Below are 50,953 nucleotides of genomic sequence, written 5' to 3'. Positions count from 1 at the left end.
CGGAGCACGGCCCGCGCCCGGAGCCGCGCGTGCTGGTGCGCGCCAACCGGGTGCTGCTGGCCAACCCGGCGGCCCGCGCCGCCGGCGTGGAAGCGGGCCTGCGCCTGGGCACCGCCCGTGCCCTGTGCGAGACACTGGAAGTGCACGAAGCGCGGGCCGACCAGCAGCACCAGGCGTTGCTGCGCGAAGCCCGCCAACTGCTGGCGCTCACGCCCCAGGTGTGCCCGGCGCCGCCGGCCACCGTGCTGCTGGAAGTGGGCGGCTGCCTGAAGCTGTTCGGTGGTTTTAAACCGCTGCTCGCCCGCGTCGACCGCTACCGGCTGCACTGCCCGCTGACCAGCCGCCTGGGCATCGGCCCCACGCCGCTGGCCGCCTGGCACCTCACCGACCCGCCGCCCCTCGACGCGCCCCCGGAAGCGGCGCGTTTCCAGGCCTGGCTGGCGGATCTGCCGCTCGCCGAGCTGGACCTGGACGAGCGCCTGCGCCGGCGCCTGCAGGCCCCCGGTTTCCGCACCCTGGGCGAGCTGTTCCCGCTGCCCCGGGCGGCGCTGGGCAAGCGCTTTGGGGTGGACTTCCTGGACTGGCTGCAGCGTCTGCTCGGCGAGCAGGCGGACCCGCGCAAACCGATTTCCCCGCCGCGCCCGTTCCGCGAACGGCTCGACTTCGACGACCCGCTGGACGATCTGGACCGGCTCAGCGGCCCGATGGGCACCCTGCTGGCCAAGCTGGAAGACACCCTGAACCGCCACCAGGAAAGCCTGGTGACCCTGCGCTGGCATCTGTACCTGAACAACGGCCACCGGGACACACTGATCGTACGGCGCGCCCGGCAGGGCCACGACGCCGCCACCTGGCTGGACCTCAGCCAGCGGCGTCTGAGCCACCATGAATTGAGCGCCCCGCTGCTGGGACTGGGCCTGGACGGCGGCCGCCCCCGGCCGCGCAACCCCGGCCTCGCCGAGCTGTTCCCGGACCCCGGCGCCCGCCCGCCGCTGGCCGGCCTGCTGGAAAAGCTCGCCGGCGAACCGGCGCTGGGCGTGTACCGCCCGGACCGGGGCGACGGCCATCTGCCGGAGGAAACCGAACGGGGCCGCGCGCCGCTGGCGTCGGCGCCCAAGCCGACCGCCGACGACGGCCGCGATCAGGACCGCCCCCTGTGGCTGCTCGACCCGCCCCGGCCGCTGACCCTGCGCGACCGGGTGCCCCACTGGCGCGGCCGGCCGCTGACCCTGTTCCCCCAGGAGGAACGCTTCAGCCAGCCCTGGCACGACCTGGCCGCGCGCCGCTACCGCGTCGCCCACCACCCGGACGGGCTTTGCTGCTGGGTGTTCGAGGACGACCAGGCGCGCTGGTGGCTGCAGGGCTTTTTCTGACATGGACTTCGCGGAACTGCATTGCACCTCCGCCTTCACCTTTCTCACCGGCGCCAGCCAGCCGGAGGAGCTGGTGTTGCAGGCCTGGCGCCAGGGCTACCGCGCCCTGGCGATCACCGACGACGGCTCCCTGGCCGGGGTGGTGCGTGCCTACCAGGCCCGCGAGAACCTCAAAAAAACCCTGGAGGACGAAGGCCGCACGCTGGATTTCCGGCTGATCGTGGGCAGCCACTTCCGCCTGCACCAGGACCGGGGCGAACTGCGCCTGGTGCTGCTGGCCCGCGACCGCCAGGCCTACGGCGAGATCGCCACGCTGATCACCCGCGGCCGCCGCCGCGCGGAGAAGGGCCACTACCGGCTGCACTGGCAGGACCTGACGCGCATCGACCGCAATGCCCTGTGCCTGTGGCTGCCCGCCGGCGACGACCGCGACGAACACCACGCCGCCCTGCTCAAGGCGCACTTCGGCGAGCGCCTGTGGCTGGCCTGCGAGCTGCTCCAGGACCGCAACGACGCCCTGCACTACCGCTACTGCTATCAGCTGGCGGACCGCTTCGGGCTGGCCATGACCGCCGCCAACGACGTCCACTACCACCGGCCGGAGCGCCAGCGCCTGCAGGAGCTGCTCACCGCCCTGCGCCTGAACACCACGGTGCGCGACCTGGGCCGGCGACGGTTCCAGAACGACCAGCGCCACCTGCGCGGCCTGGACCGGCTGGCCGGGATCTACCCGCCGGCGCTGCTGGAAGAAGCCGCCTGGATCGCCGAGCAATGCCACTTCGAAATGGACGAAATCCGCTACCAGTACCCGGAAGAAGTGGTGCCGCCGGGCCAGAACGCCGACGACTATCTCGCCGCCCTCGCCCACCAGGGCGCCGAAGCCCGCTACCCGGACGGCGTACCGGACCGGGTGCGCGCCCTGGTGGACAAGGAGCTGGGGCTGATCCGCCAGCTCGGCTACGCGCACTACTTCCTCACCGTGCACGACATCGTCGCCTTCGCCCGTGGCCAGGGCATCCTCTGCCAGGGGCGCGGCTCGGCGGCCAACTCCGCGGTGTGCTACTGCCTGGGCGTCACCGAGGTGGACCCGGGCCGCAGCCAGCTTCTGTTTGAGCGCTTTATCTCCCAGGAGCGGGACGAGCCGCCGGACATCGACGTGGACTTCGAGCACGAACGCCGCGAAGAAGTGATGCAGTACCTCTACCGCAAATACGGCCGTGACCGCGCCGCTCTGGCCGCCACCGTGATTCACTACCGCACCCGCTCGGCGGTGCGCGACGTGGGCCGCGCCCTGGGCGTGGACATGGACATCATCGAACGGCTGAGCAGCAACCTGGCCTGGTGGGACAAGCCCGACGCCCTGGTGGAACGGTTCCGGGAAGTGGGCCTGGGCGGCTCCACCCTGGGCCGCCACTACCGGGAACTGGTGCAGGAGCTGGTGGGCTTCCCGCGTCACTTGTCCCAGCACGTGGGCGGCTTCGTGATCACCCGCGACCCGGTGCACACTCTGGTGCCGGTGGAAAACGCGGCGATGCCCGACCGCACCCTGATCCAGTGGGACAAGGACGACCTGGAATCCCTGGGCCTGATGAAGGTGGACGTGCTGGCCCTGGGCATGCTCACCGCGATCCGCAAAACCCTGGACCTGGTGCAGGGCTACCGGGGCCGCCCGCTGGCCATGCAGGACATCCCCGCCGGCGACGAGGCCACCTACGACATGCTCTGCAAGGGCGACAGCCTGGGCGTGTTCCAGGTGGAATCCCGCGCCCAGATGAACATGCTGCCGCGCCTGCGGCCGCGCAAGTTCTACGACCTGGTGGTGGAAGTGGCGATCGTGCGCCCCGGCCCGATCCAGGGCGACATGGTGCACCCCTACCTGCGCCGCCGGGACGGCCTGGAAGAAACCGACTACCCGGACGCCAAAGTCAGAGCGGTGCTCGAGCGCACCCTGGGCGTGCCCATTTTCCAGGAACAAGTGATCAAGCTGGTGATGGTGGCGGCGGGCTTTTCCGGCGGCGAGGCCGACCGCCTGCGCCGCGCCATGGCGCGCTGGGGCAAAAGCGGCGAACTGATGGAATTCGAAGCCCGGGTGATCGACGGCATGCGCGCCAACGGCTACAGCGGCGACTACGCACGCCGCCTGTTCGAGCAGATGAAAGGCTTCGGCGGTTACGGCTTCCCGGAATCCCACTCCGCCAGCTTCGCGCTGCTGGTGTACGTGTCCGCCTGGCTCAAGCGCCACCACACCAGCGCCTTCTACTGCGGCCTGCTCAACAGCCTGCCGATGGGCTTCTACTCGCCCTCGCAGATCCTCCAGGACGCGCGCCGCCATGGCATCGAAATACGCCCGGTGGACGCCCGCCACAGCCACTGGGACCACAGCCTGGAAGAGCTTCAGCGCGAGAAGCTCGGCGTGCAACCGGCCCTGCGCCTGGGCTTGTGCCAAATCAAAGGCTTCAACCCGGAGGCCGCGCAGCGCCTGGTCCAGGCCCGCGCCGAAGCGCCCTTCACCGGCGTCGGCGACCTCTGCCGCCGCGCCCGGCTCGGCCAGCGCGAACGCGAAGCCCTGGTGGCCGGCAACGCCCTGCGCGGCCTCAGCGGCCACCGCCACCAGGCCCACTGGGACGTCCAGGGCCTGGAAGGCCAGCGCCCGCTGCTCGAAGACGGCACCCAGGGCGACCACGACGGCGTCTACCTGGACGCCCCCTCGGAATACACCACCCTGATCGAAGACTACCGCCACCTGGGCGTCAGCCTGGGCAAGCACCCCATGGCCCTGGTCCGCCACCTGCCCCGCTTCAAACGCGGTTACCGCGCCAAGGACCTGAAACGCGCGCGACCCGGCCAGGTGGTGCGCGTCGCCGGCCTGGTCACCAACCGGCAACGCCCCGGCTCCGCCAAAGGCACCCTGTTCATGACCCTGGAAGACGAAACCGGCAACACCAATGTGGTGGTCTGGAGCGCCATCCAGGAACGCTTCCGCACCGTGCTGCTGAAAAGCCCGATGGTCACCGTCACCGGCACCGTAGAAATCAGCCCCGAAGGTATCGTCCACCTGATGGCCGGCCGCCTCGACGACACCAGCGATGCCCTCAACGAACTGATCGTCCGCTCAAGAGACTTCAAATAACGAAAAGAGAATGGCTCGCTCGCGAAAGGGTGGCGCCAGCCACCCGGCGGGATACCAGAGGCCCCTAAACTTGCCAAAGCCCGTGGTCATTGCCACCAAGAATATAAATGGCAAACTTGCCCTTGCCGGGGATTTCCGTCGGCGCCATGGCGATCTTGGCCCCCGCGGCCTCAACGTCGACTACGGCCTGATCAATATCCTCCACCAGCCAATAGGGGCGAACCACCGGCGCCTCCGTGCTTCGCAGCGGCCCTCTCACGCCGACAATCGATCCATCGGCCAAGGTGCAGGTTCTGGCGCCACCGAGTAGTTCGTCCGGCTCACCAAATCTGACGCCGTGAGCAGCCTCATACGCTTTGCATACCGCATCCACATCCTCGGATACGATCTCCAAATAGTGAACTTTCATGATTCTTTCTCCCATCTCGTAATGCCGCTCTGAGTTCGCTGATATCCGCCCCCCAGGCTGAATCACGGACACATTCCTGGCGGCGCTGAAACGCGGCCTTATCGGCAAATATCTCGTACACAATAAAGGTGTTGTTGTGCTCAGCGCTTTGAGTGACTTCAAACTTCAAGCAGCCTTTTTCTTGGCGTGAGAGATCAATATGAGTTGAGAGGGCATCAACAACACCATCAAAATCCCCGTCGGGGACAATGATCCGGCCAGTTAAGATTACTTTCGATTATGAGCAACGGGAGAGAATTCGACATCGTGGTGTACCGCGACAGCAGCTTAACGGGTCAGCTGGTGGCGGATGGTGCTGACAGCGGTGGGGCTCTTAACGAGTTGGTCGTGGGATTTCAGAAAGACAGGGGAGCGTTTCCGCTCCCCTGTCTTTTCTTACTGAGCGGAACTGACCGGTTCAGCGGGAAGAACAAAATCGCTGATGAAGAAGCCCAGCAGGCTCTCCGTGGTCCCATCCACATGACGAAAATCAACAAGTACATCCTTACCGTTATTGACCTTTACCATCGTCCATGAGCCCGTGGACTCATCGTCCAGGCTTTCCGTGAAGCGCAGGGTCCCGCTGTCCGTGGTAGTCCAGGGCGCGTCGATGGTGCTTGTCTCTTGATCCTGGGTACCGGGGGAGAACGTCATCGTGCCACTGCCATCACCGTTCAGGGACACATCGGCGCTGTCTCCCTCACCGACCAGTTCAATGGTGAAATCAGCGCTCATTCCCTCTTCGAAACCCTGCTCGGAACGCTCCACCACGGCGACGCTACGGTTGCCGACAAGATCCCGCAGTTCCACGCTGAAACGGCCTATCCGCCCGAAGGTAATGACGTCCTCCGCGTCGAAAGCCATGCCCAGATCGCCATACGGGGTTGCTTCCACCGTGGCGCTGGCGCCGGGAGCACCGGAATTGCTGGCGTCGTACAAGCCGCCCGGGCCATCGGTTTCGGTTTCGACACCGTTTACCTGGAACTGATCATTGGTGATGGAATACGTGCCCCACTCGGACGATGTCGGGGTCAGATTGTCGCCGGTATATACGTCCTGGTTATCGGAATGCGCGACCACGTAATGGCTGCCATCCAGGATCGTTAGAACATTGAATCCCACGTCTTCCGGCAGATACCAAGCGCCAACATAGTCGTTGCCCTCATTTTTAACTGCCTGGAAAGCGGTGGTGGCCTCCTCCTCGCTACCTAGAACCAGCTCATCACCCACCAGATTGATGGTATCCGAACAGAAGGTGTCGTCGCCGCAAATACCTCCCGACGCATCGGAATCACCGACCACCTCGAAGGACACGTCGCCGCTTTGCGGATTCCAGTCATAAAAGCCCCATTCGGCGGTCGCCGCGCCCTGGTCGTCATTGCCGTATTTGTGCGCGACGATATAACGGCCGCCGTGCATGAAGGTGAGAACGTTGATCTCTTCACCGTCGGGCCCTTTTCCGTTGCTGCTTTCTCCGGCGGGTTCAACGAATACCCAGCTGCCACGCAGGTCAGCCTGTTGAGACTCATTGAAATGGGTCTCCGCATCCTCGGCACTGACCAGATCCGAATTGGTTTGCGACCTTACTTCGGAATCATAAGCGGTCTCGAACGAGGCGGCTGGCTGAGCCAAATCCAATTGAGCGTTTGCCAGGTCCGTGTGGGTCTGACCCGGGATGGTAATCCCGTTATCCGGATCACCGTCCTGATCCAGCGACTGTAAAAGGCGCAGGATATTGGTGACCTGATCCGGCTGTTCGTCGCTGGCCATGTCGGCGGGAGTGACCCGGCCGGTCGCCGGTACCGAAGGCAAGGGAATGCCGCCGATCATAAACGTGACGGTGTCGCCGTCGACATAATCGTATTCGCCTAGAGCGTTGGTGCTACCGCTCCTGTTGCCCGGCGAGGTCCGGTAATTGATTCCCGCCACCGCGCTATCGGTGAAGACGCCCGTTCTTGCATTTTCGGCGGGCGCGTCTGAGCCACCGTCCGACGAAGATCCACCACCACAACCAGTCAACGCCACGGCACAAGCCAATGCAGTGAGCTTCAAGGTATTCATGATTCCTCCAGTACTATCAAACAAGTTCGAGAGCACTAGCTAATCATCTGCGACTGAAGCGCACATCCCCAAGATGGGGGATACAACCGGCTGCCACCGATCAAGACAGAAACGGCGTTCTCGAGCGCCCCTGCCGGTCGCGGGTGGCCGGTAACGCTTTCACCAATCGGGTGAGTTGCGCCTGGCTGGACACATCCGTTTTAAAGTAGATGCTCTTGATCTGACTTCGCACGGTATGCAGCGACACCCGACGGAAAGACGCGATCTTCGCGGCGGTCTGCCCACCGGCTACCAAGGCGGCGATCTCCGCCTCCGCCTGCGTGAGGCCGAGCAGGTTCGCCAGTTTTTTAGTGTCGAATTCAGGCTCCGCGTCACCATCCACCAGATAGAGGGCGGCATGGGCCGGTACCGGCATCAGTGGCCTGTCGGCATCGGGATGCAAGGGGACGACCTGCAGCAACAATGGCGACCGTTCCGGGCGCGGCAAGGCAATGACGCCTCCCGTCACCGGCGCGCCCGCCGTGCCACCGGCGAAAGAGGCCTTCAAAAGGAAATCCAGCCTCTGCTGTGCCTCGCCGTTCTGCAATAACACCCTTTTGCCAAGACGAAGAGCGTGTGGATTATCTTGGATATGACGCCACGCGGCCTCGGAAACGTGTACCGCACGCTGATTGGCATCAAGCAGTATGAAAGCGCTGAAGCGGCCCGTATGCTCCAAATACCCCTGTTTCTGCTTTTGCTGATGGATTATGGCTTCCAGTCGAAGAGCACGGCGAATATGCGGTGCCAAAGCATTGAAGGCATCGGTTTCATAACGTCTGAAATGGCCCTGACCGCCTGTCCGCTGAAAAAACATCTGAATAGTCTGGCCCTCGAACTGCCAGACCGTGCCGCTGGCGCCATGGTGAATATCAAGCTCTTTGGCCCAGTCGTTAAAAAATTCGGAACGGTAGAAGGTTTTCTGGTCGCAGATGCCGTCCAGGTAAGAAGAATAGAACTTACCCGGCGGCAGATGGGCCAGCCCCGGGCGCCAGGGACACAAATTGACGAAGTGATCCACAAAGGCTTTATGGGCCTTATCGTCAGTGTTGACCTGAACACCTGAATACACCTGATCCGCTTGTTGATTCATTACCAATAGTCGGGCCGACCGACTACCCGACTGGCGAACCATTTCTTTAAGGAACCCGTGCCAGCCGGACACCTCGTAAGGCGCGAAGTAAAGTTGATCCAGCAAGCGCTCCGACGCCAAAAGCCCACGCGTATTGTTCATTATCCCTCCCTGAACCCTCATTGGTTATCATCTCCCCAGAGAACAAATAACCAGAAGCCGTTTATATTGTCACCTTCAAAGCGGCAGATTCAGCACCATGGCGGTAAGTTGCGATTGAGAGTGAGTACCGGTCTTGCGGTAAATGTTTTTAAGATGGTGACGAACGGTATGCAAAGACACACCCAATGCAGCGGCAATGTCCGCCGGACGGCCCCCTTGAGCAATCCGTGTCGCAATGCGTGCTTCTTGTTCCGTTAGTCCCAACCAACGAGCAATGGCGCCCTCGTCGTCTATGTCTTCACTATCGATAGCCAGAATAAAAACAGCAATCAGACCATTCGACTCGAAAATCCCATCAATTCCGGCTTCCTCGAAACTGACCAGCAAACGCACGACACCGGTCTTTTCCGGCAGTGCCATCATGCCGGAGCCTCTTTGACCCATACAGTAACGAACCAGATCCGAGAATTCCGTTTGCTTCTTATAACCGGATAGATACAAATGGTTGTCTCTTAATGTCATGCGGCTCGTTTGCGAGAGCCAGTCCTTGGCCCGGGTAGAAACAAACACGACTTCCTGTTGGACATTGAGCAGTAACAGAGCGCCCTGGTTGGGCCTGCTCACGGCGGCGTGCCGGTCCATCAGTAATCTGGAAGCGCCGTCCTGTCGTAACGCACGGGCGATATGTGGCATCAGTTCATCAAGAACGCTCCGGTCCCGTGGAGTGAAGGGGTCGCCTTCGCCGACACGTTGAACCTTCAGCTCGACCACCAGGCCATCCGCGACGAAACGGCCATGGAGTGCGCCACTATTTGCATCCTGAAAATCCGAATCACCTGCTTGCCCGGCCAGATTCTGGCCCGGAAGCTCGGCGACCACTTGTTCGGTTTGCTTGTCTATTCTCAGAAGCCGTGCAGCATCACCGCGCACAAGCTCACAAATCAGGTTCAGGCAGTCGCACCATCCGCTTCCTCCATGCGGCGCGAAATATATGCTATCGAGCACCTTTGTCAGGTCCGGTTCGCCGGCCACCTTATTCCCCTTATCAGTGATCCGGAATTATCCTAAACACCGGCGGTCCGCGGCGCATCCCCCAACCTGGGGATAAGAGTACACGCCGCGCCATGACTCTCTTGCCCATAAAAAGGCCGTTCCCCACCCTGCCCAGGGGCGCGGCACGGGCTCTATAGTAGGCGCATCATTCGCAACAGAACGGATTGCCGATTATGAGCAACGGGAGAGAGTTCGACATCGTGGTGTACGGCGCCAGCGGCTTCACCGGCCGGCTGGTGGCGGAGTATCTGCATCAGCAGTACGGCGCCGATGGCGACGTGAAGTGGGCCATGGCAGGCCGCAGCGAGGAGAAGCTGAAGGCGGTGCGCGAGGAAATCGGCGTGCCGGATTCGGTGCCGCTGATCACCGCCGACGCCGACCAGCCGGAGACCCTGGAGGCGCTGGCGAAGCGCACCCGCGTGGTGCTGACCACGGTGGGGCCGTACCAGCTGTACGGCGAGCCGCTGGTGGCGGCCTGCGCCAAGACCGGTACGGACTATGTGGATCTGTGCGGCGAGCCGGCGTGGATGCGCCAGATGATCGACGCCCACGGCGAGGCCGCCAAGGCGAGCGGCGCGCGGATCGTGTTTTCCTGCGGGTTTGATTCTATCCCGTTCGATATGGGCGTGTACTTCCTGCAGCAGTACGCCAAGGAGAACCTGGGCGCCTACCTGCCCCGCGTGAAGGGCCGGGTGCGCAAGATGAAGGGCACCTTCTCCGGCGGTACCGCCGCCAGCCTGCAGGCGACCCTGGTGGCCGCCAAGAAGGACCCGAAGATCTACCAGCTGCTCACCGACCCGTTTTCCCTGACGCCGGGCTTCAAGGGCCCGGAGCAGCCGGAGCCGAGGGAGCCGGTCTACGACGACGAGCTGCACACCTGGCTGGCGCCGTTCGTGATGGCGACCATCAACACCCGCAACGTGCACCGCTCCAACCAGTTGCTGGGCCACGCCTACGGCGATCAGTTCGTGTACGACGAGATGATCCTCACCGGCCACGGCGAGAAGGGCAAGGCCACCGCCGAGGCGGTGACCAACGACCGCTCCCTGTCCGGTAAGGACGCGCCCAAGCCCGGCGAAGGCCCGAGCAAGGAAGAGCGCGAAAACGGCTTCTACGACGTGCTGTTTATCGGCGAGACCGCCGACGGCCGGCAGTTGAAGGCCAGCGTGTCCGGCAACCGTGACCCGGGCTACGGCTCCACCTCGCGGATGATCGCCGAGAGCGCCCTGTGCCTGGTGCAAGACGCCGACGATACCGCCGGCGGCATCTGGACCACGGCGCCGGCGTTCGGTGACAAGCTGATCAAGCGGCTGGTGGACAACGCCGGCCTGAAGTTCCAGATCGAGGGCTGATCAGGGTTCTTCCCGGATCGACTCCAGCTCGATTTCGCGGCCGGCGTTTTCCTGGTAGTGGAAAACGCCGGTGACGCGTACCCGCTTGCCCAGATGGGCTTCCACGTTTTCCACCGGCTTCAGGGCCACCCGGTTCAAGTCGTCGTCCTCGATCCAGTAGTGCAGCGGGTCCTGGAAATGGCGCACGGTGCCGGCGGTGGTCACCAGTTCGCCGTCATAGTCGGCCGGCTGTTCGGCGAGCATTCGCAGCGGCGCCGCCTGAGGCGCGTCGGAATAGTCGCAACCGGCCAGACCGATCAGCGCGGCCAGCAGCGCCGCCCTGCCCCACACCGACCGTCTAGCGCTCACCGTCACCTCCATCGGGGTGCACTTCCCATTCCGGCTCTTCGAATTCGCCCAGCGGGGTGATCTCGCAGGTGCGGGCGTGTTTTTCCAGAATCGCTTTGACCTTGGCGCTGCGGCTGTCGTCCTTGGCGTCCCGGTGCGCCTTTGAGTCCCAATGGGCGATGGCCAGCAGGGTGTCCGGCTCGCCGATCTTGCGGTGCAGGTAGGTGCCGCGGGCGCCCGGCGTCTGCTGGATGATCTCGCTGGCTTCGATCCAGCCCTGGGCGTATTCCTCCACGGTGTAGCCGTCCTTCATGCGTACTTCGAAGATGTACTTCATTGCAGTCTCCTGTTGGGGTTGGCATCGGGGCTCAGCCCTGCACCCACCAGCGGTCCGAGGTTTCCACCAGGCCGGCGTCGCGCAGCGCCTGGCGCGCCTGTTCGCGGCCGTCGCCGTTGAGAAAGGCGCCCAGCTCCAGGCGGGTGTCGTCGTCGCACAGATGCAGGCCGATCATGTCCACCTCCTTAACCGGCAGCACCACGTGCAGGTGCGCCGCCGGGCGCGCCAGAATCCACTCCCGGTCCGGGCCGCGCACGCCCTCGTGCAGCACCACCCTGCCCCGCTCCACGGCGATGCGCTGGTGCAGGTAGGACAGGCGGAAACAGACCCGGTAGAGCAGATAGCCGATCAGCCCCACCTCGATGAACGCGAACGGCAACGCCAGCCAGATGCCGGCCAGGGTCCAGGCCGCCGCCACCGTGAACACCACCACCGCGATCAGCGCGATAAAGCGTTTCACCTGGGGCCAGTCGGCGGAGAGGTGAGGCTTCAGCGTCACCACCGTGACGCCGTTCCGGGATTCAGTTGCCACCATAAGAAGGGGTCTCCAATACCGCATGCACTGCGGACCCTGTATCGGTAGCATAGGCCGCCTGAATTTCCTATCAACCTGACCCGGAGGCATACATGGGGTGGTGGAAGTCACGCCGGCTTCGTTTTCTGACATCCAGCGTGGTGGCGCTGTTCGCACTGTTCGTGGTTATGAGAGCGGTGTTCTTCGCGTTCTTCTCCGAAGTGGGCGACACCGTGCAGGCGGATTCCGGCGACCTTTACCATGCCCTGGGCGTGGGGCTGCGCTTCGATCTGCGGCTGGCGTTGCTGATGGTGCTGCCCCTGGCGGTGCTGGCCTGGCTGCCGCGCTTTAATCTGGTGCGCTCGGCCCCGGTGCGGGTGCTGGGGCTGGTGTACATCACCCTGGCGGTGCTGGTCGTGGTGCTCACCTATATCCTCGACTTCGGCCATTACGTCTACCTGGGCGACCGGCTGAACGTGACCGCCTTCCGCTTCCTGGAAGATACCGCGATCTCCACGCGCATGGTCTGGGAAAGCTATCCGGTGGTGTGGATCACCCTGGGCTGGCTGGCCGTGACCGCGGTGATGGCGCTGATCTTCCGGGCGCTGGCGCGCCGTTTCCTGCTGCGCGCGCCGATGCCCATGGGCACCGGCAGCAAGTGGATCGGCGGCGTGGTGGTGTTCCTGGCACTGGTGTTCGGCCTGCTCGGCCGGGTCTCCGACATCAACCTGGAAAACCCGGTGCCGCTGCGCTGGAGTGACGCCTTCGCCTCCGGCAATAACGCGGTGGCGGCCCTGGGGCTGAATCCGGTGCTGTTCCTCTACGACACCACCCTGCTCAGCAGCGAGCCCTTCGACCGCGAGGCGGTGGAGAAATACTACCCGCTGATGGCGGACTTCCTGGCGCTGCCGGAGCAGGCCCGGGAGCCGCTGAATTTCGAGCGCAACGTGTCGGTCCAGCCGCACCGGCTGGACGTGGACCGGCCGCCGAACATCGTGGTGGTGATGCTGGAATCGCTGGGCGCCAGCCGCGTGGGCGCCTACGGCACACCGTTCGACCCCACCCCCAATCTCGACCGCATCGCCCGCGAAGGCTGGTTCTTCGAGCACTTCTACGTGCCGGTCACCGGCACCGCGAAAAGCATCTGGGCGTTTCTCACCGGCATCCCCGACGTGGCGCCGGAGGAGACCGCCAGCCGTAACCCGCTGATCGGCCACCAGCGCAACATCGTCAACCAGCTGGAGGGCTACCGGAAGCTGTACATGGTGGGCGGCAACGCCGGCTGGGCCAACCTGGAGGCGGTGCTCACGCGCAGCATCGACGGCCTGGAGCTCTACGAGGAAGGCGACTGGCAGTCGCCCAACGTGGACGTTTGGGGCATCTCCGACCTGAACCTGTTCAAGGAATCCCACCGGATTCTGGAGGCCCTGCCGTCGGACCAGCCGTTCTTCGCCTTTATCCAGACCGCCGGCAACCACCGGCCCTTCACCATTCCGGAGAACAACGACGACTTCGAGACCCGTTCGCCGCCGGAACAGGAACTCAACGCCAACGGCTTCCGCAATACCGCCCAGTACAACGCGGTGCGGCTGCTCGACTACAACGTGGGCCGCTACATGGACATGGCCCGGGAAAGCGATTACTTCGATAACACCATCTTCGTGTTCTTCGGCGACCACAACAATCGCATCACCACCCTCTCGCACATGCCGCCCTTCCAGGAGCAGCTGGGCCTGGAAAGCCACCATGTGCCGCACATGCTGTACGCCCCCGGCCTGCTGGAGCCGCGCCATGTGAAAGACGTGGTCAGCCTGGTGGACGTGATGCCGACCCTGGCCGGCATGCTGGGTATGGAATACCGCAACACCACCCTGGGCCGGGACATCCAGATGCCGGCCCCGGAGGGCGAACGCAGCGCCTTCGTGGTACTGCGCGAGGGCCCGGCGCCGCAGATCGGCATGGTCACCCGCGAGCACCTGGCGCGCCTCAACCACGACGGCGAAGCGGCCACCCTGCACGAGCTGTACAGCGACGAGCCTGAGCAGGACCGGGCCGGCGACGACCCGGAAACCTTCCAGAAGCTGTTCGATCTGGCCCGGGGCACGTACGAGACCTCCCGCTATCTGTTCTACGACAACGCGGTGAACGACGGCAAAGGCGAGAAAGCGGCCTCCGGAGACGTTGAACCGGAAGGGGCACGGTAAGGCCAAGCCATGTCCTTGCCGCTGGAAGAAACCGGCTGCGTGGTGATCGGCGCCGGCGTCATCGGTCTGGCGGTGGCCCGGCGCCTGGCCCGGGCCGGCCAGGCGGTGGTCGTTCTGGAGGCGGAAGCCCACATCGGCGAGCATCTTTCCTCGCGCAATAGCGAAGTGATCCACGGCGGGCTCTACTACCCGCCCGGCTCGCTGAAAGCGGAAACCTGCCTGCGCGGCAAGGCGCTGCTCTACGAGTACTGCGCCGCCCGGGGCATCGCCCACCGCCGCTGCGGCAAATGGGTGGTGGCCAGCCCCGGCCAGACGGGAGCTCTCGAGGACTTGCACGCCAACGCCCGCGCCGCCGGCGCCGAGGGGCTCAGCCTGGTGAGCCGCGAGCGGCTGCGCCGGGAGGCGCCCTGGCTGCGCGCGGAGCAGGCGCTGGAGAGCGCCACCAGCGGCATCGTCGACAGCCGCGGCCTGATGGCCAGTCTGGCCGCGGAAGCGGAAAACCACGGCGCGGTGATCGCCCTGCGTCACCGGGTGACGCATATCGACTGCCGGCCGGGGCGTTTCACCCTCACCGTGGAAGGCCCGGACCAGCCTTTCCAGCTGCGCGCGGAGCGCCTGATCAACGCCGCCGGCCTCGGCGCGGTGCCGCTCACCGGCCTGCTGGACGGGTTGCCGGAAAAGCACCGGCCGGAACAGCGCTTCGCCAAGGGGCACTACTTCAAGCTGCGCGGCAAACCGCCCGCCGAGCGGCTGATCTATCCCCTGCCCGACGCCGACGGCCTGGGTGTCCACCTGACCCTGGATCTGGCCGGCGGCGCCCGTTTCGGGCCGGACGTGGAGTGGGTGGAACGGCCGGACTACCGGGTGGACGAAAGCCGACGGGAAAGCTTCGAGCAGGCGGTGCGGCGCTACTGGCCGGGCCTGCCGGCGGGCGCGCTGCACCCGGACTACGCCGGCGTGCGCCCCAAGCTGTGGCTGGACGGCAAGCCCTACCGGGACTTTCTGATCCAGGGCCAGGGGGAGCACGGTATCGACGGCCTGGTAAACCTGCTCGGCATTGAATCGCCGGGGCTTACCGCCGCCCTGGCGCTGGCGGAGCGACTCGAAGAATCGGCATAACTATGGAGTTGGAACAGGCCTCTGGGATCCTCCGGGGCAACCGTTGCCGGCAAGCTTTGCTTGCCTTTCGCGGGCGGGGCCCGCTCCCACAGCCCGCCCCGACCTCCACAAATTTCGGGCATAAAAAAAGCCCGGCGCGAAGGCCGGGCTTTTTCGTTGATACCGATGTTACATCGGGATCAGAGCTTGCTGTCGAGCTCCGGAACGGCCTCGAAGAGATCCGCCACCAGGCCGTAGTCCGCCACCTGGAAAATCGGGGCTTCCTCGTCCTTGTTGATGGCAACGATCACTTTGGAGTCCTTCATGCCGGCCAGGTGCTGAATCGCACCGGAGATGCCCACCGCCATGTACAGCTGGGGTGCGACGATCTTACCGGTCTGACCCACCTGCATGTCGTTGGGTACGAAACCGGCGTCCACGGCGGCGCGGGAGGCACCGACGGCGGCGCCCAGCTTGTCGGCCACCTTGTACAGGATCTCGAAGTTGTCGCCGTTGCCCATGCCGCGGCCACCGGAGATCACGATGTCGGCGCTGGTCAGCTCGGGACGGTCGGACTTGGCCAGCTCTTCGCTGACGAAGCTGGACAGACCGCTGTCTTTCACCACGTCCAGGTTTTCCACGGACGCGGAGCCGCCTTCCGCCGCCACGCCGTCAAAGGAAGTGCCACGCACGGTGATCACTTTCTTCTCGTCGGCGCACTTGACGGTGGCGATGGCGTTACCGGCGTAGATCGGACGCTTGAAGGTATCGCCGTCGATCACGTCGGAGATCTCGGAGATCTGGGCGACGTCCAGCAGCGCGGCCACACGCGGCGCGAAGTTCTTGCCGGTGGTGGTGGCGGCGGCCAGGATGTGCTTGTAATCGGCGCCCACTTCGGCGACCAGCTCGGCGATGTTCTCGGCCAGCTGATGCTCGTAGGCGTCGTTGTCGGCGCACAGTACCTTGCTCACGCCTTCCGCCTTGGCGGCTTCCTCGGCCACGGCGCCGCAGCCTTTGCCGGCGACCAGCACGGTGATGTCACCGCCGATTTCCTTGGCGGCGGCGAGAACGCTCAAAGTAACCTTGTTGAGCGTGGCGTTGTCGTGTTCGGCGTAAACTAAAACACTCATCAGATCACCTTCGCTTCGTTCTTCAGTTTCTCGACCAGCTCGTCCACGGAGCCCACCATAACGCCCGCCTTGCGCTCGGCCGGTGTTTCCACCTTCTCGATGGTCACGCGGGGGGTCATATCAACGCCCAGATCAGCCGGGGTTTTAACGTCCAGCGGCTTCTTCTTGGCTTTCATGATGTTGGGCAGGGAAGCGTAGCGCGGCTCGTTGAGACGCAGGTCGGTGGTCACCACCGCCGGCAGTTTCAGTTCCACGGTCTGCAGGCCGCCGTCGATTTCACGGGTCACCTTGACCTTGCCTTCTTCCACGTTCACTTCAGAGGCGAACGTGCCCTGGGGCATGCCGGTCAGAGCAGCCAGCATCTGGCCGGTCTGGTTGTTGTCATCGTCGATGGCCTGTTTGCCGAGGATCACCATTTCCGGCTTTTCCTCTTCAACGATGGCTTTCAGCGCCTTGGCGATGCCCAGCGGCTGAATCTCTTCATCGGTTTCCACCAGGATGGACCGGTCGGCGCCCAGCGCCATGGCGGTGCGCAGCTGTTCCTGAGCGGCTTTCGGGCCGATGCTGACAGCGACGATTTCGGTCACGACGCCTTTTTCTTTCAGGCGTACCGCTTCTTCCACGGCGATTTCGCAGAAGGGGTTCATGGCCATTTTCACATTGGCGAGATCAACGCCAGAGTTGTCCGCCTTCACGCGAACCTTAACGTTGTAGTCAATGACTCGCTTGATGGGTACAAGAACCTTCATAGGATCCTCGGAATCTTCCACTTGGTGACTGAAGTCGCTTCCGTCCGGGGGCTGCCACAAAGCAGGGTTTGGAAGCCCACCGTGCCTTGTGGCAACCCGCCCGAATACTCGCTTTCACCAGTACTTAATAAGGACGGAAACGATGAAAGAGGCGAGACGACGCCGAACGCCGGGGCCCCGCGCGAGAGCCGGTATCTTGAACGCTGCCCCCCGGCAGGTCAATAGGCCGAAGTCGGGTAAGCGGATGATTTTGCTGCCAATTGTGTCGTTGTTTCATGACCCGCCGGTCGCCGATATCCTTGTAAATCAACCACCTGGCAAGGGATAATCCAAACAAGTGTTTGAATCGGCGTGAAAGTCGATTCCGAAAAGTGGTGCGATATGGAGGATGCCTTTATACTCCGCGCCACCCCAAGAGAACCGAAAGCTAGGAGACAGGCTGTGGAACGCGAATCTATGGAAGTCGACGTCGTCATCGTCGGCGCCGGTCCGTCCGGTCTGGCAACCGCATGCCGCCTGGGTCAAATCGCCCAGGAAAGCGGTCAGGAACTCAGCGTCGTGGTGGTGGAGAAAGGCTCTGAAGTAGGCGCCCATATCCTCTCCGGCGCGGTATTCGAGCCGCGCGCGCTTAACGAGCTGTTCCCCAACTGGAAAGAACTCGGCGCCCCGCTGAACACCGAAGTCGGCGGCGACGAAATCTTCTACTTCACCGGCGCCGAGAAAGGCTCCAAGGTGCCCAACCCGTTCGTGCCCAAGACCATGCACAACGAGGGCAACTACGTTATTTCCCTGGGCAACCTGTGCCGCTGGCTCGCCGAACAGGCGGAAGGCCTCGGTATCGAAGTGTTCCCCGGCTTCGCCGCCACCGAAGTGCTCTATAACGAGGACGGCTCGGTGAAAGGCATCGCCACCGGCGATTCCGGCATCGACCACAACGGCGAGAAGAAGCCCAGCTACACCCCCGGCATGGAGCTGCACGCCAAGTACACCGTGTTCTCCGAAGGCTGCCGCGGCCACCTGGGCAAAGGGTTGATGGAAAAATTCAACCTGCGCGAAGGCGTCGATCCCCAGCACTACGGTCTGGGCATCAAGGAACTGTGGGAAATCGATCCGGCCAAGCATCAGCAGGGCCTGGTGGTGCACACCGCCGGCTGGCCGCTGAGCGAATCCGGCTCCCACGGCGGTGGCTTCCTGTACCACATGGAAGACAACCAGGTGACCCTGGGTCTGATCACCGACCTGGGTTATTCCAACCCGCACGTTTCACCCTTCGATGAAATGCAGCGCTGGAAAACCCACCCGGAAATCAAAAAATTCCTGGAAGGCGGCAAGCGCGTCAGCTACGGCGCCCGGGCCATCGCCAAGGGCGGCCTGCAGTCCCTGCCGAAGATGACCTTCCCGGGCGGTCTGCTGGTGGGCTGTGACGCCGGCACCCTGAACTTCGCCAAGATCAAGGGTAACCACACCGCCATGAAGTCCGGCATGATCGCCGCGGAAGTGATTTCCAAGGCCATCAAGGACGGCCGTGGCAGCGACGAGCTGACCGAGTACAAGAGCCAGTTCGAGAGCAGCTGGGTGTTCGAAGAGCTGCACACGCAGCGCAACTTCGGCCCGGCCCAGCACAAGTTCGGCAACCTGCTGGGTTCCGCCTTCGCGTTCGTGGACCTCAACATCCTCAACGGCAAGATGCCGTTCACGATGCGGGACACCACCCCGGACCACGACACCCTGAAGCCGGCGGATCAGTGCAAGAAAATCAGCTATCCCAAGCCGGACGGCAAACTGACCTTCAACAAACTGGATTCGGTGTTCCTGTCCAACACCAACCATGAAGAAGATCAGCCCTGCCACCTGACGCTGAAGGACCCCAGCGTGCCGATCGAGTACAACCTGCCCAAGTACGACGAACCGGCGCAGCGCTACTGCCCGGCGGGCGTGTACGAAGTGGTCGAGGACGAAAGCACCGGTGACAAGCGCTTCCAGATCAACGCGCAGAACTGTGTGCACTGCAAGACCTGCGACATCAAGGACCCCACCCAGAACATCCACTGGGTGGCACCGGAAGGCACCGGCGGCCCGAATTACCCGAACATGTAATCCGGCCGGTTCAACCGCAACAAGAAAGGCGCCTTAACGGCGCCTTTTTTGTGTCCGGAATTTGGGCTGCGGGCCCTTGTGCGAGCACCTTGTGGGAGCGGGCTTGTGGGAGCGGGCCCCGCCCGCGAAAGGGAGCGAAGCTCCCGGCGGGATCCCAGAGGCCCGTCTAACGGCAGCACCAACAACGTCTCTGGAATCCTGCCGGCCGGCTTTGCCGGCCTTTCGCTTGCAAGCAAGCTCCCACAAGTCGCCTAATGCTGGCCGCTGGGGCGTGAGCGACGAAGTGCCGCCGCCTGCCGGCGCTCGGCGCGTTGCCGCCACCACTTCTGGACGCGGCGCTCAAAGGCGTTGAGCAGGCCCAGCGGCGGCATTGCCGGCATGTACAGTTGCGGGTCCGGGTAGTCGCGTTGGGGGCGTGGCTTCTGTTGCATGGCTCTCTCCTTCATGACGGTCTCCTTGATCGGTCGTCGACCGGGCACCGTCCCGGCCTATGAGAGAAAGCATGCAGGCTTCACATTGTTAACTCCAACGAAAAGAATTACATTACCCGTTCAGAAATATTGAACGATCGGAGAGCCCGCCATGACCGTCGCCAAGGCCCGGCCGGAGAACGCCTCGCTGCCCCTTCTCGACACCGACACCCTGCGTACCTTCGTGGCCATCGCCGAGAACGGCAGCTTCACCCGCGCCGCCCACCAGGTGTTCCGCACCCCTTCCGCGTTGAGCATGCAGATCAAACGCCTGGAGGAGACCCTGGGCCAGAGCCTGTTCATACGCGAGGCGCGCCGGGTGTCCCTGACGCCGGAGGGCGAAGTGCTGCTCGGCTACGGGCGCCGGCTGCTCAAGCTCAACGAGGAAGCGGTGGGCCGGTTTCTGGCGCCGTCCCTGGAAGGCAGCGTGCGCCTGGGCACGCCGGACGATGTGGGCACCCGGGTGCTGCCCCAGGTGCTGACCCGCTTCGCGCGCTCGCACCCGGCGGTGCAGGTGAACGTCAACGCCGGGCGCAGCGTCGACCTGCTGAAACGGCTGGACGACGGCGAGCTGGATCTGGCGCTGGTGACGCTGGGCCACAGCGACCTGAGCGCCAAACGCGGCGAGGTGGTGCACACCGAGCCGCTGGTCTGGGCCGGCCGCGACGGCGGCGTGGCGGTGCAGCGCTCGCCGCTGCCGCTGTCATTGGCCAACCACGGCTGTGCCTGGCGGGAGATGGCGCTGGGCGCGCTGGATAAGGCGGAAATCAGCTACCGGGTGGCGTATAACAGCGAGCACTGCGCCGGCCAGGAAGCGGCCATGCTGGCCGACCTGGCGGTGGCGCCCTTCCCCGCCAGCCTGGTGCAGCCACCGCTGCGCGTGCTGGGCCCGGAAAGCGGCCTGCCCGCCCTGGGTGATTACCAGATCGCGCTGGTACGCCGCGACGGCTCCGGCCCCGCCGCCGAGGCGCTGGCGGAACAGGTGGTGCAAACCTTCCGCGAGCGGCGCTGACACGCGCCGCCCCGGAACTCAGGGGTCGAGCTCTTCCTTGCCCTTCCAGACCAGGCTGTACAGGTCCTTGCGGCGGTCACGGATATTGGTGACCGAGCCTTCGCTGTGCAGCAGCTTGAGCTTTTCCAGGTCGATGTCGGCGAACAGCAGCATCTCGGTGTTGGGCACCGACTCGCTGATGGTGCCGTCGTGGGGGAAGTAAAAATCACTGGGCGAGAACACCGCGGACTGGGCGTACTGAATGTCCACGTTGTCGACGCGCGGCAGGTTGCCGACGCTGCCGGAAATCGCCACGTAGCATTCGTTCTCGATCGCCCGCGCCTGGGCGCAATGACGCACCCGCAGGTAGCCGTTCTTGGTGTCGGTCCAGAACGGCACGAACAGAATCTCCATGCCCTGCTCGGCGAGCAGCCGGCCCAGCTCCGGGAATTCCACGTCGTAGCAGATCAGAATGCCGATGCGGCCGGCGTCGGTGTCGAAAATACGCAGGCCGTCACCGCCCTGGATCGCCCAGTCCTTGCGCTCGTGGGGGGTGATGTGAATCTTCTTCTGCTGCTCCACCGAGCCGTCGCGGCGCATCAGATAGGCGACGTTGTAAATGCGCCCGTCCTCTTCCAGCGGCATGGAGCCGCCGATGATGTTGATGTTGTAGCTCACCGCCATGTCCGCCATGGCGTCGCGGATTTCCTCGGTGAAGCTGGCCAGGTATCGCACCGCTTCCACGGAATTGAGGTCGGTCTTGAGGCCCATCAGCGGCGCGCTGAAGAATTCCGGCAGCACGGCGAAATCGGCCCGGTAATCGGACAGCGAATCGATGAAGAACTCCACCTGGCTGAGCAGGTCTTCCACCGAGCGCGCGCTGCGCATGCGGCGCTGCACCACGCCCAGGCGCACCACCGAGCGGCGCGGCCAGTCGCCGTCGTCCTCCGGCTGATAGAGGATATTGTCCCACTCCAGCAGGGTGGCGTAGCCGCGCGAGCTTTCGTCCTCGGGCAGGTACTTCACCAGCAGGCGCTTGACGTCGAAACCGTTGGACAGCTGGAAGGTCAGAATCGGATCGTAAATGGTGCGGGCTTCCACTTCGGCGATGTACTCGGTCACCGTCATCTTGTCCGCGTAGTTGGTGTAGCCGGGCAGACGGCCGCCGGCCAGAATCGCCCGCAGGTTTTCTTCCCGGCACAGATCCTTGCGCGCCTCATAGAGCCGCCGGCCCAGGCGGTAACCCCGGTACTCGGGGTCCACGAACACGTCCAGGCCGTACAGCGCATCGCCCTTGCGGCTGTGCGAGCGCACCTTGTCGTCGGTGATCAGGTCTTCATAGCGGTGCGGGTTGGAGAACCGGTCGTAGCTCACCTTTACCGTCAACGCCGTGGCGATCAGCGTGCCGTTGTCCTCGATCACCAACTGCCCTTCCGGGAACAACCGGATCAGGGTGGCAATGGTTTCCTCGGGCCAGGCACCGCCGATGTCGTGGTACACCTGATCCATCAACCGGGCCAGCGCCGGGTAGTCTTCCAGGGTCAGTTGCCGCAGACGCAGGCGAGTGCTTTCTTCAGCCATGGATCTCTCCAGTGAAGGAACCGGCGGTTCCTAGGAATTAAGGGGTGGAAACGGGATTACCCACTGGCAATCACGGTTGTGCAGCGCATCCAGGCTGCTAGCGTACAGCGCCACGCCATCCGGGCGTATGAACATGGCGGCGCCGGAACGCAGGCCGATAAAACCGGACACCTGCTCGACCACATAGCCGTCCGGCTCTTCGAACTCGCAGCGCAGCGCCTCGGGAATCGGCTCGTAGCCGACCAGACCATTGGCGAGCGGGTCTTCCACGGCGCGCCGGTCACGGTACAGACCCACCGCGTCGGCGCCGATCAGCAGCACCATGCCCTGGTGGAAATGCAGCAAATTGACAGGTCCCCGGGCCGGCAGGGAAAGTGTTTCCTGCCTTGAGATGATGGTATCCATAACACTCCACGGTAACGAAGAAGACAGGCGGAGGCAGCAGCCATGCAGGAAAGGATTGTAATACTTACCGGCGCCGGAATCTCGGCGGAATCCGGTATCAATACGTTTCGCGACGCCGGCGGCCTGTGGGAAAACCACCGCATCGAGGACGTGGCCACCCCGGAAGCCTTCCAGCGCGATCCGCATGGCGTGCAGAGTTTTTACAACCAGCGCCGTGAACAGTTGCGCGACCCGGCGATCCAGCCCAATGCCGCCCACCGGGCCCTGGCCGAGCTGGAGCAGTCGCTGCCCGGCCAGGTGCTGGTGGTGACCCAGAACGTGGACGACCTGCACGAGCGCGCCGGCAGCCGGAACGTCATCCACATGCACGGCGAGCTGCTCAAGGCGCGCTGCCAGAGCACCGAAACACTGGTGCCCGCCGACCGCGATCTGGACCCGGCCCTGAGCTGCACCGTGTGCGGCGCCGCCGGCTGCCTGCGCCCCCATGTGGTGTGGTTCGGTGAAATGCCCCTGGAGATGGAGCGCATCTACGCCACCCTGGCCGGCTGCGAGCGCTTTATCAGCATCGGCACCAGCGGCAACGTCTACCCGGCCGCCGGCTTCGTGGCGGAAGCGCGGGCCAGCGGCGCGCACACCACCGAACTCAACCTGGAGCCCTCGGAGCAGCTCACCGCGTTCCACGAACACCGTCACGGGCGCGCCACCGAGCTGGTGCCCGCCTATGTCCGCGAACTGCTCGGCGATACCAGCGCCACTCTATCCCGGCAATAGGCTGATTCCTGCAACGGATTCGGCTAGACTGCCAAAATCCGTCGACACCGAAATAACAGGCATAGCCAGACTCATGAGCCAGAAGCAATTAGACGATCTCAACATCGAATCCCAGGAGGTGCTGATCACCCCCCGGGCCCTGAAGGAAAAGCTGCCGCTCAGCGAAGCGGCGGCGGAAACCGTATTCCAGGGTCGCCAGCAGATCCGCGACATCCTCGACCGCAAGGATCCGCGCCTGTTCGTGGTGATCGGCCCCTGCTCCATCCATGACCCGAAAGCGGCCATGGAATACGCCGAGCGGCTCAAGAAGCTGGCCGCCGAGGTGGACGACGCCCTGTTTCTGGTACTGCGCGTGTACTTCGAAAAGCCGCGCACCACGGTGGGCTGGAAGGGTCTGATCAACGACCCTTACATGAACGACTCCTTCAAAGTGCAGGACGGCCTGCACATTGCCCGCAAGCTGCTGCTGGACGTGGCCGAGCTGGGCCTGCCGGCGGCCACCGAGGCGCTCGACCCGACCACCCCGCAGTACATGCAGGATCTGATCTCCTGGTCGGCGATCGGCGCGCGCACCACCGAATCCCAGACCCACCGGGAGATGTCTTCCGGCCTGTCCGGCCCGGTGGGCTTCAAGAACGGCACCGACGGCAGCCTGGACGTGGCGGTCAACGCCATGCTCAGCGTCAAGCACCCGCACCGTTTCCTGGGCATCGACCCGGACGGCCGGGTGGCGCTGACCACCACCAAGGGCAACCCCTACGCCCATGTGGTGCTGCGCGGCGGCGGCGGCAAACCCAACTACGATTCGGTGTCCGTGGCCCTGGCGGAGAGCGCTCTGGAGAAAGCCGGCGTGTCCACCAACATCATGGTGGATTGCTCCCACGCCAACTCCAACAAGGACCCGAACCTGCAGCCGCTGGTGATGGAAAATATCGGCAACCAGATTCTGGAAGGCAACAAGTCGATTGTCGGCCTGATGGTGGAATCCCACCTCAAGGGCGGCAACCAGAAGCTGCCGGCCAATCTGGACGATCTGGAATACGGCGTGTCGGTGACCGACGGCTGCATCGCCTGGGACACCACCGAGCAGAGCATCCGCGATCTCGCCGACAAGGTGCGCGACACCCTGCCCCGCCGGAATCAGTAGCCAGCCTTTCGCTTGCAAGGCAAGCTGCCACAAAAAAAGCCCCGGCCGAATGGCCGGGGCTTTTTTGTTTTCGGGGACCGGCCCCCGCCGCGAACGGCGGGACACCGATCAAACCGTGGTTGCCGTTACGGCGCCAGACCGCCAAGCAGGTCCGGCAGGCCGGTCAGCAGTTCGGGCAGGTTCTGCCCCGCTTCCAGCAAACATTCGAACGGCAGGGTCGGGCTGAGGCCGCCGGCGCCGGCTTCCGGGCACAGCTGGCCGGTCACCGGATCAGCGGAGCCTTCACCGCCTTCACCGCCGCCCAGGCCGCCGAGCAGGTCCTGGAGCTGGCTCAGGCTACCGCCGGCTTCCATCAGGCAGTCCAGCGGCGTGGTCGGACCCACTTCGTCTTCCAGTGCCAGCGGGCAGATCTGCGCCAGGCCGTCGCTCAAACCCGGGATTTCCGGGATGCCGCCGGTGCCGCCGTCGCCACCGGGGGCGCCGGGCAGGTTGCCCAGGGCTTCGGTGAAGCAGGCCGCCGGATCAAGCTGCTCGGCGCCTGAGGCCGCCGGGCACAGCGCGTCGGTGAGCGGGTTGCTGCCGCCCAGGCCACCCAGCAGGTCGGTGAGACCGCCCAGGTTCTGGCCGGCCTCGGTGAGGCACTCCAGCGGGGTGGTCGGGCCGATTTCACCGGCACCGGCTTCCGGGCACAGCTGCGCCAGGCCATCGCTCACACCGGGAATTTCCGGTACGCCGCCGCCGTCGCCGCCACCGGGCAGGCCGGGCAGACCGCCGCCCAGGGCTTCGCTCAGGCAGGCCGCCGGGTCCAACTGCTCGGCCGCGGACGCGGTCGGGCATACGGCTTCGGTGAGCGGGTTGCTGCCGCCCAGGCCGCCGAGCATGTCCTGGATGTTGCCCAGGTTCTGGCCGGCTTCGGTCAGACACTCGATCGGGGTGGTCGGGCCGATTTCACCGGCACCGGCTTCCGGGCACAGCTGGCCCAGCAGCTGCTCACCGCCGGGAAGTTCCGGGGTGCCGCCGTCACCGCCGGGCAGACCTTCCAGGGCTTCCATGAAGCAGGCCGCCGGATCCAGACCTTCCTCGGACGTCACCGGGCACAGGGCGTCGGTCAGGGGGTTGCCGCCTTCCAGACCACCGTCGGCGAGACCGCCGAGCAGACCTTCCAGGTCGCCGAAGCCGCCGCCCAATTCCAGCAGGCAGTCGAACGGCGTGGTGGGGCCGATTTCCTCGCCCGCTGCCACCGGACAGATTCGCTCCAGAGCCATGCCGGCGCCGGGAATCTGCGGGGAGCCACCACCCGGTGCGGAGGGCAGCTGACCGGCCGCTTCGGTGAAGCAGGCCGCCGGGTCAAAGCTTTCCGCCGTGGCGGCGGTCGGGCACAGGGCTTCGGTGAGCGGGTTGCTGCCACCGAGGCCGCCGAGCAGGTCTTCGAAACCGCCGAAGCTGCCGCCGGCTTCCGCCAGACAGTCGATCGGGGTGGTCGGGCCGACTTCGGCTTCCAGGGTCTCCGGGCAGATGCCGGACAGCACATCGGTCAGCTGATCCAGACCGGGAACGTCCGGCGTACCGCCGTCGCCACCGTCACCGCCGCCGGGCAGACCGGGCAGATCACCCAGACCGGGCAGGCCGGGCATGCCGCCACCGCTCACGGCTTCCTCGAAACACACCACCGGATCCACGCGCCCGGTGCCGGCTTCCAGCGGACAAACGGCGTCGGTGAGCGGGTTCGGGTTGGTGATCATGTCGACAATGGTGATGTAGACACGGCTGGCTTCGTTGAGACAGTTCAGCGGGGTCTCCGGGCCGACACCGGCACCGGCGCTTTCCGGGCAGAACTGGTTCAGGAACTGGTCGGCACCGGGCACGCTGCCGCCGCCGTCACCGCCACCGGGCAGGCCGGGCAGACCGCCGTTGGCGCCGCCGGTCACTTCCGCGAAGCAGGTGGCCGGGTCAAAGGACGGCTCGGTGGCCGCCACCGGGCACAGCTGCTCGGTGATCGGGTTGCTGCCGCCGATCAGCTCCTGCAGGCCGTCCAGGTTGGTGGCCGATTCCTGCAGACAGGCGATCGGGAACGACAGCGGGCCGTCGGTCAGGAAGCCGGCCGGATCGTCGAAGCCTTCGGTGAAGGCCGCCGGGTCGAAGGCGCCTTCCAGATCGAACGAGGACGCCGCGGTGGGACAGAACTGAGCGACCACGTCGGTGGGATCCGGCGCGCCGCCTTCGGATTCTTCGCTTTCCTCGACGCAAAGAACCGGATCAAGCGGCGTGCCGGCGGCCCCTTCCGAGGTCTCCGGGCAGAATTCTTCGGTAAAGGCGTTGGACTCGTCCACGACCGCCGCCATTTCTTCCGGCAGGTCACGGGTTGAGGGCGTCGGCGAATTGCCGGAGACGTCACCGCCCCCGCTGCTTCCGCCGCCGCAGGCGGTCAGCAGCAGCGCGAGCACGCCACCACCGATGAGATGTTTGATGTTGGTATCCAAGGTTTACCCCTCCCTTTTTACTTCTTAGTCGCTAGCCCCCCGAAATGGAGACTGACTTTGCGACTATGGAAGGGGTGTGCAAAGCGATGTAGATGCACGCCGTTGCGGGTATGTAATAAAGCGTAGCGGTGGTAATCGAACGGTTATCCGGCACGACTCCCGGAAACCTTTATTTACCGGAGAAACGCCCGAGGGTACGGCCGTGCCAGCACCGCGGCTAGCGCGGGGCCGGCACCATGGTGTCCAGCACGCGAAGGAAGGTGGCGGGTTCCGGGCGCACCCGGTAATTGTCGGCCAGGTCCACGTAGCAGATCTCGCCCCGGGCGTCGGTGATCAACACCGTGGGCAGCACCGTGTCCGAGGGGTAGCCGAACAGCTCCAGGCCCAGGGGCGTGCCCCCGGGGTCGAGGATGCGCAGTTGCCGGGCGGCGTCCAGCTGCGGGTCCACCCACCACTCCATCGGCACGCCCAGGCGGGCGGCGAGCCGACCGGTGCGGGCGCCGGGCTGAGCGCTGACCAGGATAATGCGGGCACCGCGCCGTTCCAGTTGCGGGCGACGCCGGGCCAGCTCGCGCACCTGGGCCATGCACACCGGGCACCAGTTGCCACGGAAAAACAGCATCACCGCCGGCGCCCCGTGCAGCGAAGTGGTGGACACCGGCCGCCCCTCCAGATCCCGGAACGCCAGCGGCGGCAGCAACTGGCCGGGCCGCGGGCCGTCGGCGGCGTCGCGCTGCAGGGGGCTGTACCAGAACAGGTAGGCGCAAAGGCCGAGCAGGCCCAGCCCGGTGTACAACCAGGCCAGCCAGCGGGGATCGCCGAGCGACAAGGTGCCCAGCAGGGTCACCGCCGCGCCCAGCCAGGCGCACAGGGTGGCCAGCGGCAAATGCGGGCTGGTGCGCGCCGGCCCCAGGCTGACCAGCCAGCCCAGCAACACCAGAATCGGAACGTTGACCAGCAACGGGCCGGCCCACAGCCAATGCCGGTCCTGCCAGCCCAGCCACAGGGCATGGGCACAGATAAACAACGAGGCGAATGGGTACAACGAAATGAACAACGCTTTGACGCGCGCCATGATCCCCCCTCAAGCGGTGCGGTACAGCAGACGGCTTTTTATTCGTATATAAAACAGAGACTAAGTGGTCAACGGACGATGGACAAGACAGAATAGCGTTCTCGCAATGTCCCGGCCCGAGGTTCCATGAGTTCGGATTCCGTTTCCCTGCGCGATCGCTGGCGCCACATCATTTTCGGCACCGATACGCCGGCAGGGCAATATTTTGATCAGCTGCTGATCGTCGCCATTCTCGCCAGCGTCGCGGCGGTGATGCTCGACAGCGTGCAGTCCATCCATCAGCAATACGGCACCTGGCTGTACGGCGCGGAATGGTTCTTTACGCTGCTGTTCACCTTTGAGTACATGATCCGCCTGTGGGTCAGCGACCGGCCGCTGCGTTACGCGCGCAGCTTTTTCGGGGTGGTGGACCTGCTGTCGATCATTCCCACCTACCTGAGCCTGTTTCTGCCGGGCGCCAACTACCTGCTCACCATCCGTGCGCTGCGCGTATTGCGGGTGTTCCGGGTGCTCAAGCTGGCCCACCTGATGACCGAGGCCAACGAGCTCGGCGCCACCCTGGTGCGCACCCGACGCAAGATCGGCATCTTCATGTTCTCGGTGGTGATCGTGATCATCATCTTCGGCAGCCTGATGTATCTGGTGGAGGGGCCGGCCAACGGTTTCACCAGCATTCCACGCAGCATCTACTGGGCCATCGTCACCATCACCACGGTGGGCTACGGCGATATTTCACCGCAAACCTCGCTGGGCCAGGCGGTGGCGTCCATGGCGATGATCACCGGTTACGCCATCATCGCCGTGCCCACCGGCATCGTCACCGCGGAAATGTCCAAGGCGAGCATGGCCCGGCGCTACGAGCGCGAGTGCCCCAACTGCCACCGCCATGACCATGATCCGGACGCCCGCTTCTGCAAGCAGTGCGGCACCGGCCTGCCCAAGCCCGGGCAGGAAGACGCGGGCTAGAGCGCGCCGAGCTCGAAGGTTTCGCCGTCGGAATCCACCACCAGACGGGCGCCGCCGCCCTGCTCTTCGCGGCGCGCCCAGTCCACCAGCTGGTAGAAAATATTGCGTGAGATGAGCGCTTCCAGGTTGTCGCGCACATGCACGTAGGGCGCCGGCTCGCCGCTGTCGGCGTCGGTCTCCACCCGTAATGGATGGCGCGCGCCCGCCACCACATGGGTCCCTACATTGGTGGTGAACACCAGCTTCTCGCGGTCGCCGTCGGTGACGCGCTCCACGTCGGTGGCGACAAAGGGGGCGTCATCCACCTTGATGCGCAGCTTTTCCACCGGCGTGACCAGAAAATAATCGTCGCCTTCGCGCAGCAGAATGGTGGAGAACAGCTTGACCATGCGCTCGCGCTGAATCGGCGATTCCTGGTAATACCAGGTGCCGTCGCGGGCGATGCGCATATCGATATCGTCCTGGCGTTCCGGCTGCCATTTGTGTACCGGGGGCAGCCCCTGTTCGTCCTGGTCGGCTTTTTCCAGCAGCGCCAGTAATTCCTCGGCTTTGCTCATCGAAATTCCTTATTTGCCGCGCTGGCCTTTGTTGCCCATGCGGATGCCGATCTCGATCAGGAAATCGAGAAAGTCGTCCTTGTCCTCGATCAGGCGCTGATAGAACGGCGACTGCATCAACGCAACGGCGCCGTGCGCCAGAGCCCAGGCGGAGCAGATATGATAGATGGCGGGCACCGGCTCCAGGGAACCTTCCTGGATGCGGGCCTCGACGATGTGGTTGAGCTTCTCGAAATTGGCTTCGCGGATGCGGTGCAGTTTGTCCACCAGCTCGGGCACGGCGTGATCCTTGATCACTTTGTTTTCCAGCCGGTCGAACAACTGGTAGCGGGCCGGATCGCTGATCCGGAAGCGGAAGTATTCGCGCGCCAGGGTTTCCTTGTCGTCGGACTCGGAGATGTCCTGGAACAGCGACGCCAGATCCTCCTCGTAACGAAGCATCAACAGCAGGTAGATCTGGTTCTTGGTCTCGAAGTGCTTGTAGATGGTGCCCTTGCCAATGCCCACCCGGTCGGCGATGTTCTCCACCGTGACGCGGTCCTCGCCCTGCTCCAGAAACAGAATCAGTGCGGCGTCCAGAATTTCCTGCTCGCGCTGCCGGAATTCCTGCGCCTTACGCGTGGCTTTTTCCAAGTCACCCATCTATACCTCCTCGTTTATGGGCTAGATTACCATAACCACGCCCTCTGCACGTTACCTCCAGGGCGGTTACAATCAAGTGAGCTTTGTGGAGGAGCACTGGCAATGGTCGACCTGAAAGCGGAATTCCCGTTGCACCAAGACGTGCTGTATCTCAACCACGCCGCCGTGGCCCCCTGGCCCCGCCGCACCCGCGACGCGGTGGTCGCCTTCGCCGGCCAGAACATCCAGGTGGGCGCCCGGGACTACCCGCAATGGGCGCGCGTGGAGCAACGTCTGCGCGACCGTCTCGGTTGGTTGATCAACGTCGAGCCGGCGGACGTGGCGCTGCTCAAGAACACCTCCGAAGGGCTGTCGGTGATCGCCCAGGGGCTCGATTGGCGGGCCGGCGACCAGGTGGTGATCAGCGATCAGGAGTTCCCGTCCAACCGGATTCCCTGGCAGGCCCTGGCCGACCAGGGCGTCGAGGTGGTGGAAGTGGACGTGAGCGGCCCGGACGCCGAGCAGCGGGTGATCGACGCGATCGGCGAACGCACCCGTCTGGTATCGCTGTCCTCGGTGCAGTACGGCAGCGGTATCCGCCTGAACCTGGCGCCGATCGGCCGCGCCTGCCGGGACAGCGGCGTGCTGTTCTGCGTGGACGCGATCCAGAGCCTGGGCGCGGTGCGTTTCGACAGCGGCGAGGTGTACGCGGATTTCGTGGTTGCCGACGGCCATAAATGGATGCTCGGCCCGGAGGGCCTGGCGCTGTTCTACTGCCGGCCGGCGGTGCGCGAGCGCCTGCGGTTGCGGCAATTCGGCTGGCATATGATCGCCAACGCCGGCGACTACAGCCAGACCGGCTGGCGGGTGGCCGAGGACGCGCGCCGCTTTGAATGCGGCAGCCCGAACATGCTCGGCGCCCACGCCCTGGACGCCTCCCTCTCTCTGTTTCAGGAACTGGGCATGGACACCGTGGCCCGGGCCCTGGCGGAGCGAATCGGCTATCTGGACAGCGCCCTGCGCGACCGCGGCGCCGAGGTGCTCAGCCCGGCGCAAACGGAACGGCGCGCCGGCATCGTCACCTTCCGGCTGATGGACGAGGCCCCCGCGGACACCCGGGCGCGGCTGCAGGCCGGCGGCGTGGTGTGCGCGGAACGGGGCGGCGGCGTGCGTTTCTCGCCGCACTTCTATACTGACTATTCGGTCATGGATCGCGCGGTGGCGCTACTGTAGGATCACGCCATGAATTCCCAGCGACTCTACCAATGGCTCTGTGAACGTCTCCAGCGGCAACCGGACCACTCCGACTGGCCGCTCGGCGACCTGGAAAGCCAGCGCGCCCAGCTGCGCCCCTGCGATGTGCTGCTGGTGGACGGCGACAGCCCTCTGGACCGCCGTCTGAAGGTGCTCACCGGCAGCCGCTTTTCACGGGTGCTGCTCTACATCGGCCGTCCCCATGAAGTGGCGGACCCGGCCCTGCGCTCGCTGCTGGCGGATTACCTGCCCTGCCGGCCGGACACCCAGTTGGTGCTGGACGCCAGCCTGGAGCGCGGGCTCTGCGTTCGCGACCTGAGCAATCTCCACGATCTGCACCTGCGGGTCTGCCGGGCGCAGAATCTGTCCGAGGCGGAATGCCAGGACGCCTTGCGCTTCGCCATCAGCCGCGTGGGCACCGGCACCCAGCACACCTGGAGCACGCTGGCGCTGCTGTGGTTGCTGCCCTGGCGCACCCTGGCGCGCCACGCCCGTCGGCGGCTGCTCAACCGCTGGGCCAACGACCTGTTGCGGGCCATCACCGGCACCGCCGTGGGCGAGGCTTTCGCCTTTATCCAGTTTCCGGTGCACCCGCTGGTCAAGGAGCCCGGCGACGCGGGGACCCGGCTGCTGCGCCTGCAGCCCCGGGTGTTCCACGCCGCCGACTTCGATCACTCGCCCTACTTCGACGTCATCAAAGCGCCCTACCTGCTCGACAAAGTGCCCACCGGCTTCGGCGCCCTGCCCTGGAAAGGCAACGCCGGCGCCCTGGCGCCGGAGCAGCGTAAACGTCACTTATCCGTGGTGGACGGCTAGCCCCGGCCGCCGCCGGCCCCCGCCCGCCGCCCGCCGCGCGCCAGACCCGCCAGCACCAGCAGAGCCAGCCAGCCCCAGCCACCGGCACCGCCGCCGCCACCGCCGCCACCGGACCCGCCGGTGTCGCCGCCACGCCACGGCTGCTTTCCTGGCCGGCCGCCGCCGGCGTCACGAAGGCGCGGGTATCGCCGGCCGGGAAATCACCGTTGGCGGCGCCCGCGTCCAGGAACACCCGGCCACTGCCCTCGCCGGTCAGCGCCAGGCTCAGGGTGCGGCTTTCGCCGCGCGCCAGGTCGCCCAGGTCGCAACGCACCGGCTGAGTGTCGGTGCAGCCCGCGGGCAGGCTGTCGTAATCCCAGCCGGCGGGCACCTGGAAGCTCGCCCAGGCGTTATAGGCGTCGCGGTGCTGCGCCTGGTTGGTGATCTCCGCGCGGACCGAAACGGTGCCGCCGCTACGGGTGGCGGTGGCTTCCAGCGTCATATCCGGCACATCGCTGAACACCGGTGAGAACTGCTCGGTGTCGGCGCTGTAATAGTCGTGGCTGTCGCTGATCGGGGTCACCGTGACCCGGTCGGTGAAGGTACCGCCGTGGGTGGGGGTCAGCCACAGGCGGTGGCTGTTGCTGACCGCGCCGGTGGACAGTTCCGCCGCGCCCAGGCAATCGGTGTAGCCGCCGCGGGCGGTGCACTGCAGATCGTCGGCGCTGACCCGCAGGCCGGCCTTGTGGTGGATCCGGATGCCCACCTGGCGGGCGTCGTTGACCTGGCTCAGGTTGCTGACCCGGGTGTCCATGGACAGCGCCCGCCCGGGGCCGGTGTAGAGGCTTTCGCCCTCGGATTCGCTGTGCAAATCCACCATGGCGCCGGAGGAGGTGCTCTCGATCCAGCCCAGATAGGCGCTCACCCGGGTGTAGACCGCCGGCACGCCGGACGCGCACCGCTCGGTGCCGTAGCTGGTGACGCCCACCAGCCAGGTGCGTCCGTCCTGCTGGAAGATCAGCGGCCCGCCGCTGTCGCCCCGGCAGGTGTCCTGGTTGGTGCCGTTCACCGGGTTTCTCTCGGCGGCGCAGATCTGTCCGGAGGTGAGACTGTTCCAGTAGGTGCTGCACTGCTGCGGCGACACGTAATCCAGACCGGCCTGCTGCAGGGTGTCGGACATGCTGCTGGTTTCGGTCTGCCCCCAACCCAGCGCCACCAGGGCCTCGTCCGAGGAACCGGCGCGCAACGCTTTCATCTCGTCCGCCTTGGCCAGGTCCAGGGGCTCCAGCCGGGAGGCCGAGGACAGCTCAAGCAGGGCCAGGTCGTTGTGGTACACGCCGGTGCGGTAGTGCTCGTGCACGCGCACCGAGCGCACCGCCAACCGTTCCGGGGCCTGCTCATGGCGATTCAGGTGCCCGAGGGAGACATACAGGTCGCTGGCGGCGTAGTCGTCCACGCAGTGCGCGGCGGTGAGCACCCAGCGCGGCGCCACCAGGGCGCCGCCGCAGCGGGTGTACCCGTAACTGGCGCCGCCGATCTCGATTTCCGCCATCCAGCTGCGCGCCGTGGGGACCGGGTCCCCACCGATGATACGCGGCGTCATGGTGTCGTCCGCGCCGAACGCCACGCCGGAGAGAAGCCCTGAAGCCACAATGAATGAGATTATAAGATTACGCATAGCCCGACCCGCCTAGTGTTAAGTTCGTACTCGGCGGATACTAGGTCACGCTTAGTGGCGATTACTAGAGTAGTTGGATGATATCAGTACGACATCATTCTTATTTGTGACTCAACGCATAGGTAATTCGTGCCCTAACGCACAAAAAAACACCGGGCTGAGCCCGGTGTTTTCGGTTCTGGTAGGAAAAAAGGGTGAAAAGCGTACTAGTCGGCGACCATGCCGCAGGCCATACGCGGTCCGCCGCCGCCCAGGGGTTTGGGCTGATCGCTGTAGTTGTCGCCGCCGGCGTGCACCATCACCGCGCGGCCTTTCAGGTCGTCCATCTCCAGCCGGGGTGCGAGAACCGGCAGCGTGGCGCGGCCCTCATCGTCCACGTACAGCGCCGGCAGGTCGCCCAGGTGGCCGTCGCCCCAGGGGGTGCCGTGGCGGCCGCTGTTGTCCGGGTCGAAATGGCCGCCGGCGGCCAGGGCCGGCACCGTGTCGCCGTCCTTCTCGCCGGGCTGGCAGGTGGGGTTCTGATGAACGTGGAACCCATGGATGCCCTCGTCCAGATCCTTCAGATCCGGCGTGAACACCAGGCCGTATTCGCTCTCGGTGACGGTGACCGTGCCGACACTGTCACCGGGGCCTTCGTCGGTGGCTTCGTGCAGGGTGATGGTGGTGGCCGCCTGGGTGGTGCCGGCAACGGCGCCGGCGAACAGAGCGAGTAACAGGTGTCGATTGCGCATAGTCATGCCTTCCTTGTGTCGTCGATGGTTGATCACACTGTCACATCCTAGTCATCCGTGGACACGCATTTAAAGCGAAACCGTCACCCTGGTTCTGAAAGCGCACAGGTTTTACGGTTTTTCCCTGTTTTTTACGTTCCTGGTCCGGGTCATCTTTAAGTGCCAGCTCCAAGGCCTCAATAGCGCCACGAACTTCTTAGTTATTCCCCTCATAAGCGCCTTTCTTATTTCATAAAAGTATCGAACCTTCACTTTCACAAGTTTCCTGGAATGAAGAGACCGGCGGACACCGCTGTTTTACCGGGTGCCGCCGCCGTGAGCGTCTTGTGAAGTTTTCACTCCCGGGCCTAGGCTTGAAGCCAGCAAAGGATTGAACACCACCCAGGAGGCAACATGGCCAAGAAGGCAGCCAAGAGCGACCGGAAAACCGTTAAAGGAAATGGCGGAGAAACCCACCAGACCGCCGGGGGCGAAGTGCCCACCCTGACCACCAAGCAGGGCGTGCCGGTGGCCGACGACCAGAACACCCTCACCGTCGGCGAGCGCGGCCCCGCCGCCCTGGAAGACTTCCACTTTCGCGAGAAACTGTTCCACTTCGATCATGAGCGCATTCCCGAGCGCGTCGTGCACGCTCGCGGGTTCGCGGCGCACGGCTACTTCGAGAACTACGCGCCGCTGGACAAACTGACCCGCGCCGGATTGTTCCAAAAAAAGGGCCAGCGCACGCCGGCGTTCGTGCGTTTTTCCACGGTGGCCGGCAATAAGGGCTCCGGGGATCTGGCGCGCGACGTGCGCGGCTTCGCCGTAAAGCTGTACACCGAGGAAGGCAACTGGGACATCGTCGGCAACAACATTCCGGTGTTCTTCATCCAGGACGCGATGAAGTTCCCGGACCTGATCCACGCCGCCAAGCAGGAACCGGACCGGGGCTTTCCCCAGGCGCAGACCGCCCATGACAATTTCTGGGATTTCATCTCCCTGACGCCGGAAAGCATGCACATGGTCATGTGGATTATGTCCGACCGCACCATCCCGCGTTCGCTGCGTTTCATGGAAGGGTTCGGCGTGCACAGCTTCCGCATGGTCAACGCCAAGGGCGAGTCCACCTTCGTGAAATTCCACTGGAAGCCCAAACAGGGCATGCAGTCGGTGGTCTGGAACGAAGCTCTGAAAATCAACGGCGCCGATCCGGATTTCCATCGCCGGGACATGTGGGGCGCGATCGAATCCGGCGACTACCCGGAGTGGGAACTGGGCCTGCAGATTTTCGACGAAAAGTTCGCTGAAAAATTCGATTTCGACGTGCTCGACCCCACCAAGATCATTCCCGAGGAAGAAGTGCCGGTGACCCCGGTGGGCCGCCTGGTACTGAACCGCAACGTGGACAACTTTTTCGCCGAAACCGAGCAGGTGGCCTTCTGTACGCAGAACATCGTGCCGGGCATTGATTTCACCAATGATCCGCTGCTGCAAGGCCGCAACTTTTCCTACCTGGATACCCAGCTCAAGCGTCTCGGCGGCCCCAACTTCACCCATATTCCGATCAACGCGCCCAAGTGCCCCTATCACACCCTGCAGCAGGACGGGCACATGGCGATGGAGAACCCCAAAGGCCGCGCCAACTACGAGCCCAATTCCTGGGGCGGTGCCGAAGGCGGCCCGCGCGAAAACCCGCAGCGCGGTTTCCACAGCTACCCGGCCGAGGAAGCGGGCACCAAGCAGCGCCTGCGCCCGGAAAGCTTTTCCGACCATTACAGCCAGGCCCGTCAGTTCTTTATCAGCCAGACCGAGGTGGAACAGGACCACATCACCGACGCCCTGGTGTTCGAACTGAGCAAGGTGGACACCGTGGCGATTCGCGCGCGCATGGTGTCGCACCTGCGCAACATCGACGAAGACCTGGCCAAGGGCGTGGCCAAGGGTCTGCGGCTGAGTCCGCTGCCGCGCGCCGCCGACGCCGCGCGGCCCACCCGTCAGGACCTGAAGGCGTCGCCGGCACTGAGCATTCTGCTTAACCAGCCGGAAACCTTCTCCGGCCGCAAGATCGGCGCACTGGTCAGCGACGGCGCCGACGCCGCCCTGCTCACCGCGCTGGAGAAAGCGGCCAAGAAAGAAGGCGCCAAGGTGGCCTATGTGGCGGCCTCCGTGGGCGGCGTGAAACTCAGCGACGGCAGCTGGTTGGAAGCCGACGAAAAAATCGACGGCGGTCCCTCGGTGGTGTTCGACGCGGTGGCGCTGGTGCTCTCGGAAAAGGGCGCCCGCGAACTGGCGGCGATGCCCCCGGCCCGCGACTTCGTCAGCGACGCGCTGGCGCACAAGAAGTTCATCGGCTTCACCGAGGAAGCGGTGGCACTGCTCGGCCTGTCGGGCCCGGACGACGCCGGCGCGGAAGGGCTGGTGCCGCTGGACAAGGCCGGCGACGCCGCCCGCTTCCTGACCCTGTGCCGGCACCTGCGTTGCTGGACCCGGGCCTGACCCGTGCCGCGTATTTTCAGGCCCAGGGCCAATGCCCTGGCCTGGATGGCGCTGATTCTGGCGTTCGCGCTGGTGGTGGTGATGGTGGCGCTGGGCGCCTATTACTTCCAGTCGCCCTACTACAGCGGCGTTGACCGAACGCCGGCTCAGCCGGTGCCGTTCAGCCACAAGCATCATGTCGGCGAGCTGGGTCTGGATTGCCGTTACTGCCATACCTCCGTGGAGCAATCCTCGTTCGCGGGGGTACCGGAGAGCGAAATCTGCATGACCTGTCATTCGCAGCTCTGGACCAACGCCGACATGCTCGCGCCGGTTCGCGACAGCCTGCGTGACGACAAGCCCCTGCGCTGGCGGCGGGTCCACGACCTGCCCGACTACGTGCGCTTCGATCACAGCGCCCACGTCAATAACGGGGTGCCCTGCGAAGCCTGCCACGGCCGGGTCGACCGAATGCCGCTGACCACGCAGAAAAAAACCCTATTCATGCAGTTCTGCCTCGACTGCCACCGCAATCCCGCGCCCCGCCTGCGGCCGCCCGACGCGGTCTTCGAGATGGGCTGGGAAGCCCGGCGAGGCGTCGACCGCCAGCAACTGGGTGAGCGTCTGATGGCGCGTTACCACACGCCCTCCACCGAGCGTTTGACGGACTGCAGCCTATGTCATCAATAATCGCCCGCGAACACGGCACCGACATGGCCGCCCTGCGCCGTAAACTGGCCGGCCGCTCCGGCCGCCACTACTGGCGCAGCCTCGAAGAGCTGGCCGACAGCGATGACTTCCAGCGGCTGCTGGAAGAAGAATTTCCCAGGCTGGCGCCGCTCTGGGAAGGCCGGGTGTCGCGGCGCGGGCTGCTGGGCCTGATGGCCGCGTCCCTGGCCCTGGGCGGCCTGACCGGCTGCAAGCCCCAGCCGGAGGAACGGATCGCCCCCTACACACGGCGCCCGGAGGACCTGCTGCCCGGGCGTGCCCGCTGGTACGCCTCCACCCTGCCCCTGGACGGCTATGCCCGGGGCGTGCTGGTGAAGACGTTCCAGGGCCGGCCGGTGAAGGTGGAAGGCAACCCGGAGCACCCCGCCAGCCTGGGCGCCACCGACAGCATCGCCCAGGCGGAAATTCTCGGCCTCTACGACCCGGACCGCTCGCAGACGATACGCTACCAAGGCACCGCCGGCAGCGACGCCGCCTTCCTCGAGCAGCTGCAGGCGCAACGCCGCCACTGGGCCGCCGGCGAGCGCCGGCTGTGCCTGCTTACCGGCTCGCTCACGTCACCCAGCCAGCACGCGCTGATAGAACGGCTGAAACGCCTCTATCCGTCCACGCGCTGGTACCGCCACGAGCCGCTCGCCAACGGCGCCGCCCGCCAGGGCACCCGGCAGCTGTTCGGCGAGCCCCGGGAGGCCCGCTACCGGCTTGACCGGGCCCGGGTGATCCTGGACCTGGACGCGGATATGCTCGGCAGCGGCCCCGCCAAACTGGTGCACGCACGCCACGCCATGGGCCGGCGCCGGCCGGACCGCGAAGACGCGCTGCTGAATCGTCTCTATAGCGTGGAAAGCACGCCCTCGATCACCGGCGCCAGCAGCGACCACCGGCTGCCGCTGGCCGCCGCCGAGGTGCCCGCGCTGGCCGCCGCCCTGGCGGCGCGCCTGGGGGTGCCCGGCATGGCGGATCAGGCTGAAAACAGCCCGGTCGACCCCGCCTGGCTGGACGCCCTGGCCGAGGACCTGCGCCGCGCCGGCGCGAAAGCGGTAGTGATACCCGGCGACACCCAGCCGGCGGCATTGCACGCTTTGGCGCACGCCATCAACCACCATCTCGGCGCCGCCGGCACCAGCGTGGAATACAGCGCCCCGGTGGCGCCCGCCGCCGACGGCGACCTGGCCGACCTGAGCCGCGCCATGGGCGAGGGCCGGGTCGACGCGCTGCTGATGCTGAACGTCAATCCGGTCTACAACGCCCCCGCCGGGCTGGCGTTCGAAGAGCGTCTGGCGCGGGTGCCGTTCAGCGTCCACTGCGGCCAGTACCGCGACGAAACCGGGCGCGCCGCGCTCTGGCATCTGCCCGCCGCCCATCCGCTGGAAAGCTGGGACGATGCGCGCGCCTTCGACGGCACCGTCAGCCTGATGCAGCCCACCATTGTGCCGCTGTTCGGCGGCTACACCGCCCAGCAAGTACTCGCCGCCTTCGCCGGCCGCTACCGCGCCGACCCTCGCGAACTGGTCCGTGAGCACTGGCGACAGGCGCTGCCGGGGGCGGACTTCGAACGCCACTGGCACAGCGCCCTGCAGCAGGGCTGGATCGACGGCACCGCCCTGCCGGCCTCCCTGCCGACGCTGCGCAATACGCCGCCGCCACCGCCGCCCACCGACCGGGACGGCCTGCTGCTGCAGTGGCGCGCCGACCCGGCCCTGCACGACGGCCACTACGCCAACAACGGCTGGCTGCAGGAGTTGCCGCGCCCGCTGACCCAGCTCACCTGGGACGGCGCCGCGCTGATCTCACCGGCGCTGGCGGAACGCGAAGGCCTGAGCGAGGGCCAGCGTGTGCGGCTCACCCTGGCCGGCCGCAGCCTGGACACGCCGGTGTGGATCCAGCCCGGCCAGCCGGCCCGGGCGATCACCCTGTTCCTCGGCCAGGGCCGCCGCGACGCCGGCCGCGTCGGCAACGGCGTGGGGGTCAACGCCTACCGGCTGATGCCCGACCACGGCGCCTTCGCCGCCGGCGGAGTGACTCTGGAGGTGCTCGGCGACCGCGCCGCCCTGGCCAGCACCCAGCAACACCACAACATGGCCGGCCGCGATCTGCTGCGCGAAACCGACCTGGCGCATTTCCAGGAAGAGCCCGGTTTCGCTCAACCGGACCGGGTGGAAGAACCGATCTCGCTGTACCCGGAGTGGGACTACCCGGACCACGCCTGGGGCATGAGCATCGATCTGAACAGCTGCATCGGCTGCAACGCCTGCATCACCGCCTGCCAGGCGGAGAACAACATTCCCATTGTCGGGCCGGAGGAGGTGCGGCGCGGCCGTGAAATGCACTGGATCCGCGTGGACCGTTACTACGCCGGGCCGCTGGACGATCCCAGCATGCACTTCCAGCCGGTGCCCTGCATGCACTGTGAAAAAGCCCCCTGCGAATACGTCTGCCCGGTGGAGGCCACCCAGCACAGCAGCGAGGGCCTCAACGAAATGATCTACAACCGCTGCGTGGGCACCCGCTATTGTTCGCAGAACTGCCCGTACAAGGTGCGCCGCTTCAACTGGTACCACTACACCGAAGCCACCGCCGAGCTGGCCACGCCGGCCGCCGCCCACAACCCGGATGTCACCGTGCGCAGCCGCGGCGTGATGGAAAAATGCACCTACTGCGTGCAGCGCATCAATCAGGCCGAAACCGACGCCCGCAACGAAGACCGCCCCCTGGAAGACGGCGAGTTGCGCACCGCCTGTCAGCAGGTGTGTCCGTCCGAGGCGATTGAATTCGGCGATCTCAACGACCGCCACAGCGCCGTCAGCCGGGCCAAGGCAAGCCCGCTCAACTACGCCATGCTGGAAGAGCTGAACACCCGGCCGCGCACCACCTATCTGGCCGGCGTGCGCAACCCCAATCCGGCGATCCAGGCGCTCGAGGCGCGGGAGGCGCCGGCATGAACCGGCGCCGCGACGAGCTGGCCCCGCCCGGCCTCAGCGCCGGCGCGCTCACCGACCGGGTGAGCGCCACGGTGCTCGGCACCCGGCCGCCCAGGGCCTGGTGGCTGGCGCTGGGCCTGGCGACGCTGTTGTCCCTGCTGTTCCTGGTCGGCGTGGTCTACGTGCTCAGCGCGGGGGTCGGCGCCTTCGGCCTGAACATTCCGGTGGCCTGGGGTTTTCCCATCATCAATACCATCTGGTGGATCGGCATCGCCCACGCCGGCACGCTGATCTCGGCGGTATTGTGGCTGACCCGCCAGGACTGGCGCGCCTCCATCAGCCGCTCGGCGGAGGCCATGGCGATGTTCGCCATCGTGCTGGCCGGCAGTTACCCGCTGCTGCACCTGGGGCGTCCCCAGTTCGCCTATTTTCTGCTGCCCTACCCCAACCTGATGGATCTCTGGCCGCAGTGGCGCAGCCCGCTGGTGTGGGACTTCTTCGCCATCGCCAGCTATCTGCTGTTCACCGCCAGCTTTCTGTTCCTGAGCCTGCTGCCGGACCTGGCCAGCCTGCGCGACCGCGCCCGTCACCGCGCCGTGCAGCTGTTCTACGGCGTGCTGGCGCTGGGCTGGCGCAACTCGGCACGGCACTGGCACCGCTACCAGCAGGCCCACCGGGTGCTGGCGGTGATCGCGGTGCCCATCGTGGTGTCGGTCACCGGCACCATTTCACTGGACCTGGCGGTCAGCATCGTGCCCGGGTTTCATTTCACCATCTTTCCGCCCTACTTCGTCGCCGGCGCGCTCTATTCCGGCTTCGCCACGGTGGCGATCATCGCCATCGTGCTGCGCGCCCTGTTCGGCTTCCGCGATCTGATCACCCGGGCGCATCTGAACCGGCTCGGCATCATGATGCTGTGCTTCGTGCTGGTGGTGGACTACGCCTACCTGCAGGAAGTGTTCACCGCCTTCTACACCGGCGAGGACTTTTACCGCAGCGTCTATTACGACCGCTGGAGCGGGCCCTACGCGCCCTTCTACTGGGGCATGATCCTGTGCAACGTGGTGCTGGCCCAGGGCCTGTGGTTCCGGCGCCTGCGCGAGAGCGTGCCGGGGCTGCTGTGCCTGGCGGTGATCGCCGAGATCGGCATGTGGCTGGAACGCTTTCAGATCGTCATCACCAGCACCCACAAGGACTACATGCCCAGCGCCTGGGATACGGTAACGCCCAGCGCCTGGGACTGGCTCACCTACGCCGGCTCGATCGGCGTGTTCGTGGTGTTGCTGCTGCTGTTCATCAAGCTGATGCCGGCGATCTCCATGCACGACATGCGGGAGATGCTGCACCGCCGCAAACAGCGGGAGGCCGACCATGGATGAGCGCCTGCACGGGCTGCTGGCCCGCTTCCCCGACGCCGACCGCCTGCTCGCCGCCAGCCGTGATTTGCGCCGGCGCGGACTGACCCGCCTGGACGCCTACAGCCCGCACCCGGTGGAAGGCCTCGACCAGGCGCTGGGCCTGAGCGAGCGGCGCGTGCCGGTCATCGCCCTGGTGTGCGCGGTGGTGGTCGGCGCCGGCGCCCTGGCGCTGCAGGTGTACGCCTCGCTGGATTATCCCTTCAACGTGGGCGGCAGGCCGGTACTCAGTTGGCCCGCCTATACCATCGTTACCTTCGCCATGACCATGGTCGGCGCCACCCTGGGCGCCATGCTGTCGATGCTGTGGCTGAACGGTTTCCCCCGTCCCTACCACCCGCTGTTCAACGTGGCGGAGTTCGACGCGGCATCGCGGGACGGCTATTTCCTGTGCCTGGAAGCGTCGGACCCGCTGTTCGACGCGGAGCGGCTGCGCGAGCACCTGCTGCAAAACGGTGCGGTGTCGATCCAGGAGGTGCCGGCATGAAGTACTGGTCCTGGTGGTTGCTGGTGCCGGCGCTGCTGTGCGGCTGCGAGCAGCCCGACATGGCCGACCAGCCGCGCCTGGAAACCTATGAAACCGGCGCCGCCTTCAACGACGGCCTGGCCGCCCGGCCGGTGCCCGAAGGCACGGTGGCGCGGGATCAGCGGCCGGCGGCCACGGAGAACCCGCTGCCGATCAACGCTGAAACACTGGCCCACGGGCGGGAACAGTTCGATGTGTTCTGCGCGCCCTGCCACGGCCGCAACGGGCGCGGCCAGGGGGTGATCGTGCAGCGCGGCTTCCCGGCGCCGCCCAGCCTGCACCGGCCACGCCTGCGCCGGGCCGGGGACCGGCATTTCTACCAGGTGATTCGCGACGGCCACGGCGCCATGTACGCCTACGCCAGCCGCGTGCCCGAGGACCAGCGCTGGGCGATCATCGCCTACATTCGCAGCCTGCAGTTGAGCCGCAACGCGCGCCTGGAGGACGTGCCACGGGACCACCGGCCGCTGCCCGACACCGGGGAGGACCCGCCATGACCCGGGCGCTGGTGTTCGTCGCCGTCGCCGGGCTGTTGCTCACCGGCCTGGGGGCGCTGCTGGACAGCGCCGCCTTCCTGCGCGCCTGGCTGGTGGCCGCCCTCACCGGCATCGCCCTGCCGCTGGGCGCCATGGCGGTACTGATGACCCACAATCTCACCGGCGGCCAGTGGGGCGAGCCGGTGCGCGCGCCGCTGAAGGCGGTGGTGGCGACCCTGCCGCTGATGCTGGTGGCGTTCGTGCCCCTGCTGCTGGGCGCGCGGGTACTGCTCCCCTGGACCGGCGACCTGAGCGGCCTGCCCGAGGTGGTGCGGCACAAGACGTTCTATCTGAACCTGCCGTTTTTCCATGCCCGCTTCGCCCTGTACGCGGTGATCTGGCTGACCCTGGCCGCGCGGCTCTCGGTGTGGCGCGGCGACCGCCGCTCCATGCCGGCCAGCGCCGGCGGGCTGGTGCTATGGGCGCTCACCACCACCTTTTTCGCGTTCGACTGGATCATGGGCCTGGAGCCGGCCTGGTACTCGGACATTCTGGGCCTGATTTTCATGGGCTCGGCGCTGTCCATGGCGCTGGCGCTGCCGTTCCTGCTGCCGGGCGTCTACCCGGACGCGGAGCGGTGGCCGGCGCTGGAAGGCGCGCGGCGGGATCTGGCGCATCTGTGGCTGGCGGCGATCCTGTTCTGGGTGTTCGTGGCCTTCAGCCAGTACCTGATCATCTGGAGCGGCGATCTGCCCCACGAAATCCGCTGGTACGCCCACCGTGGCCAGGGCGGCTGGCAGTGGCTGGCGCTGGCGATGATGACACTGTGCGGGGCGCTGCCGTTCGCCGCCCTGCTGCCCGCCGGCTGGAAGCGGCGCGCCCGGCCGCTGGCGGTCCTGGCGGCGCTGGTGCTGCTGGGGCATGCGCTGGAATTCGCCTGGCTGGTGCTGCCCGCGTACTACCCGCACCACTGGCCGCTCGGCTGGCGCTCACCGGTGGCGTTGCTCACCCTCGCCGCCCCGGGCCTGCTGCTGATCCAGCGTTATCGTTCGCGGCGCGCGGAGGGCACCCGATGACCGCACCACGGCGCGACCCCGGTTACGAACAGCGCGACGTCTCACCGCGCCTGCCGCTGGTGGCGGCGGTTCTGGTGTCGTGCCTGCTGGCGGTGGTGCTGGGCCTGATCGGCTGGGCGTTCGCGCTGCGCGGCGACACCGGGCCGCGCGCCACCGGCTTCTTCGAACTGCCGCTGGAGCAACCCGGCACCCCGCACCTGCAGGCCGAGCCCGGCCACGACCTGCAACGCATGCGCGAAATCAGCGAACGGGGGCTGCACCGATACGGCTGGGTGGACCAGGAGGCCGGGGTGGTGCACATCCCGATTGAGCGGGCCATGGCTCTCTACGCGCGCCGCCATGGCGACGGGGAGGCGCGCCCATGAGCCGCCTGATACTGGCCGCCGGCGTGCTCGGCCTGCCGCTGCTGGTCACCGCCCAGCCGCCGACGCCGTCGCAAACCCTGGACCGGGTCGGCGTGGATCAGCGCATCGGCGAGCGGGTGCCCCTGGATCTGCGCTTCACGGATCGCCACGGCGACAGCGTGACCCTGGGCAATCTGATCGACGGCAAACCCGCCCTGCTGCAGCTGGCCTGGTACGACTGCCCGAACCTCTGCGATCTGTCCCTGCGGCGCCTGGGCAGCCGGCTCTCGGAGGTGAAGTTCCAGCCCGGCGAGGACTTCCGGGTGATCACCGTGAGCATCGACCCGCGGGAAGGCGCCGACGCCGCCGACCGCGCCCTGGCCACTTTGCGCGACAGCCATCAGGGCGACAGCGACGCCGGCGACTGGCGGGTGCTGACCGGCGACGCCCGGGCCATCGACACCCTGGCGCGGCGGATCGGCTACCGCTACCAATACGACGCGGACAGCGAGCAGTTCGCCCACCCGGCCGCCCTGGCGGTACTCGACGGCGACGGGCGCCTCTCTTCGTATCTGCTGGGCCTGACGTTTTCCGGGCGGGACGTGGAACTGGCGCTGACCCGCGCCGGCGAAGGCCGGCTGGGCTCGATCACCGACCGGATCGCACTGCGCTGTTTTCACTTCGATCCGGAGAAAGGCACCTACACCCTGGACATCCTGCGGCTGCTGAATCTCGCCTGCCTGATCACCGCCCTGGTGCTGGCGCTGGTGGTGGGCCGGCTGCTCCGGCGCCGCCGCGGGAATGACCGGCAAGGGAGGCATTGAGCCATGGCCGACGCCGACGATAGATGGCAGCTGCTGCTGTTCCCGGAATCCGCGTCCAGCGTGTCCGGCCAGGTGGACACCCTGTTCTGGGCCATGGTGGTGGCCTGCGGGCTGGTGGTGGCGCTGGTGTTTACGGTGCTGCTGGTGTTCGGCATCCGTTATCGGCGCGGCTCGCCGGCCAGCCGCCGCGGGTCGCCGCTGCTGTACCACAACCGCTGGCTGGAAATCGGCTGGTCGATTCCGGTGCTGGCCGCGTTCCTGTTTTTCTTTGCCTGGGGCGCGCTGCTCTACGTGGAGATTCTCGATCCGCCCACGCCGGAGGACGGCGACGCGCGGCGGGTGAACGTGATCGGCAAACAGTGGATGTGGAAGTTCCAGCACCCGGAGGGCATCCGCGAGATCAACACTCTGCACGTGGCCGTGGGCCAGACCGTGCGGCTGCGCATGACTTCCCAGGACGTGATCCACAGCTTTTTCGTGCCGGCCTTCCGCATCAAGCAGGACGTGCTGCCGCAAACCTATACCCGCTTGCAGTTCGCCCCCACCAAGGTCGGGCGCTTCGACCTCTATTGCGCGGAATATTGCGGCCTGTCCCATTCCGGCATGGTCGGCGAAGTGGTGGTGATGCCGCCCTCGGAATTCCAGGACTGGCTGGCGCGGCGCGACCGGCCGGGCACGCCGCAACAGGACGGCGAGCGGCTGTTCCGCCAGTACGGCTGCAGCGGCTGCCACGGCGAGGCGTCCTCGGTGCGGGCGCCGGATCTGGCCGGCCTGTACGGCAAGCCGGTGCCGCTGGAAAGCGGCGGCACGGTCACCGCCGACGCCCAGTACCTGCGCGATTCGATCGTCTTTCCCAGCAAGCATGTGGTAGCCGGATACGAGCCGATCATGCCGTCCTTCAAGGATCAGATCAGCGAGGAAGATCTGCTCAAACTGACCGCTTATATCCAATCCCTGACGCCCGAGGAGCCCGACGCGCCATGAACTATCTGAACGCCGGTTACGGACTGAAAAGCTGGCTGCTGACGCTGGATCACAAGCGTGTCGCCTGGCTCTATTTCATCAGCATCACCGGGTTTTTCTTTCTCGGCGGGGCCGCCGCCACCCTGGTGCGCCTGGAGCTGATCACCCCGGCCGGGGATCTGCTCTCCAGCGACGCCTACAACCAGATGTTTTCCCTGCACGGCATCGTCATGGTGTGGTTTTTCCTGATTCCCTCGATTCCCGCCACCATGGGCAACTTCCTGCTGCCATTGATGCTGGGCGCCCGCGACATGGCGTTCCCGCGGCTCAACCTGATGAGCTGGTATGTGTTTATTCTCGGCGGCGCCTTCACGCTCACCGCGGTGATCGCCGGCGGCATCGACACCGGCTGGACCTTCTACACCCCCTACAGCACCATGTTTTCCAACGGCGCGGTGCTGGCCGCCGCCACCGGCGTGTTCATCGTCGGCTTCTCGTCGATCCTCACCGGCATCAACTTCATCGTCACCACCCATAAGATGCGCGCGCCGGGGCTCACCTGGTTCCGCCTGCCGCTGTTCGTGTGGGCGCAGTACGCCACCAGCCTGATCATGGTGCTGGCCACGCCGGTGCTGTCGATCACCCTGGTGTTGTTGGGCGTGGAACGGGCCTTCGGCATCGGCATCTTTGATCCGGCGCTTGGGGGTGACCCGATCCTGTTCGAGCATTTATTCTGGTTCTACTCCCATCCGGCGGTCTACATCATGCTGCTACCGGCCATGGGCGTGGTCAGCGAGGTCATCGCCTGCTTCGCCCATAAACGGATTTTCGGTTACAAGGTGATGGCGTTTTCCATCCTCGCCATCGCGTTGTTCGGCTTTCTGGTATGGGGGCACCATATGTTCGTCTCCGGCCAGTCGATCTACGCCGGGGTGGCGTTCTCCCTGCTCAGCTTTCTGGTATCGGTGCCCTCGGCGCTGAAGATCTTCAACTGGCTGGCCACGCTCTATAAGGGCCATATCCGTTTCGACGCGCCGATGCTGTTCGCGCTCAGTTTTATCGGCCTGTTTCTGATCGGCGGGCTCACCGGGGTGTTCGTGGCCACGCTGGCCCTGGACATCCAGATGCACGACACCTACTTCGTGGTGGCGCATTTCCACTACATCATGGTGGGCGGCATGGTCTCCGCCTACATGGCGGGGCTGCATTTCTGGTGGCCGAAGATTACCGGGCGCCTGTACCCGGAGATGTGGGCGCGGGTGTCGGCGATCATCGTGTTCGCCGGCTTCAACCTGACGTTCTTCCCTCAGTTCATTCTCGGCTGGGCCGGCATGCCGCGCCGCTACCACGCCTACGCCGAAGAATTTCAGTTGTTGAATGTGTTTTCGTCCGCCGGCGCCGGCATGCTGGCGGTGGGCTATCTGTTGCCGCTGCTGTATCTGCTCTGGTCGTTGCGCTACGGCGCCCGCGCCGGCGGCAACCCCTGGGACGCCCGGGGTCTGGAATGGACGGTGGCTTCACCGCCGCCGAAAGAGACTTTCGCCACCGTTCCCCGGGTCGACAGCGAGGCGTACGCCTATGACACGCCCCAATAACCAAACCACGGTGATCGTTGCCCACCAGTTCGAGACGCTGGAGCAGCAATTCGACGCCGACCTGTTGGGCATGTGGCTGTTCCTGGTCACCGAGGCGCTGCTGTTCTCCGGTGCCTTCCTGGCACTGGCCGTGTACTACCATCAGTATTACGACACCTTCTCGGCGGCGGCCCGCGAGCTGCACTGGCTGCTGGCCGGTTTCAACAGCGTGATCCTGCTGACCAGCGGCCTGGCGGTGGCGCTTGCCGAGCAGGCCGCGGACCAACACCGGCGCCGGCTCACCCTGTGGTGGCTGAGCGCCACCATCGCCCTGGGCGTAGCCTTCCTGGGCCTGAAGGGCTACGAGTACTACATGGAATACCGTGCCGGCCTGGTCCCCTTTCTGGATCAGCCGTTCGCGTTTTCCGGGCCGGACCCGCACAACGCCATGTTGTTCTATAACTTCTATTTCGCGATCACCGGCCTGCACGCGCTGCATATGATCATCGGCCTGATGGTACTGCTGGTCATGCTGGTGCTGACGTACCGTTGGCGCGAGGGCGCGCGGGTCGCGCGCCAGGTGCGCATCGCCGGCCTGTACTGGGCGTTCGTGGATATCGTCTGGGTGCTGGTGTACTGCAGCCTTTATTTGCTTGGCCGTTAGGGGGCGCCATGTCCGACGATAACGAAACCCGGGTTCGTCACCGCTTTGTCGGCCTCTATGTTCTGTTGCTCGGCTTGCTGGGCGCGAACATGGCCGGCACCCTGATCGACGCTGGCGGGCTGGCGATACCGATTCGGCTTTCGGTGGCCGCCGTGATGGTGGTGGTGATCGCCACCTCCTTCATGCGGCTCCGACAAAGCAGCGCGCTGGTGCAGGTGGTGGCGGTGATGAGCCTGCTCTGGATCATGTTCCTGTTCGTGCTCACCTTCGCCGATTTTCTCACCCGCTAGCGCCGCCCGGCGATCAACCGGGTGTAATGCGGGCGCTGCGATGGTGGCCCGGGCCGACCAGACCGCGCGGTTTGAAGCTGTCCGGGTCGGCGGCGTTCCACCATTCCTGGTACGGGGTGGCGGCCGGGTCCTCAAGCAACTCACCGGAACGCAGAAACGGATACATCTTATCCAGGCCGATCAATTCCGTGGCGCTGCGCCGGTGCAGCAGATGGTGCGGCAGCAGCTCAGCGGGATGGTCCAGCCCGGCGGCGGCCACCAGGTCCGCCAGATGGTCCAGGGTGTGGCGCTGAAAATTGGCCACGCGGGGCGCTTTGTCGGCGATCACCAGACCGCGCTGCCGGTTGGGGTTCTGCGTCGCCACACCGGTGGGGCACAGATCGTTATGGCAGCTTTTGGTCTGCACACAGCCCAGCGACAACATGAACGCCCGGGCCGCGTTGCACCAGTCGGCGCCCAGCGCCAGGTTGGCGGCCATGGTGTAGGCGCTGTACACCTTGCCGCTGGCCGCCAGCCGGATGTCCGGGCGCAGGCCGGTGCCCACCAGAGCGTTGCGCACCAGCAACAGCCCTTCGCGCAACGGCATGCCCACATGGTCGGAGAATTCCTCCGGCGCCGCGCCGGTGCCGCCCTCGGCGCCGTCGACCACGATGAAATCAAGACGGATGCCGGAATCCAGCATCGCCTTGCACAGCGCGAACACTTCCCAGGGATGGCCCACGCACAGTTTGATGCCCACCGGCTTGCCGCCGGAATCCGCGCGCAGGGAGGCCGCGAATTCGAGCAACTCCCGGGGCGTGGAAAACGCGGTGTGATAGGCCGGCGACAGGCAATCCTGCGCCACCGGAATCTTGCGGGTGCGGGCGATTTCCTCAGTGATCTTGGCCGCCGGCAGTAAACCGCCGTGGCCCGGTTTGGCGCCCTGGCTGAGTTTGATTTCGATCATGCGCACCGAATCCCGGTTGGCCTGCTCGCGAAACAGCCCGCGATCAAAATAGCCGTCCCGGTCCCGGCAGCCGAAGTAGCCGCTGCCGATCTCCCAGACCAGATCGCCGCCGTGACGCACATGGTAGGGGCTGATGCCGCCTTCTCCGGTGTCCTGGTAGAAGCCGCCGCGCCGGGCACCGAGATTCAGCGCCTCCACCGCCGGCCCGCTCAGCGAGCCGAAACTCATCGCGGAAACGTTGAGCAGTGACACGTCGACGGGGCGCGCGCAGGTGTCGGCGCCCACCCGTACCCGGAAGTCACTGTCCGGCTTGGGACGCGGCGCCATGGAATGGGTCACCACCTGGAATTCGTTGTCGTAGGCGTCCAGATCGCTGCCGAACGGCTTGGCGTCCACCTGGTCCTTGGCGCGCTCGTAAATCAACGAGCGCCTGTCCCGGTTATAGGGCCGGCCCTCGCGGTCATTCTCGACAATGTACTGGCGTAGAAACGGTCGCAGAAATTCAAAAAACCAGCGGAAATGGGCGAGCAACGGATAGTTGCGCAGCAGCGTGTGGCGGTGCTGCAGCAGATCGCGCAGCCCCTGCGCCAGCAACGCCAGGGCCACCAGCGTTAGTAACCACAGCCACGGCGAGGCGGGATAAAAAAACAACGCGACACCGCCGCCAAGGAAGATCAACGCGGCGATCACGGGACCAATGAACCGGCCCGGTCCGGTGGTGCTGTCAGCCATCGTACTCTCCTTTTTACGATGAACCTCAACGCTACCTGATGTGGCCGCCACGGGACGGCGAAAAAACGTAAAAGCATGACAAATTCCGCCGCGCGCCCCTGTTTCCAGGCACCGAAAGTCGCAGGATGAATCCAAACCGTTAAGGACGATGCAAGCCAAAAGGAGGTTCATCATGGCAACGCAGAAGCAGATTCAGGCCGCCCGGGAAAACATCGGGTATTCGGATTAAATGGTTGATGGGGTGCTCTTGCCCCACCTACTCGGTACCACCCTCAGATGGTTGATAGATCGACTCCGTAGTTGAGTTCCTCTGCGAAGTCCGGCAGTCCGTAACCGATGGTTTTCTTGTAG

The 50,953-nt window shown here is 65.5% G+C and carries 44 protein-coding genes and 1 pseudogene; 25 read left to right on the top strand and 20 right to left on the bottom strand.

The annotated features are described in order from the left end of the window. Window positions 1-1,373: Y-family DNA polymerase (locus ISO4_RS12520; RefSeq protein WP_194856447.1), on the top strand; the 1,373-nt coding region annotated here is incomplete at its 5' end. 1 nt (window position 1,374) lies between these two features. Next, window positions 1,375-4,503 (top strand): error-prone DNA polymerase, encoded by a 3,129-nt coding sequence (locus tag ISO4_RS12515; protein ID WP_194856446.1) that lies wholly within the window; start codon window positions 1,375-1,377, stop codon window positions 4,501-4,503. 64 nt (window positions 4,504-4,567) lie between these two features. On the opposite strand, the gene ISO4_RS12510 is transcribed toward ISO4_RS12515, so the two are convergent. From ISO4_RS12510 to ISO4_RS17265, 5 genes are all read right to left on the bottom strand, one after another. Continuing rightward, window positions 4,568-4,912 carry a VOC family protein gene (locus ISO4_RS12510; protein ID WP_142948890.1) on the bottom strand — a complete coding sequence of 115 codons (345 nt, stop codon included), beginning with the start codon at window positions 4,910-4,912 and terminating at the stop codon, window positions 4,568-4,570. Further along, window positions 4,851-5,180, bottom strand: a complete 330-nt coding sequence (locus ISO4_RS12505; RefSeq protein ID WP_370201764.1) for a putative quinol monooxygenase — start codon at window positions 5,178-5,180, stop codon at window positions 4,851-4,853. The genes ISO4_RS12510 and ISO4_RS12505 overlap by 62 nt, the downstream gene beginning before the upstream one ends. Before the next feature lie 167 nt (window positions 5,181-5,347). After that, window positions 5,348-7,012: a hypothetical protein gene (locus ISO4_RS12500; protein ID WP_194856445.1), complete on the bottom strand. Its 1,665-nt coding sequence runs from the start codon at window positions 7,010-7,012 to the stop codon at window positions 5,348-5,350. A gap of 100 nt (window positions 7,013-7,112) precedes the next feature. Continuing rightward, window positions 7,113-8,285, bottom strand: coding sequence for a helix-turn-helix transcriptional regulator (locus ISO4_RS12495; RefSeq protein WP_194856444.1), 1,173 nt, complete (start codon window positions 8,283-8,285; stop codon window positions 7,113-7,115). A 75-nt stretch (window positions 8,286-8,360) separates the two neighbouring features. After that, window positions 8,361-9,317, bottom strand: a complete 957-nt coding sequence (locus tag ISO4_RS17265) for a helix-turn-helix transcriptional regulator (protein ID WP_194856443.1) — start codon at window positions 9,315-9,317, stop codon at window positions 8,361-8,363. A 194-nt stretch (window positions 9,318-9,511) separates the two neighbouring features. Between ISO4_RS17265 and ISO4_RS12485 the strand changes: the two genes are divergently transcribed. After that, the gene (locus ISO4_RS12485) at window positions 9,512-10,690 is read left to right on the top strand and encodes a saccharopine dehydrogenase family protein (RefSeq protein ID WP_194856442.1); all 1,179 of its coding nucleotides are present in this window, start codon (window positions 9,512-9,514) and stop codon (window positions 10,688-10,690) included. Here the strand turns inward: ISO4_RS12485 and ISO4_RS12480 are convergent, their stop codons facing one another. Genes ISO4_RS12480 through ISO4_RS12470 form a run of 3 tightly spaced genes read right to left on the bottom strand, consistent with a single transcriptional unit; the run spans window position 10,691 to window position 11,889 of the window. Beyond that, window positions 10,691-11,038: a hypothetical protein gene (locus ISO4_RS12480; protein ID WP_142948842.1), complete on the bottom strand. Its 348-nt coding sequence runs from the start codon at window positions 11,036-11,038 to the stop codon at window positions 10,691-10,693. It abuts the gene before it with no gap. Continuing rightward, entirely contained in the window at window positions 11,028-11,354 is a 327-nt protein-coding gene (locus tag ISO4_RS12475; protein WP_194856441.1) for an antibiotic biosynthesis monooxygenase family protein, read from the bottom strand. Before ISO4_RS12475 ends, ISO4_RS12480 begins: the two co-directional genes overlap by 11 nt. Before the next feature lie 31 nt (window positions 11,355-11,385). Further along, on the bottom strand, window positions 11,386-11,889 hold the full coding sequence (locus ISO4_RS12470; protein ID WP_185956915.1) for a DUF2244 domain-containing protein: 504 nt from the start codon (window positions 11,887-11,889) through the stop codon (window positions 11,386-11,388). A gap of 92 nt (window positions 11,890-11,981) precedes the next feature. Between ISO4_RS12470 and ISO4_RS12465 the strand changes: the two genes are divergently transcribed. Both ISO4_RS12465 and ISO4_RS12460 read left to right on the top strand, forming a co-directional pair. Beyond that, window positions 11,982-14,072 carry an LTA synthase family protein gene (locus ISO4_RS12465; RefSeq protein WP_194856440.1) on the top strand — a complete coding sequence of 697 codons (2,091 nt, stop codon included), beginning with the start codon at window positions 11,982-11,984 and terminating at the stop codon, window positions 14,070-14,072. Between the two features lie 9 nt (window positions 14,073-14,081). After that, window positions 14,082-15,191 (top strand): NAD(P)/FAD-dependent oxidoreductase, encoded by a 1,110-nt coding sequence (locus ISO4_RS12460; protein WP_228548102.1) that lies wholly within the window; start codon window positions 14,082-14,084, stop codon window positions 15,189-15,191. Window positions 15,192-15,370: 179 nt separating this feature from the next. Here the strand turns inward: ISO4_RS12460 and ISO4_RS12455 are convergent, their stop codons facing one another. Further along, complete coding sequence (locus tag ISO4_RS12455) at window positions 15,371-16,300, bottom strand: electron transfer flavoprotein subunit alpha/FixB family protein (protein WP_142948846.1); 930 nt, start codon at window positions 16,298-16,300, stop codon at window positions 15,371-15,373. After that, a complete protein-coding gene (locus tag ISO4_RS12450) occupies window positions 16,300-17,049 on the bottom strand; it encodes an electron transfer flavoprotein subunit beta/FixA family protein (protein ID WP_142948847.1) in 750 nt (249 codons plus the stop codon). Before ISO4_RS12450 ends, ISO4_RS12455 begins: the two co-directional genes overlap by 1 nt. A 441-nt stretch (window positions 17,050-17,490) precedes the next feature. Between ISO4_RS12450 and ISO4_RS12445 the strand changes: the two genes are divergently transcribed. Then, window positions 17,491-19,146: an electron transfer flavoprotein-ubiquinone oxidoreductase gene (locus ISO4_RS12445; protein WP_142948848.1), complete on the top strand. Its 1,656-nt coding sequence runs from the start codon at window positions 17,491-17,493 to the stop codon at window positions 19,144-19,146. A gap of 251 nt (window positions 19,147-19,397) precedes the next feature. Here ISO4_RS12445 and ISO4_RS12440 read toward each other — a convergent pair whose 3' ends face one another. Further along, complete coding sequence (locus ISO4_RS12440) at window positions 19,398-19,577, bottom strand: hypothetical protein (RefSeq protein WP_194856439.1); 180 nt, start codon at window positions 19,575-19,577, stop codon at window positions 19,398-19,400. A 151-nt stretch (window positions 19,578-19,728) separates the two neighbouring features. Between ISO4_RS12440 and ISO4_RS12435 the strand changes: the two genes are divergently transcribed. Continuing rightward, the gene (locus tag ISO4_RS12435) at window positions 19,729-20,628 is read left to right on the top strand and encodes a LysR substrate-binding domain-containing protein (protein ID WP_194856438.1); all 900 of its coding nucleotides are present in this window, start codon (window positions 19,729-19,731) and stop codon (window positions 20,626-20,628) included. A gap of 18 nt (window positions 20,629-20,646) precedes the next feature. Here ISO4_RS12435 and ISO4_RS12430 read toward each other — a convergent pair whose 3' ends face one another. Both ISO4_RS12430 and ISO4_RS12425 read right to left on the bottom strand, forming a co-directional pair. Continuing rightward, window positions 20,647-22,188 carry a bifunctional GNAT family N-acetyltransferase/carbon-nitrogen hydrolase family protein gene (locus tag ISO4_RS12430; protein ID WP_142948851.1) on the bottom strand — a complete coding sequence of 514 codons (1,542 nt, stop codon included), beginning with the start codon at window positions 22,186-22,188 and terminating at the stop codon, window positions 20,647-20,649. 30 nt (window positions 22,189-22,218) lie between these two features. After that, window positions 22,219-22,593 (bottom strand): hypothetical protein, encoded by a 375-nt coding sequence (locus tag ISO4_RS12425; RefSeq protein ID WP_067606655.1) that lies wholly within the window; start codon window positions 22,591-22,593, stop codon window positions 22,219-22,221. 42 nt (window positions 22,594-22,635) lie between these two features. On the opposite strand from ISO4_RS12425, the gene cobB reads away from it, so the two are divergent. Together cobB and ISO4_RS12415 are read left to right on the top strand one after the other, a co-directional pair. Beyond that, a complete protein-coding gene (gene cobB, locus ISO4_RS12420) occupies window positions 22,636-23,364 on the top strand; it encodes a Sir2 family NAD+-dependent deacetylase (protein WP_194856437.1) in 729 nt (242 codons plus the stop codon). A gap of 73 nt (window positions 23,365-23,437) precedes the next feature. Next, on the top strand, window positions 23,438-24,511 hold the full coding sequence (locus ISO4_RS12415) for a 3-deoxy-7-phosphoheptulonate synthase (RefSeq protein ID WP_142948853.1): 1,074 nt from the start codon (window positions 23,438-23,440) through the stop codon (window positions 24,509-24,511). A gap of 125 nt (window positions 24,512-24,636) precedes the next feature. Here the strand turns inward: ISO4_RS12415 and ISO4_RS12410 are convergent, their stop codons facing one another. After that, window positions 24,637-26,991, bottom strand: coding sequence for a hypothetical protein (locus ISO4_RS12410; RefSeq protein WP_142948854.1), 2,355 nt, complete (start codon window positions 26,989-26,991; stop codon window positions 24,637-24,639). 217 nt (window positions 26,992-27,208) lie between these two features. After that, a complete protein-coding gene (locus ISO4_RS12405) occupies window positions 27,209-28,066 on the bottom strand; it encodes a peroxiredoxin family protein (RefSeq protein ID WP_142948855.1) in 858 nt (285 codons plus the stop codon). A gap of 126 nt (window positions 28,067-28,192) precedes the next feature. Here ISO4_RS12405 and ISO4_RS12400 point away from each other — a divergent pair, with 126 nt between their 5' ends. Then, window positions 28,193-29,032: an ion transporter gene (locus ISO4_RS12400; RefSeq protein WP_194856436.1), complete on the top strand. Its 840-nt coding sequence runs from the start codon at window positions 28,193-28,195 to the stop codon at window positions 29,030-29,032. On the opposite strand, the gene ISO4_RS12395 is transcribed toward ISO4_RS12400, so the two are convergent. Both ISO4_RS12395 and ISO4_RS12390 read right to left on the bottom strand, forming a co-directional pair. Then, window positions 29,029-29,589: a DUF1285 domain-containing protein gene (locus ISO4_RS12395; RefSeq protein ID WP_142948857.1), complete on the bottom strand. Its 561-nt coding sequence runs from the start codon at window positions 29,587-29,589 to the stop codon at window positions 29,029-29,031. The genes ISO4_RS12400 and ISO4_RS12395 overlap by 4 nt on opposite strands. A gap of 9 nt (window positions 29,590-29,598) precedes the next feature. Continuing rightward, window positions 29,599-30,231: a TetR/AcrR family transcriptional regulator gene (locus ISO4_RS12390; RefSeq protein ID WP_194856435.1), complete on the bottom strand. Its 633-nt coding sequence runs from the start codon at window positions 30,229-30,231 to the stop codon at window positions 29,599-29,601. 102 nt (window positions 30,232-30,333) lie between these two features. On the opposite strand from ISO4_RS12390, the gene ISO4_RS12385 reads away from it, so the two are divergent. Beyond that, complete coding sequence (locus tag ISO4_RS12385; protein WP_194856434.1) at window positions 30,334-31,443, top strand: aminotransferase class V-fold PLP-dependent enzyme; 1,110 nt, start codon at window positions 30,334-30,336, stop codon at window positions 31,441-31,443. 9 nt (window positions 31,444-31,452) lie between these two features. Beyond that, entirely contained in the window at window positions 31,453-32,280 is an 828-nt protein-coding gene (locus ISO4_RS12380; protein WP_194856433.1) for a hypothetical protein, read from the top strand. Window positions 32,281-33,172: 892 nt separating this feature from the next. Here the strand turns inward: ISO4_RS12380 and ISO4_RS17050 are convergent. Together ISO4_RS17050 and sodC are read right to left on the bottom strand one after the other, a co-directional pair. After that, window positions 33,173-33,862: pseudogene (locus tag ISO4_RS17050) on the bottom strand (S1 family peptidase); the annotation flags it as partial. Between the two features lie 281 nt (window positions 33,863-34,143). Next, complete coding sequence (gene sodC / locus ISO4_RS12375) at window positions 34,144-34,668, bottom strand: superoxide dismutase family protein (RefSeq protein WP_194856432.1); 525 nt, start codon at window positions 34,666-34,668, stop codon at window positions 34,144-34,146. A gap of 393 nt (window positions 34,669-35,061) precedes the next feature. Here sodC and ISO4_RS12370 point away from each other — a divergent pair, with 393 nt between their 5' ends. The 13 genes from ISO4_RS12370 to ISO4_RS12310 are packed head-to-tail and all read left to right on the top strand — an operon-like array spanning window position 35,062 to window position 48,924. Continuing rightward, entirely contained in the window at window positions 35,062-37,143 is a 2,082-nt protein-coding gene (locus ISO4_RS12370) for a catalase (protein WP_194856431.1), read from the top strand. A gap of 3 nt (window positions 37,144-37,146) precedes the next feature. After that, a complete protein-coding gene (locus ISO4_RS12365; protein ID WP_194856430.1) occupies window positions 37,147-37,812 on the top strand; it encodes a cytochrome c3 family protein in 666 nt (221 codons plus the stop codon). Next, on the top strand, window positions 37,800-40,793 hold the full coding sequence (locus ISO4_RS12360) for a TAT-variant-translocated molybdopterin oxidoreductase (RefSeq protein ID WP_194856429.1): 2,994 nt from the start codon (window positions 37,800-37,802) through the stop codon (window positions 40,791-40,793). The genes ISO4_RS12365 and ISO4_RS12360 overlap by 13 nt, the downstream gene beginning before the upstream one ends. Continuing rightward, a complete protein-coding gene (gene nrfD, locus ISO4_RS12355; protein ID WP_194856428.1) occupies window positions 40,790-42,151 on the top strand; it encodes an NrfD/PsrC family molybdoenzyme membrane anchor subunit in 1,362 nt (453 codons plus the stop codon). Before ISO4_RS12360 ends, nrfD begins: the two co-directional genes overlap by 4 nt. Continuing rightward, a complete protein-coding gene (locus ISO4_RS12350; protein WP_194856427.1) occupies window positions 42,144-42,674 on the top strand; it encodes a DUF3341 domain-containing protein in 531 nt (176 codons plus the stop codon). The genes nrfD and ISO4_RS12350 overlap by 8 nt, the downstream gene beginning before the upstream one ends. Beyond that, window positions 42,671-43,210 (top strand): c-type cytochrome, encoded by a 540-nt coding sequence (locus ISO4_RS12345; protein ID WP_142948867.1) that lies wholly within the window; start codon window positions 42,671-42,673, stop codon window positions 43,208-43,210. The genes ISO4_RS12350 and ISO4_RS12345 overlap by 4 nt, the downstream gene beginning before the upstream one ends. Continuing rightward, window positions 43,207-44,265, top strand: a complete 1,059-nt coding sequence (locus ISO4_RS12340) for a hypothetical protein (protein ID WP_194856426.1) — start codon at window positions 43,207-43,209, stop codon at window positions 44,263-44,265. Before ISO4_RS12345 ends, ISO4_RS12340 begins: the two co-directional genes overlap by 4 nt. Then, a complete protein-coding gene (locus tag ISO4_RS12335) occupies window positions 44,262-44,630 on the top strand; it encodes a hypothetical protein (protein WP_194856425.1) in 369 nt (122 codons plus the stop codon). The genes ISO4_RS12340 and ISO4_RS12335 overlap by 4 nt, the downstream gene beginning before the upstream one ends. After that, a complete protein-coding gene (locus tag ISO4_RS12330) occupies window positions 44,627-45,433 on the top strand; it encodes an SCO family protein (RefSeq protein ID WP_194856424.1) in 807 nt (268 codons plus the stop codon). Before ISO4_RS12335 ends, ISO4_RS12330 begins: the two co-directional genes overlap by 4 nt. A 3-nt stretch (window positions 45,434-45,436) precedes the next feature. Then, entirely contained in the window at window positions 45,437-46,417 is a 981-nt protein-coding gene (gene coxB, locus ISO4_RS12325) for a cytochrome c oxidase subunit II (protein WP_194856423.1), read from the top strand. Next, on the top strand, window positions 46,414-47,991 hold the full coding sequence (locus ISO4_RS12320) for a cytochrome c oxidase subunit I (RefSeq protein WP_194856422.1): 1,578 nt from the start codon (window positions 46,414-46,416) through the stop codon (window positions 47,989-47,991). The genes coxB and ISO4_RS12320 overlap by 4 nt, the downstream gene beginning before the upstream one ends. Continuing rightward, the gene (locus tag ISO4_RS12315) at window positions 47,975-48,634 is read left to right on the top strand and encodes a cytochrome c oxidase subunit 3 (RefSeq protein ID WP_194856421.1); all 660 of its coding nucleotides are present in this window, start codon (window positions 47,975-47,977) and stop codon (window positions 48,632-48,634) included. The genes ISO4_RS12320 and ISO4_RS12315 overlap by 17 nt, the downstream gene beginning before the upstream one ends. An 8-nt stretch (window positions 48,635-48,642) precedes the next feature. Further along, window positions 48,643-48,924 (top strand): cytochrome C oxidase subunit IV family protein, encoded by a 282-nt coding sequence (locus ISO4_RS12310; RefSeq protein WP_142948874.1) that lies wholly within the window; start codon window positions 48,643-48,645, stop codon window positions 48,922-48,924. A 13-nt stretch (window positions 48,925-48,937) separates the two neighbouring features. Here ISO4_RS12310 and ISO4_RS12305 read toward each other — a convergent pair whose 3' ends face one another. After that, on the bottom strand, window positions 48,938-50,602 hold the full coding sequence (locus ISO4_RS12305; RefSeq protein WP_194856420.1) for an FMN-binding glutamate synthase family protein: 1,665 nt from the start codon (window positions 50,600-50,602) through the stop codon (window positions 48,938-48,940). Between the last annotated feature and the right edge of the window lie 351 nt (window positions 50,603-50,953).

This window comes from Alloalcanivorax venustensis ISO4, assembly GCF_015356855.1.
Lineage (GTDB): Bacteria > Pseudomonadota > Gammaproteobacteria > Pseudomonadales > Alcanivoracaceae > Alloalcanivorax > Alloalcanivorax venustensis.
Note: the sequence above shows the minus strand (reverse complement) of the source record. Positions and strands in the feature narration are given on the sequence as shown.

Coding starts and splice junctions, on each gene's coding strand:
- ISO4_RS12450 (WP_142948847.1), bottom strand. CDS start 17,049: ATGAAGGTTCTTGTACCCATCAAGCGAGTCATTGACTACAACGTTAAG.
- ISO4_RS12340 (WP_194856426.1), top strand. CDS start 43,207: ATGACCCGGGCGCTGGTGTTCGTCGCCGTCGCCGGGCTGTTGCTCACC.
- ISO4_RS12380 (WP_194856433.1), top strand. CDS start 31,453: ATGAATTCCCAGCGACTCTACCAATGGCTCTGTGAACGTCTCCAGCGG.
- ISO4_RS12335 (WP_194856425.1), top strand. CDS start 44,262: ATGACCGCACCACGGCGCGACCCCGGTTACGAACAGCGCGACGTCTCA.
- ISO4_RS12510 (WP_142948890.1), bottom strand. CDS start 4,912: ATGAAAGTTCACTATTTGGAGATCGTATCCGAGGATGTGGATGCGGTA.
- ISO4_RS12390 (WP_194856435.1), bottom strand. CDS start 30,231: ATGGGTGACTTGGAAAAAGCCACGCGTAAGGCGCAGGAATTCCGGCAG.
- ISO4_RS12395 (WP_142948857.1), bottom strand. CDS start 29,589: ATGAGCAAAGCCGAGGAATTACTGGCGCTGCTGGAAAAAGCCGACCAG.
- ISO4_RS12345 (WP_142948867.1), top strand. CDS start 42,671: ATGAAGTACTGGTCCTGGTGGTTGCTGGTGCCGGCGCTGCTGTGCGGC.
- ISO4_RS12360 (WP_194856429.1), top strand. CDS start 37,800: ATGTCATCAATAATCGCCCGCGAACACGGCACCGACATGGCCGCCCTG.
- ISO4_RS12470 (WP_185956915.1), bottom strand. CDS start 11,889: ATGGTGGCAACTGAATCCCGGAACGGCGTCACGGTGGTGACGCTGAAG.
- ISO4_RS12405 (WP_142948855.1), bottom strand. CDS start 28,066: ATGGCGCGCGTCAAAGCGTTGTTCATTTCGTTGTACCCATTCGCCTCG.
- ISO4_RS12320 (WP_194856422.1), top strand. CDS start 46,414: ATGAACTATCTGAACGCCGGTTACGGACTGAAAAGCTGGCTGCTGACG.
- ISO4_RS12415 (WP_142948853.1), top strand. CDS start 23,438: ATGAGCCAGAAGCAATTAGACGATCTCAACATCGAATCCCAGGAGGTG.
- ISO4_RS12485 (WP_194856442.1), top strand. CDS start 9,512: ATGAGCAACGGGAGAGAGTTCGACATCGTGGTGTACGGCGCCAGCGGC.
- ISO4_RS12385 (WP_194856434.1), top strand. CDS start 30,334: ATGGTCGACCTGAAAGCGGAATTCCCGTTGCACCAAGACGTGCTGTAT.
- ISO4_RS12350 (WP_194856427.1), top strand. CDS start 42,144: ATGGATGAGCGCCTGCACGGGCTGCTGGCCCGCTTCCCCGACGCCGAC.
- ISO4_RS12495 (WP_194856444.1), bottom strand. CDS start 8,285: ATGAACAATACGCGTGGGCTTTTGGCGTCGGAGCGCTTGCTGGATCAA.
- ISO4_RS12475 (WP_194856441.1), bottom strand. CDS start 11,354: ATGAAGTACATCTTCGAAGTACGCATGAAGGACGGCTACACCGTGGAG.
- ISO4_RS12400 (WP_194856436.1), top strand. CDS start 28,193: ATGAGTTCGGATTCCGTTTCCCTGCGCGATCGCTGGCGCCACATCATT.
- ISO4_RS12430 (WP_142948851.1), bottom strand. CDS start 22,188: ATGGCTGAAGAAAGCACTCGCCTGCGTCTGCGGCAACTGACCCTGGAA.
- ISO4_RS12315 (WP_194856421.1), top strand. CDS start 47,975: ATGACACGCCCCAATAACCAAACCACGGTGATCGTTGCCCACCAGTTC.
- ISO4_RS12310 (WP_142948874.1), top strand. CDS start 48,643: ATGTCCGACGATAACGAAACCCGGGTTCGTCACCGCTTTGTCGGCCTC.
- ISO4_RS12455 (WP_142948846.1), bottom strand. CDS start 16,300: ATGAGTGTTTTAGTTTACGCCGAACACGACAACGCCACGCTCAACAAG.
- ISO4_RS12515 (WP_194856446.1), top strand. CDS start 1,375: ATGGACTTCGCGGAACTGCATTGCACCTCCGCCTTCACCTTTCTCACC.
- sodC (WP_194856432.1), bottom strand. CDS start 34,668: ATGCGCAATCGACACCTGTTACTCGCTCTGTTCGCCGGCGCCGTTGCC.
- ISO4_RS12500 (WP_194856445.1), bottom strand. CDS start 7,012: ATGAATACCTTGAAGCTCACTGCATTGGCTTGTGCCGTGGCGTTGACT.
- ISO4_RS12460 (WP_228548102.1), top strand. CDS start 14,082: ATGTCCTTGCCGCTGGAAGAAACCGGCTGCGTGGTGATCGGCGCCGGC.
- nrfD (WP_194856428.1), top strand. CDS start 40,790: ATGAACCGGCGCCGCGACGAGCTGGCCCCGCCCGGCCTCAGCGCCGGC.
- ISO4_RS12330 (WP_194856424.1), top strand. CDS start 44,627: ATGAGCCGCCTGATACTGGCCGCCGGCGTGCTCGGCCTGCCGCTGCTG.
- ISO4_RS12435 (WP_194856438.1), top strand. CDS start 19,729: ATGACCGTCGCCAAGGCCCGGCCGGAGAACGCCTCGCTGCCCCTTCTC.
- ISO4_RS12465 (WP_194856440.1), top strand. CDS start 11,982: ATGGGGTGGTGGAAGTCACGCCGGCTTCGTTTTCTGACATCCAGCGTG.
- coxB (WP_194856423.1), top strand. CDS start 45,437: ATGGCCGACGCCGACGATAGATGGCAGCTGCTGCTGTTCCCGGAATCC.
- ISO4_RS12440 (WP_194856439.1), bottom strand. CDS start 19,577: ATGCAACAGAAGCCACGCCCCCAACGCGACTACCCGGACCCGCAACTG.
- ISO4_RS12370 (WP_194856431.1), top strand. CDS start 35,062: ATGGCCAAGAAGGCAGCCAAGAGCGACCGGAAAACCGTTAAAGGAAAT.
- ISO4_RS12305 (WP_194856420.1), bottom strand. CDS start 50,602: ATGGCTGACAGCACCACCGGACCGGGCCGGTTCATTGGTCCCGTGATC.
- ISO4_RS12425 (WP_067606655.1), bottom strand. CDS start 22,593: ATGGATACCATCATCTCAAGGCAGGAAACACTTTCCCTGCCGGCCCGG.
- cobB (WP_194856437.1), top strand. CDS start 22,636: ATGCAGGAAAGGATTGTAATACTTACCGGCGCCGGAATCTCGGCGGAA.